This is a genomic window from Desulfuromonas sp. TF, assembly GCF_000472285.1.
Lineage (GTDB): Bacteria > Desulfobacterota > Desulfuromonadia > Desulfuromonadales > ATBO01 > ATBO01.
In genome coordinates this window covers 166,186-223,856 of record NZ_KI421426.1, presented here as the reverse complement: position 1 = coordinate 223,856, position 57,671 = coordinate 166,186, and the positions used below count along the sequence as shown (strand labels likewise).

The 57,671-nt window shown below is 62.2% G+C and carries 47 protein-coding genes and 1 pseudogene (1 of these 48 running past the window's edge); 13 read left to right on the top strand and 35 right to left on the bottom strand.

Going from position 1 to position 57,671, the window contains the following annotated elements:
* The 27 genes and pseudogenes from DTF_RS0119065 to DTF_RS0118930 all read right to left on the bottom strand — a co-directional run.
* Positions 1–224: the 5' end (the start) of a respiratory chain complex I subunit 1 family protein gene (locus DTF_RS0119065; protein ID WP_155890880.1), read on the bottom strand. The gene continues 658 nt to the left of window position 1, outside the view; only the first 224 of its 882 coding nucleotides appear in the window; it begins with the start codon at positions 222–224; its stop codon lies beyond the left edge, outside the window.
* The gene (locus DTF_RS0119060; RefSeq protein WP_027716611.1) at positions 221–2,116 is read right to left on the bottom strand and encodes an NADH-quinone oxidoreductase subunit L; all 1,896 of its coding nucleotides are present in this window, start codon (positions 2,114–2,116) and stop codon (positions 221–223) included. The genes DTF_RS0119065 and DTF_RS0119060 overlap by 4 nt, the downstream gene beginning before the upstream one ends.
* A 149-nt stretch (positions 2,117–2,265) precedes the next feature.
* A complete protein-coding gene (pgm, locus tag DTF_RS0119055; RefSeq protein WP_027716610.1) occupies positions 2,266–3,924 on the bottom strand; it encodes a phosphoglucomutase (alpha-D-glucose-1,6-bisphosphate-dependent) in 1,659 nt (552 codons plus the stop codon).
* A 251-nt stretch (positions 3,925–4,175) separates the two neighbouring features.
* On the bottom strand, positions 4,176–4,529 hold the full coding sequence (locus DTF_RS0119050; protein ID WP_027716609.1) for a GrlR family regulatory protein: 354 nt from the start codon (positions 4,527–4,529) through the stop codon (positions 4,176–4,178).
* A gap of 97 nt (positions 4,530–4,626) precedes the next feature.
* Complete coding sequence (gene pgi, locus DTF_RS0119045; protein ID WP_027716608.1) at positions 4,627–6,276, bottom strand: glucose-6-phosphate isomerase; 1,650 nt, start codon at positions 6,274–6,276, stop codon at positions 4,627–4,629.
* A 474-nt stretch (positions 6,277–6,750) separates the two neighbouring features.
* Positions 6,751–7,914 (bottom strand): Gmad2 immunoglobulin-like domain-containing protein, encoded by a 1,164-nt coding sequence (locus DTF_RS0119035; protein WP_027716607.1) that lies wholly within the window; start codon positions 7,912–7,914, stop codon positions 6,751–6,753.
* Positions 7,915–7,935: 21 nt separating this feature from the next.
* Complete coding sequence (locus DTF_RS0119030; protein WP_027716606.1) at positions 7,936–8,478, bottom strand: hypothetical protein; 543 nt, start codon at positions 8,476–8,478, stop codon at positions 7,936–7,938.
* Positions 8,472–9,908 (bottom strand): pyruvate kinase, encoded by a 1,437-nt coding sequence (pyk, locus tag DTF_RS0119025; protein WP_027716605.1) that lies wholly within the window; start codon positions 9,906–9,908, stop codon positions 8,472–8,474. Before pyk ends, DTF_RS0119030 begins: the two co-directional genes overlap by 7 nt.
* 234 nt (positions 9,909–10,142) lie before the next feature.
* Positions 10,143–11,492: an NAD(P)/FAD-dependent oxidoreductase gene (locus DTF_RS0119020; RefSeq protein WP_051361478.1), complete on the bottom strand. Its 1,350-nt coding sequence runs from the start codon at positions 11,490–11,492 to the stop codon at positions 10,143–10,145.
* A gap of 10 nt (positions 11,493–11,502) precedes the next feature.
* A complete protein-coding gene (locus tag DTF_RS0119015; RefSeq protein WP_027716603.1) occupies positions 11,503–12,735 on the bottom strand; it encodes an acetate/propionate family kinase in 1,233 nt (410 codons plus the stop codon).
* 20 nt (positions 12,736–12,755) lie between these two features.
* Positions 12,756–14,030, bottom strand: coding sequence for an ATP-dependent 6-phosphofructokinase (locus DTF_RS0119010; RefSeq protein ID WP_027716602.1), 1,275 nt, complete (start codon positions 14,028–14,030; stop codon positions 12,756–12,758).
* A 60-nt stretch (positions 14,031–14,090) separates the two neighbouring features.
* Positions 14,091–14,513: a cysteine rich repeat-containing protein gene (locus DTF_RS24600; RefSeq protein ID WP_051361477.1), complete on the bottom strand. Its 423-nt coding sequence runs from the start codon at positions 14,511–14,513 to the stop codon at positions 14,091–14,093.
* A 23-nt stretch (positions 14,514–14,536) separates the two neighbouring features.
* A complete protein-coding gene (gene ppk2 / locus DTF_RS0119000; protein WP_027716601.1) occupies positions 14,537–15,367 on the bottom strand; it encodes a polyphosphate kinase 2 in 831 nt (276 codons plus the stop codon).
* Between the two features lie 68 nt (positions 15,368–15,435).
* Positions 15,436–15,885, bottom strand: coding sequence for an STAS/SEC14 domain-containing protein (locus tag DTF_RS0118995; protein WP_162148671.1), 450 nt, complete (start codon positions 15,883–15,885; stop codon positions 15,436–15,438).
* Positions 15,886–15,902: 17 nt separating this feature from the next.
* The gene (locus tag DTF_RS0118990; RefSeq protein WP_027716599.1) at positions 15,903–16,622 is read right to left on the bottom strand and encodes a hypothetical protein; all 720 of its coding nucleotides are present in this window, start codon (positions 16,620–16,622) and stop codon (positions 15,903–15,905) included.
* Positions 16,619–17,458, bottom strand: coding sequence for a DUF2092 domain-containing protein (locus DTF_RS0118985; protein WP_027716598.1), 840 nt, complete (start codon positions 17,456–17,458; stop codon positions 16,619–16,621). Before DTF_RS0118985 ends, DTF_RS0118990 begins: the two co-directional genes overlap by 4 nt.
* Before the next feature lie 67 nt (positions 17,459–17,525).
* Complete coding sequence (gene fbaA, locus DTF_RS0118980) at positions 17,526–18,563, bottom strand: class II fructose-bisphosphate aldolase (protein ID WP_027716597.1); 1,038 nt, start codon at positions 18,561–18,563, stop codon at positions 17,526–17,528.
* 46 nt (positions 18,564–18,609) lie between these two features.
* Positions 18,610–19,735: pseudogene (locus tag DTF_RS24595) on the bottom strand (phosphopyruvate hydratase).
* A 189-nt stretch (positions 19,736–19,924) separates the two neighbouring features.
* Positions 19,925–20,992: a type I glyceraldehyde-3-phosphate dehydrogenase gene (gene gap, locus DTF_RS0118970; protein ID WP_027716596.1), complete on the bottom strand. Its 1,068-nt coding sequence runs from the start codon at positions 20,990–20,992 to the stop codon at positions 19,925–19,927.
* A 96-nt stretch (positions 20,993–21,088) separates the two neighbouring features.
* A complete protein-coding gene (locus DTF_RS24590) occupies positions 21,089–22,768 on the bottom strand; it encodes a mechanosensitive ion channel family protein (RefSeq protein ID WP_051361475.1) in 1,680 nt (559 codons plus the stop codon).
* Positions 22,769–22,836: 68 nt separating this feature from the next.
* Positions 22,837–23,766 carry an L-lactate dehydrogenase gene (locus DTF_RS0118960; RefSeq protein ID WP_027716595.1) on the bottom strand — a complete coding sequence of 310 codons (930 nt, stop codon included), beginning with the start codon at positions 23,764–23,766 and terminating at the stop codon, positions 22,837–22,839.
* Between the two features lie 147 nt (positions 23,767–23,913).
* Positions 23,914–26,412 (bottom strand): glycogen/starch/alpha-glucan phosphorylase, encoded by a 2,499-nt coding sequence (locus tag DTF_RS0118955; RefSeq protein WP_027716594.1) that lies wholly within the window; start codon positions 26,410–26,412, stop codon positions 23,914–23,916.
* 174 nt (positions 26,413–26,586) lie between these two features.
* A complete protein-coding gene (locus tag DTF_RS0118950; protein ID WP_027716593.1) occupies positions 26,587–26,850 on the bottom strand; it encodes a hypothetical protein in 264 nt (87 codons plus the stop codon).
* Positions 26,851–27,009: 159 nt separating this feature from the next.
* Positions 27,010–28,224 (bottom strand): sodium:proton antiporter, encoded by a 1,215-nt coding sequence (locus DTF_RS24585; RefSeq protein ID WP_035058160.1) that lies wholly within the window; start codon positions 28,222–28,224, stop codon positions 27,010–27,012.
* The gene (locus tag DTF_RS0118940) at positions 28,221–28,967 is read right to left on the bottom strand and encodes a potassium channel family protein (RefSeq protein WP_027716592.1); all 747 of its coding nucleotides are present in this window, start codon (positions 28,965–28,967) and stop codon (positions 28,221–28,223) included. Before DTF_RS0118940 ends, DTF_RS24585 begins: the two co-directional genes overlap by 4 nt.
* A gap of 73 nt (positions 28,968–29,040) precedes the next feature.
* Positions 29,041–29,445 (bottom strand): hypothetical protein, encoded by a 405-nt coding sequence (locus DTF_RS0118935; protein WP_027716591.1) that lies wholly within the window; start codon positions 29,443–29,445, stop codon positions 29,041–29,043.
* 54 nt (positions 29,446–29,499) lie between these two features.
* A complete protein-coding gene (locus DTF_RS0118930; RefSeq protein ID WP_035058157.1) occupies positions 29,500–29,994 on the bottom strand; it encodes a glycine zipper domain-containing protein in 495 nt (164 codons plus the stop codon).
* Positions 29,995–30,368: 374 nt separating this feature from the next.
* On the opposite strand from DTF_RS0118930, the gene DTF_RS24580 reads away from it, so the two are divergent.
* The 11 genes from DTF_RS24580 to DTF_RS0118870 all read left to right on the top strand — a co-directional run bounded on the left by DTF_RS24580 (position 30,369) and on the right by DTF_RS0118870 (position 44,983).
* Complete coding sequence (locus DTF_RS24580) at positions 30,369–32,522, top strand: sigma-54-dependent Fis family transcriptional regulator (RefSeq protein WP_051361474.1); 2,154 nt, start codon at positions 30,369–30,371, stop codon at positions 32,520–32,522.
* Positions 32,523–32,993: 471 nt separating this feature from the next.
* The gene (locus DTF_RS24575; protein ID WP_193352720.1) at positions 32,994–33,371 is read left to right on the top strand and encodes a putative quinol monooxygenase; all 378 of its coding nucleotides are present in this window, start codon (positions 32,994–32,996) and stop codon (positions 33,369–33,371) included.
* A 59-nt stretch (positions 33,372–33,430) separates the two neighbouring features.
* Positions 33,431–34,591, top strand: coding sequence for an ABC transporter permease (locus DTF_RS0118915; protein ID WP_027716589.1), 1,161 nt, complete (start codon positions 33,431–33,433; stop codon positions 34,589–34,591).
* Complete coding sequence (locus tag DTF_RS0118910) at positions 34,588–35,379, top strand: ABC transporter ATP-binding protein (protein ID WP_027716588.1); 792 nt, start codon at positions 34,588–34,590, stop codon at positions 35,377–35,379. The genes DTF_RS0118915 and DTF_RS0118910 overlap by 4 nt, the downstream gene beginning before the upstream one ends.
* 33 nt (positions 35,380–35,412) lie before the next feature.
* Positions 35,413–36,393, top strand: a complete 981-nt coding sequence (locus DTF_RS0118905) for an MlaD family protein (RefSeq protein WP_027716587.1) — start codon at positions 35,413–35,415, stop codon at positions 36,391–36,393.
* Between the two features lie 11 nt (positions 36,394–36,404).
* Positions 36,405–37,055, top strand: a complete 651-nt coding sequence (locus DTF_RS24570; RefSeq protein WP_051361473.1) for a membrane integrity-associated transporter subunit PqiC — start codon at positions 36,405–36,407, stop codon at positions 37,053–37,055.
* 105 nt (positions 37,056–37,160) lie between these two features.
* A complete protein-coding gene (gene ydiK / locus DTF_RS0118895; protein ID WP_027716586.1) occupies positions 37,161–38,252 on the top strand; it encodes an AI-2E family transporter YdiK in 1,092 nt (363 codons plus the stop codon).
* 144 nt (positions 38,253–38,396) lie between these two features.
* The gene (locus DTF_RS0118885; protein WP_226989425.1) at positions 38,397–39,629 is read left to right on the top strand and encodes an efflux RND transporter periplasmic adaptor subunit; all 1,233 of its coding nucleotides are present in this window, start codon (positions 38,397–38,399) and stop codon (positions 39,627–39,629) included.
* 10 nt (positions 39,630–39,639) lie between these two features.
* Positions 39,640–42,822, top strand: a complete 3,183-nt coding sequence (locus DTF_RS24565; protein WP_035058154.1) for an efflux RND transporter permease subunit — start codon at positions 39,640–39,642, stop codon at positions 42,820–42,822.
* A gap of 109 nt (positions 42,823–42,931) precedes the next feature.
* Entirely contained in the window at positions 42,932–44,371 is a 1,440-nt protein-coding gene (locus tag DTF_RS24560) for an efflux transporter outer membrane subunit (protein WP_226989424.1), read from the top strand.
* Between the two features lie 78 nt (positions 44,372–44,449).
* The gene (locus tag DTF_RS0118870; protein WP_027716584.1) at positions 44,450–44,983 is read left to right on the top strand and encodes an acyloxyacyl hydrolase; all 534 of its coding nucleotides are present in this window, start codon (positions 44,450–44,452) and stop codon (positions 44,981–44,983) included.
* A gap of 527 nt (positions 44,984–45,510) precedes the next feature.
* Here the strand turns inward: DTF_RS0118870 and DTF_RS0118865 are convergent.
* From DTF_RS0118865 to DTF_RS0118845, 5 genes are all read right to left on the bottom strand, one after another.
* Entirely contained in the window at positions 45,511–47,088 is a 1,578-nt protein-coding gene (locus DTF_RS0118865; RefSeq protein WP_027716583.1) for a response regulator, read from the bottom strand.
* A gap of 55 nt (positions 47,089–47,143) precedes the next feature.
* On the bottom strand, positions 47,144–47,731 hold the full coding sequence (locus DTF_RS0118860; RefSeq protein WP_035058151.1) for a chemotaxis protein CheB: 588 nt from the start codon (positions 47,729–47,731) through the stop codon (positions 47,144–47,146).
* Positions 47,728–48,561: a protein-glutamate O-methyltransferase CheR gene (locus DTF_RS0118855; RefSeq protein ID WP_027716581.1), complete on the bottom strand. Its 834-nt coding sequence runs from the start codon at positions 48,559–48,561 to the stop codon at positions 47,728–47,730. Before DTF_RS0118855 ends, DTF_RS0118860 begins: the two co-directional genes overlap by 4 nt.
* Positions 48,562–48,729: 168 nt before the next feature.
* Positions 48,730–52,404 (bottom strand): response regulator, encoded by a 3,675-nt coding sequence (locus DTF_RS24555; RefSeq protein WP_051361472.1) that lies wholly within the window; start codon positions 52,402–52,404, stop codon positions 48,730–48,732.
* Positions 52,405–52,835: 431 nt separating this feature from the next.
* Positions 52,836–53,057: a hypothetical protein gene (locus DTF_RS0118845; protein ID WP_027716580.1), complete on the bottom strand. Its 222-nt coding sequence runs from the start codon at positions 53,055–53,057 to the stop codon at positions 52,836–52,838.
* An 83-nt stretch (positions 53,058–53,140) separates the two neighbouring features.
* Between DTF_RS0118845 and DTF_RS0118840 the strand changes: the two genes are divergently transcribed.
* On the top strand, positions 53,141–54,217 hold the full coding sequence (locus DTF_RS0118840) for an endonuclease/exonuclease/phosphatase family protein (protein ID WP_027716579.1): 1,077 nt from the start codon (positions 53,141–53,143) through the stop codon (positions 54,215–54,217).
* Positions 54,218–54,322: 105 nt separating this feature from the next.
* On the opposite strand, the gene DTF_RS24550 is transcribed toward DTF_RS0118840, so the two are convergent.
* From DTF_RS24550 to mscL, 3 genes are all read right to left on the bottom strand, one after another.
* Entirely contained in the window at positions 54,323–55,453 is a 1,131-nt protein-coding gene (locus DTF_RS24550) for an AI-2E family transporter (protein WP_051361471.1), read from the bottom strand.
* A gap of 63 nt (positions 55,454–55,516) precedes the next feature.
* Positions 55,517–56,548, bottom strand: coding sequence for a TerC family protein (locus DTF_RS24545; RefSeq protein WP_035058148.1), 1,032 nt, complete (start codon positions 56,546–56,548; stop codon positions 55,517–55,519).
* A 142-nt stretch (positions 56,549–56,690) separates the two neighbouring features.
* The gene (mscL, locus tag DTF_RS0118825; protein ID WP_027716578.1) at positions 56,691–57,149 is read right to left on the bottom strand and encodes a large-conductance mechanosensitive channel protein MscL; all 459 of its coding nucleotides are present in this window, start codon (positions 57,147–57,149) and stop codon (positions 56,691–56,693) included.
* 398 nt (positions 57,150–57,547) lie between these two features.
* Between mscL and DTF_RS27885 the strand changes: the two genes are divergently transcribed.
* The coding region (locus tag DTF_RS27885; protein WP_226989427.1) for a helicase HerA-like domain-containing protein at positions 57,548–57,671 on the top strand (124 nt) is incomplete at its 3' end.

Here is a 57,671-nt window from a genome sequence, read left to right as displayed (position 1 = left end):
GTGAAGTCCTGGAACTTGTTGACGATGATCCGCTCCTTGCGAAACAGCTTGAAGACGTCGAAGAACGGCTGCAGCACCGGCGGACCGTACCTCCCCTGAAGGCGCGCGCTCAACTTGCGGTCGATCCCGGCCAGGACTCCTCCCGCCAGCGGGGCGATCAGGACGAAGGCCAGCATCCGCTCGAAGATGTTCAGGGAACTCATCAGCTCGTTGATTCCGTTCATATCGCCGCCGCCCCGAACATGATGAAGGTCAACGTCAGGGAAACGAACAGCCCGACATTGAACAGCCTCTCTTCGCCGAAATATCTCTCCAGATAGTAGTTCTTCATCTGGATAGTCTGCGTCGATGCCATCGCCCCCTCGAAGGTGTTATTGTCGATATTCCCCCCTCCCAGGTAGATGCCGACCCGCTTGTAGGTCTTGTCCACAAAGGCGTAGTAGAGGAGGCCGAGGGGCAGAATGATCAGCAGGCCGAGCATGATGGCGAAGACCACCAGCACGTTGAAGGTATCGACCACTGGGACGGTCCCGAATAGCTCCCGAAGCCAGGGGTCGATGACATGGAAGGAGATAAAAGGGAAGGTGAGGCATACCGCCACCGTGGCCACGGCCAGGATCCCCAGGGTGGTCCATTCCCAGCGGCTCACCCGGTGCTCCACCACCTCGGCCACCCCGTGCCGGATGGTCATGATCTTCCCCATCCATTTCGTCCAGAATAAGACCGTGGCGGCGCTGCCGTAGGCCAGGATGACGACCATGGCCGGATTGCTCTCGACGAAGGCCTTGAGGGTGATGAACTTGCTGATGATCATGCCGAAAGGCGCGAGGAACATCCCGGCCATTCCGATCATCATGACCGCGGTGAGCTTCGGCAGGCGCATGATGAGATAGTCCATGTCCTCGATATCCCGGCTTCCCAGCTTGTATTCGATGATCCCCACGCAGAGGAAGAGGAGCGACTTGGCCACCGCATGGAAGATGATCAGCAGCAGAGCCGACCACACCGCCGCGTCCGTGTTCACCCCCGCGCAGGCGACGATCAGGCCGAGGTTGGAGATGGTTGAATAGGCGAGCACTTTTTTGGCGTTGCTTTGGGAGATGGCGATCAGGGCGGCGATGAGGAAGCTCGTTCCGCCGATGAGGGTGAGCATCTTGGCCGCCGCGGTGTTCTCCATGATCGGCGACACCCGCAGGATGAGATAGACCCCGGCCTTGACCATCGTGCTCGAATGGAGCAGCGCGGAAACCGGCGTGGGAGCCACCATGGCGCCGGTCAGCCAGGAAGAGAAGGGGAACTGCGCCGACTTCGCCAGACCGGCGAAGGCCAGGCAGGCGGCCGGGAGCAGGACCACTCCCTGGTCGAGCCGCAGCAGCTTGTCCAGCTCCATGATTCCGGAAGAGGAAGCGAGATGGAGCAGGCCGGCGGCGAAGACAACCCCCCCGATCAGGTTCATGTTCAGCGCCCGGAAGGCGCTCTCTCGGGACGCCTCGTCGTTCTTGTAGCCGATCAGCAGGAAGGAGCAGACGGTGGTTATTTCCCAGAAGAAATAGAGCCACATGAGGTTGTTGGAAAAGACGATGCCGAACATGGCGGAGAGAAAGAGGTACATGAGGAAGCCGAAGGTGTTGCGCCGGTCCTTCACCTCCTTGTAGTGCTCGTGGAATTCCGGCATGTAGCCGAAGGCGTAGAGGCAGATGGCGCTGCCGATGATACCGATGATCAGCGCCATGATGATGGAGAACTTATCCACGAACAGGCTGTGCTCGACGTGCAGCCCGTGCCCGGCGGTCGCCTCCAGGGTGAGGATGATCGCCGTCTGGATGAGAACCAGCAGCGCCGGCAGGACTCTTTTGGCCTTGAAGGAAAGATAGAGAAGGAAGGCGGCGATGGCGAGCTCGACGAGGAGCATCACCAGGTCGATGAGTCTGCTCTCCAGCCGGAAAAAAGCCGGCCCCCTATCCAGATAAGTGATCAGGAGATAGATGGGGACGGCGCACAGCAAGCCATTGGCGACCGCACCAACTGTTTTTTTGCTGCCAAGGCCGCGCGGCAGGATCAGCGCCAGCAGGGAGATCAGCAGGGGGAACATGATCAGAAACAGCAGTATCTTCATGGCGCCCATCTCGCCGATTATCGGGAACGGTCCTGCCTGTGATGCACGGGCCAACGCCGATTGCGGCTTGTTCGGACTGCGTTAGAGCGAGCTTATCACCTTTTCTTCACCGCACAATGCAGCGGTGTTTTCCCCCCCAGTCGGGGGCCTCAGAACCCCGCAGCGGCGAACGCGGCGCTGACGATGGCCTGGGCCTCTTCCTGAATCTTGAGCAGATGCTCTTCACCCAGGAAGCTTTCCGCGTAGATCTTGTAGATATCCTCCGTCCCCGAAGGGCGGGCGGCGAACCATCCGTTCTGCGTGATCACCTTCAGACCTCCGATGTCGGCGCCGTTCCCCGGCGCACGGGTCAGTTTTGCCGTGATCGGCTCACCGGCCAGTTCCCGCGTCGTGACCAGGTCCGGAGAAAGTTTTTTCAGCACCTCCTTCTGCTCCGGGGTGGCGGGGGCGTCGATTCGCGCATACGAAGGGCTTCCGAACCGGCCTTCGATCTCCCGGTAGAGTTCGCCGGGATCCCTTCCCGTTCGGGCGGTCATCTCACCGGCGAGCAGGTTCATGATGATGCCGTCCTTGTCGGTCGTCCAGACCGCGCCGTCCCTTCTGAGGAACGAGGCGCCGGCGCTCTCCTCGCCGCCGAAGCCGAAAGATCCGTCCAGGAGCCCGTCGACGAACCACTTGAACCCGACCGGCACCTCGCAGACCTTCCTGCCGAGCGCCGCGCCGACCCTGTCGATCATCGACGTCGAAACCAGGGTCTTGCCGATGGCGGCGTTCGGACTCCAGCCGACCCGGTTCTGGAAGAGGTACCAGATGGCCGTTGAGAGATAGTGGTTCGGGTTCATGAGCCCCGCCCCCTTCGTCACGATGCCGTGGCGGTCGACATCCGTATCGTTGCCGCAGGCGATGTCGAAACGGTCCTTCAACCGGATGAGGCTCTCCATGGCAAAGGGCGAAGAGCAGTCCATCCTGATCTTCCCGTCCCTGTCCAGGGTCATGAAGGAAAACGTGGGATCCACATTCTCGTTGACGACTTCCAGATGCAGGCCGTAACGCTCGGCGATCGGGTGCCAGAAAGCGACCGCCGCCCCGCCGAGCGGGTCGATGCCGATCCTGAGGCCCGCCGCCGCAATGCTCTCCATGTCGACGACGCTGCCGAGAGCGTCGACGTAAGGCGTCACGTAGTCGTGACGGCGGATGCCGCCGGCCCTCAGGGCTCTTTCGAAGAGAACCCTCCTGACCCCCTCGAGACCCCTGGCCAGCAGCTCGTTGGCCCTCTCCTCGATGGCCTTGGTCGTTGCGGTATCCGCCGGGCCGCCGTGGGGCGGGTTGTACTTGAACCCTCCGTCCTCGGGTGGATTGTGGGAAGGGGTGACGACCACGCCGTCGGCGAGTCCGCGGCTTCCCCGAATCTCGCGGTTGTGGACGAGTATCGCATGGGAGATCACCGGGGTCGGCGTGTAGCCCAGCCCTTCCTGGATGAACACGTCGAGACCGTTCCCCGCAAAAACCTCGATGGCGCTCGCCAGGGCCGGTTCGGAAAGGGCATGGGTATCCATCCCGAGAAAGAGCGGTCCGCCAATCCCCTGCGCCTTCCGGTACTCGCAGATGGCCTGGCTGATGGCGAGGATGTGCGCCTCGTTGAAACTCTTCCGGAGCGACGATCCCCGGTGCCCCGAGGTTCCGAAGGCGACCCGCTGCTCCGGGTCTGAGGCATCCGGCGCATGCGTGTAATAGGCCGAGACCAGTCGCGGGATGTTCGCCAGTATCGATCGCGGCGCCGGTTTTCCGGCGAGTTCATGCATTGTCATCCTTTGCTCCTAAGGCCAAATCTTCTGTCCCGCCCATACTTTTGATCTTCCGATTTCCATGCCAGATCTCGGGGCGCCGCGGTTTGCTTTCAAGTGAAGAATAAAATTGAGGAAATCAGAAGGGCAGAGGCATGGAGGGTTGGCAGTGGAGGGCTGTCAGGACGATATATCGTCCTCGGGATGATATGCCGTCTTTCGAAATCGAGAAATGGTGACTGATGCTTCGACCGGGACGATGCCTAAATCATTCGTCAGAAAATTTCCGGTCCGGCCTGGCGGGTGAGTGTCCCTTCCAGACGCAGGGACGGCTGGCCGGAAAGGGTGCCTTGAAGGGTGATGGTTCCGTCACCGATCCTGCCGGAGAAATCGAGGAGAGCGCTGGCTCCCTCTTCCACCAGTCCGAAGATCGTCAGCGGATCGGCGCCATAATGCTTCATAACGATTTCACCTCTGACGGTCTCTCCGTCCAAGGTATAGCTGCCGACATGGTAAAAGAGGGAATTGCCGCCGTAGATGCGGCCGTCGCGCAAAATCAGCACCCCGAAGCCCTGGCTGATGTTGCTGACATTCGATCTGACCTGAGCCGTCCACAAACCTTCGATCATGGCTTTCCTCCCGGGGTTCCCGCTTCTGGCAACGGTGGCGGATTGCACGATAAAGGGGGCGAGTCCGCGGCCTGCTTTCCGGCGAGTTCATGCAACTTCATCCTTTGCTCCTCTTCCCGATCTTCCGGTGACGGCGGATCAGGGCGTTGGTCGAGCCGTCGTGATCGAGCGCGGGCTCCTGTTCGCTCTCGAGTTCCGGGATGATGCGCTGGGCGAGCGCCTTCCCAAGCTCCACCCCCCACTGATCGAAGGGGTTGATGTTCCAGATCACCCCCTGGGTGTACACGCAGTGTTCGTACAGCGCCACGAGCTTGCCGAGGATTTCCGGGGTGAGCTGCTCGGCGAGGATCGTGTTCGAGGGGCGGTTTCCGGTGAAAACCCGGTGGGGCACGAGCCAGTCCGGCGTCCCCTCGGCCCTGACTTCCTCTGGGGTCCTGCCGAAGGCCAGGGCTTCGGATTGGGCGAAGACGTTGGCGAGGAGCAGGTCGTGATGCCGCCCCATGGGGTTGAGCGACTTGTGGAAAGCGATGAAGTCGCAGGGGATGAGCCGGGTTCCCTGATGAATCAGCTGGTAGAAAGAGTGCTGTCCGTTGGTCCCCGGTTCTCCCCAGTAGATGGGGCTGGTCTGGTAGTCGACCTCGACCCCGTCGAGCGTGACACGCTTGCCGTTGCTCTCCATCGTCAACTGCTGCAGGTAGGCCGGGAAGCGCTTCAGGTACTGCTCGTACGGCAGAACCGCAATGGTCGGCGCGTCGAAGAAGTTGACGTACCAGATGGAAAGGAGTCCCATGAGCACCGGCAGATTGCGTTCGAAGGGGGCCGTGCGGAAGTGCTCGTCCATCTGGTGGAAGCCGTCGAGGAGGGCGCGAAAATGGTCCGGGCCTATTGCGAGCATCGTCGAAAGGCCGATCGCCGAGTCCATGGAGTAGCGCCCGCCGACCCAGTCCCAGAATTCGAACATGTTGGCCGTGTCGATCCCGAACTCGGCCACCTTTTCGGCATTGGTCGAAACCGCGACGAAGTGCCTTGCCACGGCCTTCTCGTCGCCTCTCAGCCCCCGGAGCAGCCACTCCCGAGCCGTCCGGGCGTTGGTCATCGTCTCCAGCGTCGTGAACGTTTTGGAGGAGACGATGAAGAGGGTTTCCGCAGGGTCGAGGTCGAGGACCGCCTCCGCGAAGTCGGTTCCGTCAATATTGGAGACGAAGCGGAAGGTCATGGAGCGGTCGCTGAAGTGCCTGAGCGCCTCGTAGGCCATCACCGGCCCGAGGTCGGAGCCGCCGATGCCGATGTTGACGACGTTGCGGATGCGCTTGCCGGTATGGCCGCGCCAATCGCCGCTGCGGACGCGGCTGACGAAGGCGCTCATCCGGTCGAGCACGGCGTGCACCCCGGGGACCACGTTCTCGCCGTCGACGAGGATCGTCGCCCCCCGGGGGGCGCGCAGGGCCACGTGGAGGACGCCCCGGCCCTCCGTGATATTGATCTTCTCCCCCCGGAACATGGCGTCGATCCGCGCTCGCAGGCCGGATGCCTCGGCCAGCTGCAGGAGGAGCCGAAGAGTCTCGTCGGTGATGCGGTTTTTCGAGTAGTCCAGATAGAGGCCGACGGCCTCGACCGCCAGACTCTCTCCCCGCCCGGGGTCCTCGGCGAAGAGTTCGCGGAGATGGCGCTCCCGGATGGCGGCGTGGTGTTCGGTGAGGGCCCTCCAGGCGGGGCGGGCGGTCAGCGGGGTGATGGCTTCTGTCATGGTTGGCTTCCTTGTCTCCTCATAATCAGCAAGGGGAGGTTGACGGAATCGACAGGGTGTTCAGCTGCAGCACAAAGCTCAGTGTTGAAGTTTACAACGAAACCTTCCATTTTTCTAACCGGTTTGTTCGTTTTCAAGCATATGCAGCGGGAAGCGTACTTTCCCCGCAATCGACGAACGCCATGGAGTTACGTACCGTCGGTTTTAGCGATCGCGGAAGTACCCCTTCTTTTGTTCTGCCTGGCGACCTGGACCTTCAGAAGCAGGTACGCGGGCTTTCCGGCGGAATCCGGTCAGAATATTTCCGGTCCGGCCTGGCGGCTGAAAGTCCCCCAGGCGCAGGGACCGCTAGGCGGAAAGGGTGCCTTCGATGGTGATAGTTCCGTTACGAAGCGTGCCCGAGAAATCGAGAAGGGCGCTGACTCCATCTTCCATCAGACCGAAGACGGTCAGCAGGATGTCTCTCCGTCAGACTCACGGCGGCAGGAAAACAGGGATGCGCACCTCGTCATCGAGTTCGCGCCGGTCGGTGGGGTTGTCCTTCTTCAATACCAGCCAGCCCCACCCCGGCTCGTAGGGTTGGGAAATGGTGACCACACTTCTGAAGGGAACCCAGCCTCTGGTCATCCACGGACCCTGGGCGCTGGCGTAGTGGCGGGCGACGACACTTCCCATCCTCTCGATGACCAGCAGCGGAAAATCCCCCTCGAAAAACCATGGACCCCGGGCCTGGCCGCTGATCTCGATCGTCTCCTTGACCACGGAAGTGCCGGGGGACGGTGCGTCTACCCGGATCCATTCGCTTCTGCAGTGGCCTCTGGACGCTACCTTCAGCAGCTGCGCGGCACGAAAACCGCCGGGGCAGTCGGCCCCGAAACCATCGCCGGGAGCCGGCGTCTCCTCTCCCGAGAGAATCATGAAGACGGGAGCATAGGGAGGCAGGTCTGCCGCCGCCTGGCGGTGGGCAGCCCGGATGTCCCCATAGGCCGGAGAATCGCCCATCAGCCAACGCGGCTGTTCCTCGCCGCAGAGAAGGATTTCTCTCACCTCGTGGCCGATGGTCACCCATCCCTCGCGAGGCGCAGCTCCCTTCCCCTCTAAAAACCTTTCTAACAAGAGATCGTTTTCGACCAGGAAATAACGCTCGACCGCGCTGGTGGGGGCGGCGGCCATGGGTTCGCCCGGCCGGTGCTCGGCATAGCGGATGATGATCAGTCCATTGCGGACAGACAGCTCCTGCGGCGCGATGCGGTCGCCTAGAAAAACGGCGTTGCTGCCTTGCCACTTCCGGTCCTTCTGCAGCGCCGCGGCGAGGTGGAAAAAGCTGCCGCTTCCGCCGGTCTGCTGCACCAGCAGCAGTGCCGCGTCCGCGGTGCCGTCGCCATCGAGGTCTCCGGCGACCGGTTCGCCGAAGATTTCCGTCACGGTGCGTGAGGCAGCCCCGGGGATGACCTGATTCTCGGCGCGGCCTCCGCTCAGGGAGACGAAGCGCCCCGCGATCCGATAGGTGGCCGAGGCGGGAGAATCCGCTTCGGCGGCCTGGCCCACTGTAGCCGCTTTCGGCTGCTCTGGCGGCAGACCGACGCACCCGCAGACCATCAGCAGGGTGAGAGGATATAAAAGCCTGAGGTGAAGCATCGTCAGTTCTCCACCGAAGCTTTAACGCAAAGGGACGAGCCGGTCGCCGGCCTTGATGGCGACCACGCCCCGGCGGGGAATGACCGCCAGTGCCATAGCGACCCGGTCCTCGATGGGCAGGGCCGACATGGTTTCCATGGCGAGGACATCGATCACCCCCTGGTCCGCCTCCACCTTGAAGATGTCAGTGTGGTTGTAGAAGGTGGTATTGCGGTGGAAGACCACCAGGCTCCGGTCGAAGTCGACGGCCGGCAAAGGTGTGTCCGGCTTGAAGGCCCGCCACACGGCGGCGAAGGTTGCAGGGTCCGATATGAAGCCTGTCGGCGACTGCTGCTGGCCCTCGGGTAGACGCGCGAGCTCTTTTACGGGGAAGTCGCCGCTCCAGAGATCGAGAAGCGGCAGCTCTCCCGTGGGCGGCGGGCCGGAGATGGCGGCGCAAGCCGCCACGGCGAGGCCGAAAAACGTGGCGAGAAGAATACCCAGCGGCTTGCGTGCGGGAAAATGGGAGGGCCATTTCATGCACTCCATCAGCGGCACATTCTTGCCACCGGCCAGAATCAGCATCTCGATCCCCTGAGATCCATGATTTCCATGCGGTTGCGCCCCTCGGGGTGTTTTCTAGAGGGGCCTTCGGTCAGGATGGCCATATCCCCCCCCACCTGATGCCTCTCCAGCCAGCTCCGAACGAAGGAATCCCAGTCTTCCGGATGGTACGGTTCGTACACCGGATACACCCCGTAGGAAAAAGCGAGACCTTGGCAGGTGCGTTCGGACGAGCTCACCGCCGCGACCCAGACCGGCAGCCGGAAGAGGGAAAGGCTACGGGCGGTGGCGCCGCTGTGGGTGGGGACGAAGACGGCGGCGGGAGAGGCGTACTTGATGCTCGCCTCGACCGCCACGGCGATGAGGTGAGCGGGCTTGAGCCTTCCCTTGAGATCCACCCCCTCGAACAGCCCCTCAACCGTGATCGGCTGCTTGCGGGGTTCGACGGCGGCGGCGATCCGGGACAGCATCGCCACGGCATCCACGGGATATTTCCCCATCGCCGATTCGGCCGAGAGCATGACGCAGTCGGTGCCGTCGAGGATGGCGTTGGCGACGTCGGTGGCCTCGGCGCGGGTCGGCCGGCGGCTCTCGGTCATCGACTCGAGCATCTGGGTGGCCGTGATGACCGGCTTGGAGCGCCGATTGGCCTGGCGCATGAGGTCCTTCTGGATGACGGCGATCCTTTCGATCGGCACCTCCACCCCCAGGTCCCCCCGGGCGATCATGATGCCGTCGGAGGCATCGAGGATATCGTCCATATGCTCGAGGGCATTGGAGCGCTCGATCTTGGCGATGATGAAGGGGTGGTAGTCCAGCGCCTCCGCCGCTCGGCGGACCGCCCTGATGTCGTCGCCGGTCTCGACGAAGGACTGACTGACGGCGTCTATTCCCTCCCGCGCGGCGAACCGGAGGCACTCGTGGTCCCGCTCGGTGAAGGCGCCGAGGCCGAGGTCGATGCCGGGAAGGTTGAGTCCCTTGCGGGATCGCAGCTCGCCGCCGACCACCACCCTGCAGGCGACGTCGTTACCGGTGACTGAGACGACCTCGATCTGGATGATGCCGTCGTTGAGAAAGAGCGCATCGCCGGGCTTGACGGCCTGAGGCAGCCGTTTGAAGGAAACGGCCATCCTCCCCCGGTCGCCGTCGATCTCCTCGGTCGTCAGCACGAGCGGATCGCCCGGGCTCAGTTCGACCGGCTCTTCCCTGAGCTTGCCGATGCGCATCTTCGGCCCGGAGAGGTCGGCCATGAGGGCGATCCTGCGCCCCGTTGCCGCTGATGCGGCACGCAGGTTGTCGATGACTTTCTTGTGGGCGGCGAAGTCGCCATGGGAAAAGTTCAGGCGGGCGACATTCATCCCCGCCTCCAGCATCCGCTCCATGACCTCCCGGGACTCGGAGGCCGGGCCGATGGTGCAGACGATCTTGGTCTTGTGGTCGGGAAGATTCACGTGACACCTCCTCGTGTCCTGATTGGTTAATTCCGTCCATTAATTCTGGCCCTTTTGGCCGCTGGCTGCGTTGCGTCTCCTCGGTTTAGCTTTGGCTAGGCCTGCGTCGCCGTGCCTTCCCAGCGACCAAAATGCCTCAGAATTATCTGAATGGACTAACCAAACAGGACACTGGTCTGAGGAAAAACGCCGGCATCGGCCGGTTTCCATCCGGAGATTGCCTCCCCCGTTGTGTCAATCGGACTTCGTCGGCGGCATCGTCCGTCCCTCGATAAGCCGCGTCCCCCGAGTGCGGGTGAAGTAGTGCCAGGCCCATTTCGTGAAGACGACCAGCTTGTCCTCGTTCTGCATCAGGTACCAGATGTGGAGAAAGGCCCAGGCGAGTTTGGCCGCGCGACCGCTGAGCCGCACCCTGTTCGACTCCATGATGGCGAACGTGCGGCCGATGGTCGCCATGTTCCCCTTGTCGTGATAGACGAAGGGAGGCGGCGCCGGCCCGCCCTGCATCCGCCTCAATATCGCCTGGCCGGCGTAACGGCCGCTCTGGATCGCCACCGGCGCCACCCCCGGCAAGGTTCCCGTCCCGTGCCGGATCGAAGCCGCATCCCCGACGACAAAGATCTCCGGGTAGCCCGGAACGGTCAGATCGGGCTCCACCACCAACCGTCCCTGCCGGTCCCGCTCACCCCTCAACAGACCGCACAGGCCTGCACCCTGCACGCCGGCTGCCCATATGACGTTGCGGCTGGCAACCCGTTTGCCGCCGATGTTAACTCCATCGGCGTCGATGTTTTCAACCCTCGAATTGAGCCAGACTTCAACCCCGATCCGCTCCAGTTCCCGGTGGGCTTTTTCCGCCAGTTCCGGGGCGAAGGCGGGCAGAAGCCGGGGGCCCGCCTCCACCAGAATCACCCTCGCCCGGGCCGGGTCGAACCGGCGAAACTCCCTGGCCAGGGTTTCCCGGAACATCTCGCTGAAGGAGCCGGCCAGCTCGCACCCTGTCGGCCCCCCGCCGACGATGACGAAGGTGGTCAACTCCGGCAGCGCCCCGGGGTCCTCCTGCAACTCGGCCAGCTCGAACGCCTCCAGGATGCGGGAACGGAGCGCGATGCCTTCCTCGAGGGTCTTCATTCCAGGAGCGAAGCGGGCCCATTCGTCATGTCCGAAATAGCTCGTCTCCACCCCCACGGCCACTACCAGGTAGTCGTAGTCGAAGGGATGCTCCGGATAGAGGTCGAGGTAAATCTGTCGTTTGGCCGGATCGAGTCCGATCACTTCCGCAAGGGCCACCACCGTGTTCCCCTGGGAGGCGAGAAGCTCCCTGATCGGCGAGGCGATATCGCCGTCGGCCAGCATGCAGCCGGCGACCTGATACAGGAGCGGCTGGAATAGATGGTGGTTGACCCGGTCCACCACCACGACCTGCGCCGGTGCGTAGCGCAGCTCCCTCGCCGCAGCGATCCCGGCGAAACCGCCGCCGACGATCACCACGCGGGGCCGACCCGGAGTGGGGGCGTCACCCTCATGCTGCTCGACGGCGTTGCCCTCATGCTTCTTCAACGACGTATCGTAGGGGCGATTCATGAATCGCCCCCTACAGGATTTCGCGCGTGCATGTCGAGTTGGCGATGACGGACATGGCCTGGCGGGCGATCTCCAGCTCCTCGTCGGTGGGGACCACGAGGACAGCGACCGGGCTTTCCTCCCGGCTGACGGTCGTAATCGTGCCGCCTACTCCCTTGTTCCGAGTCTCGTCGAGGGCGATCCCCAGGTTCTCAAGCCCGGCGCACGTCTTCCGGCGGACTACAGCCGAGTTCTCGCCGATCCCCCCCGTGAAGACCAGGGCATCGACGCGCCCCAGGGCCGCGGCATAGGCGCCGACGTACTTTTTGATCCGGTAGCAGAACATCTCCAGGGCCAGCGCGGCTGGCCCGTCCCCCGAGGCCGACCGGTCCTGGATCTCCCGCATGTCGGCCACACCGCAGATCCCCTTGAGTCCGCTCTGCGAGTTGAGCAGCTTCTCCAGCTCCGCCGGCGCCATACCGGTCTGCCTCAGCAGGTAGAAATGGAGGGCGGGATCGAGATCGCCGCAGCGGGTCCCCATCACCAGTCCCTCGAGGGGGGTGAGCCCCATGGAGGTGTCGATGCTCCGCCCCCCGGCAACGGCGGCGGCGCTGGCGCCGTTCCCCAGGTGCAGGGTGATGAGATTGACCTCTTCCGGCGCCCGTTCCATGTGCCGGGCCGCCTCCCTGGCCACATAGGAGTGGGATGAGCCGTGAAAACCGTAGCGGCGCACCCTGTACCGCTCGTACAACTCGTCGGGAACGGCGTAGCGGAATGCATGGGGGGGCAGGGTCTGGTGGAAGGCGGTGTCGAAGACCGCCACGTGCGGCGCCTGCGGAAAACGACCGCGTGCCGCCTCGATGCCGAGGAGATTGGAGGGGTTGTGGAGGGGGGCGAGGGGGATCAGGTCGCGGATGGCGGCGACCACCCCGTCGTCGATCAGGGTCGGGGCGGCGAAACGGTCCCCGCCGTGCACCACCCGGTGGGCGATAGCGGCCACTTCCCCTTCCTCCCGGATGACGCGGTCCCGGGCGTTCACCTCAAGAATGAACTCGAACCCCGCCTGGTGATCCGCCAGCGGCCGGCTGTGGATTTCTTCCCGGCGGCTGCCGTCTTCCCTTGTCCGGCGCTGGCGCAGCCGGCTTTCAGTGGTGCCGATCCTCTCCACCAGCGCATCGGCAATCGACTCGAGCTCCGGGACAGTGAACACCTCCATCTTGATCGATGAGCTGCCGCAATTGATGACCGCGCATTTCCTTTCCATGAGCTCCCTTTCCCTTCTTATTACAGCATCTCCCGGGGCTGGCCGGTGGAGGCGAGCACGCTGCTCCACAACCACCCCTCCGGGTCGATCTTCTTCCGGGCGCTGGTGGCCAGGGTGATCGGCACGTGGGTGAACTGGTGGTTCCAGAAGCCGACCACCATGTTGGTCCGCCCGGCCATCCCCGCATGCACGGCGCTGTGCCCCAGGAGCAGGCAGAGGGCCGAGTCGTGGGTGTTGGCCGGCTGGCTGCGGATGATGTAGCTCGGATCGATATACTTGAGGGTCACCTCCATGCTGCGGGCGGCGAAGTGCCACTTGATGGCGTCGCGCAGAAAGGTGCCGATGTCGCCGAACTTGATGTTCCCCGAAGTATCGCGCTCCGCCGTGGCCGCCAGCAGCTCCTGTCCCGCCCCCTCCGCCACCACGACAACGGCGTGGCCGCGCGACTCCAGGCGCCGCTGCAGGGCTCCCAGAAAGCCGGCCAGGGAAAAGGGGGCCTCCGGGATCAGGCAGAAGTTGACCTGGCTGTCGATCAGGGAGGCGAAGGCGGCGATGAATCCCGAGTCACGCCCCATCAGCTTCACCAGGCCGATCCCGTTGCGGGCGCCGCCGGCCTCGACGTGGGCCGCATAGATGGCCCGGTGGGCCTCGGTCACGGCGGTTTCGAAGCCGAAGGTCTTCTGGACAAAGGAGATGTCGTTGTCGATCGTCTTGGGAATTCCGATGATGCTGAGGGGAAGTCCCCGGCGGCGGGCCTCCGCCGCCAGGGCGCCGGCCCCCTTCAGCGTCCCGTCCCCCCCCACCGTGAAGAGCACGCCGATTCCAAGCTCCTCCAGGTTGTCGACCATCTCGGCCGGCTTCTGGGGCCCCCGGGATGAGGCGAGGATCGTCCCTCCCAGCTCTCCGATGTGCCCCACCGCTTCGGGGGTCAGATCCAGGGGGGTGTGCCCGAGACGCTTCACCAGCCCCTCGTATCCGTACCGGAACCCGTAGACCTTGCGCACGCCGTAGTGGTGGTGCAGGCTGAGGGTGACGGCGCGGATCACATCGTTGATCCCGGGGCAGAGGCCGCCGCAGGTGACGATGCCGCAGGCGGTCTTCGCCGGCTCGAAGAAGATCCGTTCGCGCGGTCCGGCCAGCTCCAGCGTTGGAGGTTCCCCTCCGTCGCCGATACATCCCTCGATCTCATCGAAGCGGGAGTGGTACATGATCCGCTCGCTGTCCAAGGTGAACCGCACCCCCTGCATCGGTGACGGGAAGCGGCACTCGCCGAGCCGCTCGATGGTAAAATCCAGTTGAGCATTCATGGTGCCTCCCTTGGACGCGGGTCTCCTGTATTGCGGAGGGTCTCGAGATTATTTCAACCCTACGTCCTTCAGTGCGGTCTTGCAGCGGGAGCTGACCTTCGCCTCGTTCTCCCGCAGACAGTCGAGCAGCCGCCCCTCGCCGGGTTTGACCTCGGCGCAGTAGCTCTCGAGATCGTCCCGGCATTCGTTGACCGTGTAGGACAGGGCGCTGAGGGCCCGCTCAAGCTGCGCCGCCGCGTCGTAGAGCGCATACTCGCAGCGAGGGGAGAGCTTGTCCTGGTAAGCGTAGAGGCAGGCTAGAATCCGGCCCTCGCCCGGGGTGACCTCCTTGCACCAGGTGGTCAGTTCCTTCTCGCACCCCTCGAGGAAGGTGCCGACGGCCTCCTGCGTCTCCTTCGGCGGGTCCGCGGCGAAAACGGGACCGGTCGTGAACGACAGAAACATAACCGACAAGAACGCGAACCATTTCATCGGGCACCTCCATTTGTTAGGGTTTAGAAGATCTCCGTGATGTACTTGAACGGGTAGTCGGAGGACTTGTACTTGCCAATTTTCTTCCGATCCGGCAGCTTCACTTTTTCTCGCGGCAAATCCTCGTAGGGGATTTTGCTGAGCAGATGACTGATGATGTTCAGGCGCGCGCGCTTTTTGTCGTCCGACTTCGCCACGAACCAGGGCGCCCAGGGGGTGTCGCTCGCCGTGAACATCTCGTCGCGGGCGCGGGTGTAGTCATCCCAGCGTGTATAGGACTTGATGTCCATCGGCGAGAGCTTCCAGATCTTGCGGCCGTCGTCGATGCGCCCCTCCAGCCGGCGGGTCTGCTCCTCCGGGCTGACCTCGAGCCAGTACTTGAGGAGGATGATGCCCGACTCGATCATCAGCTTCTCGAATCCCGGCACGACTTCCAGAAAACGCTTAGCCTGCTCCTCGGTACAAAAACCCATCACCCGCTCGACCCCCGCCCGGTTGTACCAGCTGCGGTCGAAGATCACCACCTCTCCGGCCGCCGGAAAATGCGGGATGTAGCGCTGCCCGTACATCTGGGACTTCTCGCGCTCCGTCGGCGTGGGGAGGGCCATCACGCGGAATGTCCGCGGGCTGACCCGCTCGGTGATCGCCTTGATGGTCCCCCCCTTGCCGGCACCGTCGCGTCCCTCGAAAACGATGCAGACCTTGAGCCCCTTCTCCTTGACCCACTCCTGAAGTTTGACCAGTTCCACGTGGAGGCCGGCAAGTTCCTTCTCATATTTTTTTCTCGTCAGCTTCCTGTCGGGTTCCCCGCTGCTCTTTTTGTCTTTTTTCCTGTTCTTCCTGGCAGCGCTCATCGGCTTGCTCCTTTCCCTCTCGGCCCCACTCTGGATTGTCCACTCCTTGCCCGGTCACCTGCTGTTCCTCACTCCACCCAGGCCCGGGCTTCGGCGAGCCGGTTCCGGGTAAAATACTTGACCTGGGTGGGCCGCAAACCGGCGCCGGTGAACATCAATATCGAGGTTTCCCATTGGGGTTCGCCGACGATGGCGATTTTCCCGATCCTGTCGCCGTGCTCCACGAGAAAGGTCGTGTCGTGCCAGACCTCACCCCCCAACCATCCGCGAAAGTCCTCTTCGACCATGACCAGCACCCTGGCCTTATCCTGTCCCATGCCCCCTATGCAGGCGGCCTGAACGGCGTCCAGCTCTTCCTTGAGCAGGGCTCCGGAAATACGAATGATCCAGATGCCGCTTTCTTCGCGTTGAATGGTCGCTCCCATAAGTACGCCTTTCAGGTGTCCTTCTTCACCAACGTCCGCATACGTAACGATCCGATCTTTCTCCCTTCCGTCAAGGGGGGAGATAAATTGCATGCCTCTACAGGGTCTCATCAAGGCGCTTCGGTGACGATGTAGACTACGCTGCCGCTCGAGTAGCCGCGGCTGTACCAGGTGCCGCTGCAGTTGTAGTAGTGGGTGCCGTTGACAATCACCACCGAAGTGGAGCAGGGCAGTGTGGTCACGTAGTTCGAACTTACTGCTGCGGCCGTCGCCGCGCCCACCGTCGCGCCGACCACGACACCGGCCGCGAAATCATCGTCATAATGGCCGTGCCAGTGATCGTCCCAGTATTCGTCTTCGGCCCAGTCCTGCCGGTCCTCGCGGGCCTGGTCGGCATGGCTCTGCCAGTCCTCGCGGGCCTGGTCGCGCTGGTCCAGACGATCCTGCTGACGGTCGCCCCTGTCTTCCTGCCGCTGACCCTGCCGGTCTCCGGCCCCCTCAGGCCGCTGCGCCGGGCGCTGCGCTGCACCCACCTGTCCGGTGGATGGCCGTTCCGGCCGCGTTCCGGCACCGGCTCCGGGCCGCTGCTGCATTGACGGCTGGCGGGAAGGTTGCGCCGGACGCTGGGAAACGGAGCGGGAGGAGAACCCGCCGCCTCTGGCCGGGCTGCTGCGGGTGAACCCGCCGCCGCCTCTTGCGCCCCCGCCGCCTCTAAAGCCGCCGCCCCCCCCTCTGCCGCCGCCGCGGGCGTCGACAATGCCGGGGAGGGAGAGCAGGAACAAGAAAATCACGAAAATCGACAGTATGGCCGATGACGTCCTGAGGGTCATTTTTCGCCTCCTTCCCTGGGCGGGGCCTGACTTCCGATTCGGGCCGGAATGATGAAGGGGACTTTCTCCGCCCCGGCCGGCGGGGTGAAGACGAAGCGGTCGGCGGCGGCTTCGGGGGCCAGGTTCCAGTCGGAGAACTCGGCCCAGAACTGAGGCTCACCCGGGATCTCCTTGTAGGTGATGACGACTCGTCGCGGCAGCGGCTGCGCGCCCTGGGTGATCCAGAACTGGCAGTCGACCTCGGCGGTGCGGACGGCCAGATGGTCGACGGGTACGTTGAAGAGGGCGTCCGTCTCCACGTAATCGACCGATTGGATCAACTTTTCTAACTGCTGCGGCAGACCGGTGTGGAACATCCGGGCGAGAGGGATCGTCATCTGCAGGTCCCGAACCAGGTAGACCAGCGCGCCGTCCACCGTCCCGGGTTTCTCCACTGTGGCGTAGACGTTGTCATCGGCCTTGAAGGCCGTGATTGTCTTTCCGTCGAACAGCACCATTCCCTGCTCGCCGTCACTGAACTCCACCTCGACGCGCATCCGGTCGGGGCGCTGGAGCAGGACCCGGCGCTTCTCGCCGAACTCGATCCGCTCCCCGTCTTCCTGGATGGCATCGTAGCCGCTGCGCACGCTTACGCTGAAGCTCTGTGCCTGACCGAGAAAACGGGCCATGTTCATCAGGATCTCCATCTCCTCTCCGCCCTGTTCTTCCCCGGCGGCAGCGGGCGCTGCCTCCTGGGCCGACGCCGTCCCGTTCCAGAGCAGCAAGGCGGCCGCTACGGTCAGTGCCGCGACAGACCCTTTGATCGCTCGTAAAAGTTTCCATCGTCTGCTTGCCATCGTCTCCTCCGTTGGGTTGAAACCCGCCTGTGCCGCCGCCTGCCATTCGGAAAAATAGAGTTTCCACTTATCTTCCTTCCTGGCTCCCGAAGAGCGTCGTGCCGGCACCCCGCAACTCCGTCACCGCCCGCTTGACCCGCTCGGCCATTCCCGCCTCGGCCAGCGCCAGATAGGTGCGGGGGTCGTAGGCCTTCTTGTCTCCCACCTCGCCGTCCACCTTGAGGACCCCGTCATAGTGCGTGAACATGTGAGCGGCGATGGGACGGGTGAAGGCGTACTGGGTGTCGGTATCGATATTCATCTTGACCACGCCGTAGTCGAGGGCCTCATGGATTTCGTGAAGCTCCGAGCCCGAGCCGCCATGGAAGACCAGGTGGAAGCGGGCCGTCTCGCCGTAGCGGGCGACCACCGCCTCCTGGCATTCCTTGAGCACCTCGGGGCGGAGTTTGACCGCGCCGGGCTTGTAGACGCCGTGGACGTTGCCGAAGGTGGCGGCCAGCAGGTAACGGGCGCCGATGCCGTTCAGCCGCCGGGCCACCTCCAGGGTGTCCTCGGGGGTGGTATAGAGCCTGGCGCTTGCTTCGGCCCGGATGCCGTCCTCCTCCCCCCCCACGACGCCGGCTTCGATTTCCAGGATCAGGTCGCTTGCCTTGAAGCGCTCCAGGAGCCTCGCGGCAATCTCCAGGTTCTCCGCCAGCGGCAAAGCGCTGCCGTCGAACATGTGGCTGTTGAAGAGGTTGGGCTGCCCGGCGGCGCGTCGTCTTTCGGTCTCCACCACCAGCGGCAGGACGAACGCCTCGAGCTTGTCCGCCTGGCAGTGGTCGGTGTGCAGCGCCACATAGATGGGGTAGCGTTGGGCCGCCCGGTGGAGATGCTCGGCAATGGAGATCGCGCCCAATGCCATCTCCTTGACCGCCGTCCCCGAAGCGAAGGCTCCGCCGCCGGTGGAGACCTGGATAATGCCGTCGCACCTGGCTTCGGCGAGTCCCTTCAGCACGGCATTGGCGGTGGTCAGCGACGAGACGTTGATGGCCGGGTAGGCAAAGCGGCCGGCCCGGGCACGATCGAGCATTTCACAGTAGGTTTCATAGTCGGCTACCGGCATAATGACCTCCAGTCGCTCGAAGGACGGTGCATTCCGCTCTTCGGCCTTAGCGGACGAAAGCGCCGCGGCCGGCGAACACGGCAGCGGCCCCCAGTTCCTCTTCGATGCGCAGCAGTTGGTTGTACTTCTCCACCCGCTCGCCTCGGCAGGGGGCGCCGGTCTTGAGGTGGCCGGTGCCCATCGCCACGGTAAGGTCGGCGATGAAGCTGTCCACCGTCTCACCCGAGCGGTGTGAAACCATCGAGCCCCAGCCGGCCCGGCGCGCCATTTCGATGGCGGCCACCGTTTCGCTCAGAGTGCCGATCTGGTTGAGCTTGATCAGCACGGCGTTGGCGGCCTTCTCTCTGATGCCGCGCGCGATGCGCTCGACATTGGTGACGAACAGGTCGTCGCCGACCAGTTCGACCCTGTCGCCGAGTCTGCGGTTGAGGAGCTGCCAACCGTCCCAGTCATCCTCGGCCAGACCGTCCTCGATCACCACGATCGGATATTTCTCCACCCACTCTTCCCAGAGAGCGACCATCTCGGCGGCAGTCACCTTCCGCCCTTCCGTGCGCAGGTTGTACATCCCGTCCTCGTAGATACCGCTGACGGCCGGGTCGATGGCAAGCGCAATCTGATGTCCGGGCGCGTAGCCGGCCTTCTCGATGGCCTGGAGGATCAACTCGACGGCGGCGGCATTGGTCTTGAGCGCCGGCGCGAAGCCCCCCTCGTCGCCGACGCCGGTTGTGTACCCGCTTTCCTTCAGCACCGCCTTGAGCGCATGGTAGACCTCGCTCCCCCAGCGCACCGCCTCCCGGAAGGTAGGGGCCCCCACAGGTCGCCAGGCTCACGCCGAGCACGGCGTTCGCCCCCAGCTTCCCCTTGTTCGGGGTGCCGTCCAGCGCCAGCATGGCCCCATCGACGGCGCCCTGGTCGAGGGCGTCCAGGCCGACGACGGCGCCGGCGATCTCCCGATTGACATGTTCGACGGCCTTCAGCGTCCCCTTGCCGCCGTAACGGGCCTTGTCCCCGTCGCGCAGCTCCAGCGCCTCATGCACCCCGGTGGAGGCGCCGGAGGGGACCGCGGCCCGCCCGCAGGCGCCCCCCTCCAGGGCGACCTCGACCTCCACTGTGGGATTGCCCCGCGAATCCAGTATTTCTCTCCCTTTTATGCCGACGATCCTTGCCATGCCGGTCTCCTTTGCTAGGAGGCTGATGAAAAACGCCCATCTGCGGCGTTGTCCTCACCCTTCGTCAACGACGTACCTTCCAGGTACGCCTTAATCCTCAGGATTTCGTCCGCCTTGCATCTGGGCATTTTTGATCAGCCTCGGAAATCGGGTTTTTTCAACACCCTTCGTAGTTCGTTGAGACGATCCTCACCGCTGTCGCGAAATCATGTAGCGCAGCAGATCGACCACCCGATGGGAGTACCCCCATTCGTTGTCGTACCAGGAAACCACCTTGAAGAACCGCTTCTCCCCCTTGAGGTTGTTCTGGACCGTGGCGAGGGAGTCGTAGATGGAGGAGCTCTCCGAGTGGATGAAGTCGGTGGAGACCAGCTCCTCCTGCGAGTATTCGAGATACCCCTTGAGGTAGCTTTCCGACGCCTTCTTCATCAGGGCGTCGATCTCCTCGATGGAGGTTTCCCGCGCCGAACGGAAGGTCAGGTCGACCACCGAAACATCGGGGGTGGGGACGCGGAAGGCCATCCCGGTGAGCTTCCCCTTCACCGCCGGCAGCGCCTCCCCCACCGCCTTGGCCGCACCGGTCGTCGAGGGAATGATGTTGACCGCCGCCGCCCGGCCGCCCCGCCAGTCTTTCTTCGAGGGGCCGTCGACGACCTTCTGGGTCGTCGTGTAGGAGTGGATGGTGGTCATCAGCCCGGTCTCGATGCCGATCCCCTCCTTGAGCAGCACATGCACCAACGGCGCAAGGCAGTTGGTGGTGCAGGAGGCGTTGGAGACCACGTGGTGGCTCCCCGGGTCGTACTCACCCTCGTTCACCCCCATCACCAGGGTCTTCACCTCCCCCTTGCCGGGGGCGCTGATGATGACCTTTTTCGCCCCGGCCTGGAGGTGCAGCGCCGCCTTGGCGGCATCGGTGTAGAGGCCGGTAGATTCGACCACGTACTCGACGCCCAGTTCCCGCCAGGGGAGAAGGTCGGGCGATTTGGCCGCCGCTACGCATTTGATCCGCTGTCCGTTCAGCATGAGGATGTCGTCTTCCTCCCGCGCCGGGTCGCTTTTTGCCGTGCTTACCTCCCCCTTGAAGCGGCCATGGACCGAGTCGTACTTGAGCTGATAGGCGAAATAGGAGGCGTCGGTGCCGACATCGACGACCGCCACCAGGTCGATCTCCCGTCCGATGAGCCCCTGTTCGGCCATCGCCATGAGGACCAGCCTGCCGATTCGGCCGAAGCCGTTGATTGCTACTTTCGCTGCCATCTGTTATCTCCTTTGACGCTGTACGCGCTTTTTCGATTATTCCGCCTCCGCGACGAGCTTCCGCTAAAAGATCGGGAGCGGTTCCCATACGATATCTCACTGGCTCCGGCCGTCAATGAGGCCCCCCTCATCTCCTTCTCCCTGACCGTCGGGCGCCTTTGCCGGTGCGGCGTACCACTGCTCCCTGGGGACGACCTTGGGGCGCTCCGGATCCTTCTCGTAGGCCGGGGTCATGATCTGCACTCCGTATTCGTTGAAGAGATCGAGAATGTTGCGGTGCAGGTCGGCATAGATCCGGTTCATCGCCTGCGGTTTGTGGCAGTAGGCGTTGATCTGGTAGGTGACGCTGAAATTGCCCAACCCCTTCTGCAGCACGAAGGGGGGCGGTTCCGGGAGGAGCCCCGGTGTGCGCAGCGCCGCTTCCACCAGCATCGCCTCTACCTGCCGCCACGGCGTCTCGTAGCTGATGCTGACGGTGGTGTGCAGGATCAGCCCCGGCTGTTGCGCCAGCGCGCTGTAGTTGACGACCTCGCCGTTGAGGATGAGGGAGTTGGGAATCACCACCTCCTCGTTCTTCGGCGTGCGCAGATAGGTGACGAGCAGCCGTCGCTGCTCGACGTCGCCGATATGCTCGCCGATCTTGATGCGGTCTCCCACCTTGAAGGTGCGGCGGTAGGTCATGGAGTAGCCGGCGATCAGGTTACCGATGAGGGAGGAGGAGCCCAGCGAAAAGAGGACCCCGATGAAGATCGATATCCCCTTGAAGGCGCCCGATTCGGAGCCGGGGATGTACGGGTAGGCGACGATCAGGGCGAAGGCGACCAGCAGCAGCCGCATCAGACGGTAAGTGGGCCAGGCCCATTCGGCTTCGAATTCGGGGAGGACGACCGTGCCGTCGGCCAGCCGGGAGAAGAAGAGGCGGACCAGTTTCAGCAGATAACGGACGGCAACGAAGAGGACGACGAGAAAAACGAGGTTGGGAAACTCCTCCGCCAATCCCAGGCCGAGGTTCCGGAACGGCCCGACCACCCCCACGAAAAGATGGTTGGCGAACCCGCGGGTCCAGGGAAACAGGGAAAGTACCCCATACAGGTAAAAAAAGACCGCAACCAGAACGGTGGCCACCCAGGCGAGACCGAGGACGGCCGTCAGCAGGCGCCACAAATGCTCGCGCCGCACCAGCCGGAATTTCTTGATCCGGACATCGTGGATCTTTTCCCGGAGGCGCGCCTCGATCCGGCGCCGCAGACGCCGGTAACACCAATGCCCGATCCCCAGCCCAACAAGGAGCAGCAGGGTGGCTCCGAGGGCGATACCCCCCTGCCGCAGCAGCTGTTCGGGGGCTCGGTCGCGGCGCCAGGCGGCGATCGCCTCGCCGATCCGGGCCTCAACGATCCGCACCAGAGTCTGCCGGTCGATCCCTTCCAGTTCGGCATCGGCATCGACAACCTGCAGGAGAACCCTCTCTCCCGCCTTAACGGTGCTGAACCCCGCCCCTTCCTCGCTCCGCAGGTCGCCGGGGGCGACGGCCGGATCGGCTGCCGCCTGCACGATCCGTTCGCCGATCGCCGCGGCCCGCTTTTCGGCCGGGAAGGAGGAGATTCCCCGCACCTGGAAGAGGGTGTAGCCGTCGACGGTCACCGGAGCCGTATGGAGGCCGAGAACCAGTTCCTCCTGCGCCGGCCGGTCCCCTTCGGCTTGCGCCGCAAGCGTATCCGCTCCCCAGAAAAGGAGGAGGAGCAGAACCGGCCAAAAGAGGAAACGACAGCGAATCATCGGGACTCTCCACAACGCTCTGCGGGCGGGCGCTCCGTCGGGTGCGGAAACGTCCGGCCCAGTTCCCGTCAGAGGGAAATCTCCCCGGCGGCCTCCGTCAATGTGGCGGCACTGTGCCGCAGCCCCTCCTGCTCCTCTGCCGAGAGGGTCGGCTGCAGCGTCGCGACGACGCCGGCCGCTCCGAGAATCCGCGGCAGCGACAGGCTGATCGCACCGTTCCCTTCGACCGTTTCGTGCATCGATATGGTGAAGACGCCGCGTTCGTCGTTGCGCACCGCCCGCGCCAGCCGCGACAGGCCGGCCCCGATGCCGTAGTAGGTCGCCTTCTTCCCTTCGATGATCCGGTAGGCGGCGCGCCGCACGCCGTCGTCGATGCGCGCCTTGACCTCCGCGTCGACGGGTTTGCCGACCTGTGCGGCCAGATCCTTCAGGGTCACCCCGCCCACCTGGGCGCTCGACCAGACGAGAACCTCGGAATCGCCGTGCTCGCCAATGACGCTGGCATGGATCGAATGGGGCGCGACGCCGAAGAATTCTCCGAGCAGGGTGCGGAACCGGGCCGTGTCGAGGACGGTCCCGGACCCGAAGACACGCCCAGAGGGGAGTCCGGAAATTCTCGTCACCATCTCGGTGATCAGATCGACGGGGTTCGAGGCCACGAGGAGAAGAGCTTCGGGGGCATGTGAGAGGACCTGGGGAACGACCAGCTGGAAAACCCGGACGTTCCGCGCCAGCAGCTGCATCCGGCTCTCTCCGGGCTGCTGGGCGACGCCGCATGCGAGAACGACGAGGGCCGCCCCCTCCAGGTCCTCATAGTCGCCGGCCGCCAACCGAACGGGGGTTGCAAAGGGGGTGGCATGCAGAATGTCCTCCGCCTGCGCCCCGGCGAGGTCCTTGTTGAGATCGATGAGCAGCAGCTCGCTGACAACGCCCTGCAGGACCATGGCATAGGCGGCGCTGCTTCCAACGAAACCGCAACCGATGATGCCGACTTTCATGCCTGTCTCCCCGGGATGACGTTGGTGACGGTCTTATCCGTCCGTGCTGTTTGTCCGGATCTCTTGAAGCATTCCTGCATGACAATTTCCCTAGGTATCCCTGGAATCCTGTAGATCTTCCTCGCTCAGCAGCTTCGGTACGACGGATCACTGCGCCGGCTTCGCCTTCCAGATCCGCTCGCAGTACTCCCGGATCGAGCGGTCGGAAGAGAATTTGCCCATCCGGGCCGTGTTGAGGATCGACATCTCCGTCCACCTCTGCGTGTCGCGCCAGGCCGCGCTCACCCGGTCCTGACAGTCGAGGTACGACTGGAAGTCGGCCAGCACCAGGTAGTCGTCGCTGTGGAGGAGGTGATCCACCAGTGGCCGGAAGAGCCCCGTGTCGCCACCGGAGAAGACGCCGGAGGCGATCTGGTCGATGGTCTCCCTCATCTGCGGGTTCCCCTCGTACCAGCTCCGCGGATTGTAGCCGCCGGCCTTCAAGTCGTGCACCTCCTCCGTGTTGAGCCCGAAGAGGAAGAAGTTGTCCTCTCCCACCTCTTCGCGGATCTCCACGTTGGCCCCGTCCAGGGTGCCGATGGTGAGGGCGCCGTTCAGGGAGAACTTCATGTTCCCGGTCCCCGAGGCTTCCTTCCCCGCCGTGGAGATCTGCTCGGAGAGGTCGGCCGCCGGGTAGATGAGCTGCCCGTTGGTCACGTTGAAGTCGGGGAAGTAGACGACTTTCAGGCGGCCCGCCACGTCGGGATCGGCATTGACCACCTCCCCCACGGAATTGATGAGCTTGATGATGAGCTTGGCCATGAAATAACCCGGCGCAGCCTTGCCGCCGAAGAGGAAGGTGCGTGGGGTGAAATCGCCCTGCGGGTCCCGCTTGATCCGGTTGTAGAGGGTGATGATGTGCAGGGCGTTGAGGTGCTGCCGCTTGTACTCATGGATCCGCTTCACCTGCACGTCGAAGAGGGAGCAGGGATCGACGGAGATGCCGGTACGCTCCTCGATCACTTTCGCCAGATTCTCCTTGTTCCCCTCCTTCACCTGCCTCCAGGCATCCTGGAAGGCGACGTCCCGGGCAAAGGACTCCAGCTTCCGCAGCTCCTTCGGGTTCTTCACCCATCCGTCGCCGATCCGGTCGGTGATCAACCGGGCCAGCCCGGGGTTGCTGAGCAGCATCCACCGCCTCGGGGTGACGCCGTTGGTGACGTTGTGGAACTTTTCCGGGGAGAGATCGAAGAAGTCCCGCAGCACGGTCTGCTTCAGCAGTTCGGAGTGGAGCGCCGCCACACCGTTGACGGCGTGGCTGCCGACGCATGCCAGGTTGGCCATCCGAACGTATTTATCTCCGTTTTCATCGATGATCGAAAGCCGGGCGACCCGCCCTTCGTCGCCGGTGAAGCGCCGGCGCACCTTGTCGAGAAAGCGGCCGTTGATCTCGTAGATGATCTCCAAGTGCCTCGGCAGCATTTCGGCAAACAGCGGCAGCGGCCACTTCTCCAGGGCTTCGGGGAGGAGAGTGTGATTGGTGTAGGCCAGCGTTTCGCGGGTAATCCCCCAGGCCGTATCCCACCCAAGGGCATGCTCGTCCACCAGCAGCCGCATCAGTTCGGCGACTGCGATAGCCGGGTGGGTGTCATTGAGCTGTACGGCGAATCCGCCGGCGAAGTCCTCGAAAGAGCCGCCGCGCCACACATGGGTGCGGATCATGTCCTGCAGCGAGCAGCTGACGAAGAAGTACTGCTGGGCCAGGCGCAGTTTCTTGCCGATAGCCGGTTCGTCGTTGGGATAGAGGACTTTGGAAATGGTCTCGGAGATCACCTTCGCGTCGACGGCAAGGTAGTAATCCCCCACGTTGAAGGCCTGGAAATCGAAGGACTCCACCGCCTCCGACTTCCACAGCCGGAGCACGTCGGTTAAGCCGGAGCGGTAGCCGGCCACCGGGGTGTCGTAGGCGACCCCCTTGACCACACGGGAGGGTATCCAGCGGACACGATACCGCCCCTGCTCGTCCTGCCAGGATTCGGTCCGACCGCCGAAGCCTACCTGAAAGGTGATATCCGGCCGACAGAGCTCCCATGGATTGCCGAGGCGAAGCCACTTGTCGGTCACCTCCACCTGCCAGCCGTCGCGCAGCTCCTGGTCGAAGATGCCGAATTCGTAGCGGATGCCGTAGCCGATCGCCGGAACCCGCAGCGTTGCCAGCGAATCCATGTAGCAGGCGGCAAGCCGCCCAAGGCCGCCGTTGCCGAGACCCGGCTCCTCCTCCTGGCCAAAAAGGTCGTCGAGATCCTGGCCCAGCTCGGCCACAGCTTTCCGTACCGGTTCCATGATCCCAAGGTTGACCAGGTTGTTCCCCAGGTGCGGCCCCATCAGGAACTCGGCCGACAGGTAGCTGACGATCTTTATCTCTTTGCGTTCCAGGTAATGCAGCGAGTTGATCAAATCGTCCATCATCCGGTCGCGCACCGCATGGGCGACGGCCATGTACCAGTCGTTGCGGGTGGCCATGTCCGGAAGGCGCGCCTGATTGAAGTGGAGGTGGTCGAGGATGGCCTGCCGGAGATCCGTGGCACTCATCCCCCGGCGAACGCCGCTCCCCTTCTCGACGATATCCGGAACCTCGGTTTTTCTGGTCTTGCCCTTTTCAGCCATGATGTCAAACCTCCCGAATCGAAGACATGATCGGTAATGCTCCTGCCCCCTTGCCTCGCCACCGCATCTCTCCCTGGACCGCCCTCCGGCATCGTCATTTCCCTGCCGCACTCACTGGCAGCCCCGCTCGACCCCGGCGTTGCCACACCATGGGCGAAATGCTGCCGGTTGTCATTACTCGTCGATCAAAGTAGCATCGTTAACGACGTTCACCATTTTATGCGGCGGCGGCGGCATGATCTCGATGGACTGGATGTTATGCGTCGGCATCAGGATCAGCTTGTCGGGCAGTTTGATACCTACGTAGCTCGAATCCATCGCCTTTTCCAGCCGGTAAGCGGCGTTGCGGCGCTTCTCTTCATCCGTCCCGACCTTGAAGGTAATCGGGGATCCCTGGAGCAGGTTGATCTTGAAGGTGACTTCCTGGAGGTCCGGCATGATTTTATCCTTTCTTTGTTTGAGTGATCGACGCGGTGCTGGCTCAAAAAACCTCCTCGACGTACTTGAGCGGATAATCGGGAGACCTGGCTCGACTCCCAAGGTCCTGTTATTAGCCTTTTTCGTCCTGACCCGTTGCATGAGGAATCCCCCTCTCCATTACGCGTCCCCAGTGGGACCGCCATCCCCGGGTGCGGTCATGCGGGCGTAAAGCTCGATCCCCGGCAGGGCGGTCACTCCGTGCGCGAGGATGCTGAGCAGCACCGTGGCGACGACGACGAGCTTGATCGTCTCCTCTCCCGGTAGATTGGTGGCCTCCTCCAGAAAGACCAGGCCGAGGACGATGGAGGCCAGGCCGCGGGGACCGAACCATCCGAGGAAAAGGAGCGTGGCGGGACGCAGTTTGAGACCAAGCATGGATACGGCGACCGGCAGCATGCGCACAACCGTCAGGCTGAGCAGGGCGTAGAGCAGGTGGACAGGCTTCAGTGAACCGAATAAAAAGGTCGCCACCATGCCGAAATAGAAGAAGATGAAGAAGTCGAACAGCTGTCCCCACCCCTCGGTAAAGTGGAGACTCTGAGCGGCCACGTCCTGGTAGCCAACCCGGACGGCGATCCCGGCCGCGTAGGCGGCGATGAACATGCTGCCGCCGGTCGCCTTGCAGGCGAGGACGCTCAGCAGCGGCAGGCTCACCAGCCCGAGCTGCTGGGCCTCCCCGGTCATCCAGCCCCTCTCCTGGGCACGGCCGAGCAGGAAACCCCCGACCAGGCCGATGCCGCAACCAACCGCCGCGCCGATCCCGAGCTGCTCGAAGAGAAATCTCCCCAGGATCATGCCCCCCCCATCGGTGCCGTAGCTGGCAACGGCGATGAAGAACATCAGGAAAGGGACCGAAAGTCCGTCGTTGAGACCGGCCTCGACGTCGAGCGCCTGCCGAATCCGCTTCGGCACCCGCGGACTCTGGACGATGACCTGACCCAGGCCGGCGTCTGTCGGGGCCAGAATGGCGGCCAGGATTCCGGCCTCCCAGAAGGAAATCGGCAGGAGCAGCACCCCGCAGAGAGTCCCGGCAAGGATTGTCAGCAGCATGCCGGCGGTCAGCAGGCGGACCGGCAGTTGGCGGCTGTCCTTAAGGACTTTGAAGGGGATATGGGTGGCGTCGGTGAACAGAAGCATGACCAGGCCGATCTCGGCCATCAGCAGGAAGCTCTCCCGTTTGATCATCATCTCCTCGAAGTGGGGATAGCAGAGCAGGAGGAGCACACCCCCCAGCAGGAAGAAGATCGGGGGGGTCAGGAGAGTCCGCTCCATCCGTCTCGACACCAGGCTGTAGAGGAGGATCAAAAGCACAAAGGCGGAGATCACGGTCATGGTGCCCCTCCATCGGGCCTCGACCCGGCTGGCGTGTGGGGCCCTTCCATCGAATTCTGCCGCCCGCCGATCTGCAACGACACCAGCCGCGCCAGCAGCGTCGCCGGGTAGAGCTGCCCCACCAGTGCCTCCATGATCACGAACATGCGCGCCGTCGTGTGTGTGGCCGTAAAGTCGCCGTAGCCTAGGGTGGTCAGGGTGACGAAGCTGAAATAAGTGAAGTCCTCCTGTCTGGCAGCCGAATCCAGCTGCTGGGCTGCGGATATGGAGAATGCGCCAGGCACTAAGATGTCGAACACCTGGTAGAGGTGCGAGAAGGTAAAACCCACCAGGAGGTAGGCCGCCACGGCGCCTCTCACCCGGTAGCGTGTCACCTGTCCGTCGTCCCGGAAAACCCTGGCCAGCAAGGTTCCGGTCAGAAGGGCAACGAACAGCAGGGAAATCGTGCCGGCACATACGGCAACGGCCTGGCTCTCACTGAAATGGTCCGCCCATTTCAGGGCGATGGCCGCTGCGGCGACGGATCCCGCGATGAGGCGTGGAACCGGACGGGATGAAAGGTTCATCACTCCGGATATCAGCAGCAACGAAAAGAAGAGAGTGGAGAGCATCCGCAGCAGGGGCGAGTCCACGAGCGGGGCCAGGAAGAGCGAAACGAACAGAAGCACCAGAATGGCCGAGAGTCCCCGGTCCCCCCACCAGAAACCTGTGAACCCCTGGAATGCCTGAGGTATGGATTGCATAAGCGATGCTCCTGGAACTGGCCCGTCCTTGAGCTTCGAAACTCCCTCCTCCCTGAGGGAGAGGGGAGTGATATTAGTCAGGAGGATTCAGGCACGATCCGAAGACGACGAATCCCGCCTCCGGATCGGTGGCGCTCAGGGTGAGAGTCCCCGTATCCTCCCCGAGGGTCATGCTCCATCCGCGTTTTTCGGCTCCATGCAGAACGATCATTCCCTCGGGGTGATCGATGGCCGTGATGATCGTCGGCGCGCGCGGCACATTCTTGTCGAGGGAGGTGATGGTCCTGGCCTTGAGGTCGATCCGGAAGAACCGGGGAAGGGCCATTTCCCGGATCGACCATTCCCTGCATCCTCCCTCGCTCGTGCACTCGAAGGCCTTGGTCAGGGCACAGGTCCGGATGGTGTCATCCGCGGCCGAGACGGAAGCGGCGCCGCCGAGCAGGGCGACCGCAAAGAGAAAGGCTGCGACTCGTTCCATGATGATTTCTCCTTCCTGCCTTTTCCGCAGGCTGTTGAGAATGGTTTCGCCAGACTACTTGACCGTGTAGCCTTTCCCCTCCATGCATGCGCTCCAGGCACGGTTGTACGTTGCACGCTGCTGTTCATAGCCGGCCGCCTGCTGCTGCGCCGCTTCCTGTTGCGCCTGGTCGCTTCGATGGCGCCTCGCCCCGCCGATCATTCCGCCGGAAGCGGCTCCGATGGCCGCCCCCGTGCCGGCATCACCGGCGATGGCTCCCACCGCCGCTCCGGCGAGGGCGCCGCCGGCCGCTCCCCGCAAGACCCCGCCCTTCTTCTCCGGGGGCGCGGCGGCTGTGGGGGCCTGCATCGGGTCGAAGCTGGTCTGTCCCTTGGCCCACTGATAGCAGTTGAACTTGTCCTGCTCCATCTGCTGATCGCTCTGCCCCTGGCTGGGAAAGACAATGGGTTCCGCAGCGGCCCGGACTGAACCCGCCGAGAATGCCGTGAAAATCAGCGCCGCCACGACGCCGGAGACTGTATTTCTCGTGAGGATGTTTATGCCTGTCATGTCGTGCCGCTCCTTTCGTCTCGTCCGGCGTATCTGAGCCGACATCCATCCGGTCCTGAATCGGTGGCTGGTAATGCAGTGCCCTCAATTCGGTCTATTCCGATTTCCATGCCAGATCCGGCGTGCCGCGGCCCTCATTTCAAAGCCATTAAAATGCTTACGTAAAGTCATCAGGCCAGAGGGGGTGGAAATGCTGCTCCGGGGGAGATCGGGACGATATGTCGTCTTTGAGATGAAATGCCGTCTTGCCAGGTTGAAAAACGATGCTAGATTTGATTCACCTAAAGATTTGGGGCAATTAATCGTTCCCTTGACGACCTGCTATGTCAGTCTTTCATTAGAGGAGGCCTCCGTTTAAGGAAACGAGCAAAGGCATGACCCGAAAGTACAGCGTGAATACGCGCTTGAGAAACAAGGAGAGGGATAACCGCCCTGACTGCCCAAAGCCTCCCGAAGGACCTTCGAGCGAACGCCGGCACTTCGACAAGCTGCTGATTTCCATTTCGACCCGCTTCAAGAATGTCGGCTCGAAGGAACTGGATGGAGAAATCGCGGAAGGTCTCAAGGAGATCGCTGGCTTTTTCGGATGCGACCGGATAGCCCTGTGGGAGTTTACGGATCGGGGCGAGGAAGCCTTCCTGACCCATCACTTTGCGGTGCGAGGGGCTGAACCTCCCTTCAACAGGTTCCTGAACGAAGAGTTTCCGTATCTCACCCGTCAATTGCTGCAGGAGCAGATCGTCTGTGTCGCTCGGGTCGACGAACTGCCCGACCTTGCCGCCGTGGACAGAAAGAACTTCCAGCACTATGGTGTCAAAAGTCTTATTTCCCTCCCGATTTTCATGGCCGGCGCCCCGCGAGGGTGCCTTTCGTTATCGACCCTATGGCATGCGCATGAGTGGTCCGAAGCGGAGGTCTTTCAGCTCAGGCGTATCGGGTCGGAGCTAGGCAATGCCCTGAGCCGAAAGATATCCAATGAATTGATCGAGGAACGGATCCGCTTCGAGACCTTGATTTCCGATCTTTCGGCCCGCTTTATCAATATTCCTTTCGAAGACGTGGATGACGCCGCTAATGCTGCGCTCGACCAGGTACGCACCTTTTTCCGGGCCGATTATTGCGTGCTGTTCGAGCTCTGCACCGTGACGGACGAAAACCGTGTCGCCTTCGTCAGCTATGCGCCGGAAGTGCCGCACCTGCCGGAGGGGCTTGATCCGAAGCAGGCCTTCCCCGCGGCATACGATATGATCGTGCGGCAGGGGAAGCCTTGCATTCGCGAACGGTCGGACGACCTCCCCCCCGAAGCGGATACCGATAAGCGAACCAGGAAAGAATTGGGAATAGAAGCCGGCCTCAATATACCCATCGATTTCGGATCACCGGTCATGTACTGCCTTAATGTGGCGACCCTTCGGCCGCGTGCATGGCCGGCGGAGTACATATCAAGAATCCGGCTGCTGGGCGAAATCATCGTCGATGTGCTGAAACGCAAGCAGTTGGACTTGGAACTGAAGCGGTCCTTCGACGAAGTCATGAGCCTGAAGAGCCGGATCGAGCTCGAAGCCGACTATCTCCGATCGGAGATAAGAGTCGGCAGGGAGATCGAGACGATCATCGGCCAGAGCGAAGCGATCAAAAATGTCCTGATCCAGATCGATCAGGTGGCACCGACCACTTCCATCGTGCTCATCCACGGGGAAACCGGCACGGGAAAGGAACTTGTAGCCCAGGCCGTCCATAATCTCAGCGCACGTCGCGAGAGGCTCATGATCAAGGTCAACTGCGCTTCTCTTCCCGGGGCGCTGGTGGAGAGCGAACTGTTCGGCCGGGAGAAGGGGGCTTACACGGGGGCACTGACGAGGCAGGCGGGGCGTTTCGAGATCGCCGACGGCTCGACGATCTTCCTAGACGAGATCGGAGAATTATCGACCGAGTTGCAGGCCAAGCTGTTGCGGGTGCTGCAGGAAGGGAGTTTTGAACGGCTGGGAAGTCCGAAAACCATCAAGGTGGATATCAGGGTCATCGTGGCCACCAACAGGAACCTCGAAGAAGAGGTGCATAAGGGAAATTTCAGGGAAGATCTTTTCTATCGGCTCAATGTTTTCTCGATCTTCGTTCCTCCCCTGCGCCAGAGGAGAGATGACATCCCCATGCTGGCCTGGAATTTCATTCATGAGTTCTCGGAAAGAATGGGCAAGAAGATTAACAAGATCGCCAGGAATGACATGGAGGCACTGCAGCGTTACTCCTGGCCGGGAAACATCCGGGAACTGAGAAATGTCATCGAACGTGCCGCCATCGTCAGCACCGGCGACACCCTGAACCTCAGGCTCCCCGAAAATGGCCATTCTGCTCCGTCGAAAATCATGACCATCGAAGAGATCGAGTCGCGTCATATCAGCGAAGTGCTCCAACTCACCGGTTGGCGCATCAAAGGTGAGGGGGGCGCCGCCAAGCTGCTGGGAATGAACCCCTCCACGCTGTACTCAAGAATGCTCAAGCTCGGCATCACTTCGCGTTCAGGCTGATGAAAAGCACCCATCTGCGGCGTTGACCTCATCTTCGTCGCTGCGACGTACCCTTCTGGTACGCCTCACTCCTCAGATTTCAGTCGCCTTGCATAAAGGATCCTATCGAACCATCCATGAGCCGGCTGCAAATTCGGCTGCTTGGCCCATACTTCAGCTCCTTTTCGGCCCATAGCTATGGCTATGAGCTCTCAAACGAGTCAAAATCTTGGCTCAAGCTTCCAAATTTTCGCTTCGGCCCGGATAGTCCGACAGGCTCCTGGGCACTATTGATCAGCCCAGAAAGAGTCCCGGATAACCTCAGGGGTATTAGGGCGACATATCGTCCCGGGGACGATATGTCGCCCCGCCCCTGCCCACAAATTCATCCCTTTTTCTCGCCGAAATCAATCAACCACTCTAAAACAAAGAACAATTTAAAACAGACTGCTTTCCCGTAGGTTTGGTACGAATCTCGGAATGATGGAGGGCATGAGGCTGTCACTTATCAAAATTGTTCCTCTGCCGGAGAAACGCCAGGAAGTCCTGGATATTCTCCTGTCCATGAAAGGTCCCACCCAGGCCTCGGTGGGGTGTATGAACTGCAGCATTTACGTGGAGCACGGAGAAGATCAGGCGATTCTTTATATCGAGCAGTGGCGAAGCATCGGCGAGATGCACAGGCAAATGCGCTCGAGCCTCTATGCCAGGCTTCTGGAGGGGATGGAGCTATCGAGTACGGTGCCGGAGGTCTGTATTTATGAAGTAGCGAGTACCTGCGGCCTGGAGTTGATCGAGGCGGTGCGGAGGCCGAAAGCAGGCAAGGACGAAACAGTGGACGGCGAACTGACGCAAAGAGATCCATCATGAAACCGATCAGGACCGCGGGAGATTGAAAGGTCCATTGACGCGCATGCACAGGGGGTTCTATGGCAGCGGAAGCCAGCAGCAAACCGAAACCTGCCGCAGCCGAACTCAGCGTAAGCCGGCCGGAGGCCGCCATCCTCCTCGTGCATCTTTCGGGAAGCTGGCAGCTTGGCGGAAAGCTCCCGCCCCCGGAGACTGTCGGGAGAGAACTCGGGGCACAGCCGACCGTCGCCCGGGTTGCCTTCGACACCGGGAAGCTCGATTACTGGGACAGCGGGCTGCTGGTCTGGCTGGCCAGTTTTTTCAATGCCTGCCGTCAGACCGAAGCCGAAATCGATCAGTCCGGACTTCCCTTGGGAGTGCAAAAGCTGCTCCGCCTGGCCTCTCCCGAGAACCAGCGCTCCGGGGTGACGCGGGGTGGGAAGCGGGCGCCGTTCCTGGAGCGGGTCGCCGACCGGGCCTTCGATCGGTTCCGGGGATTCAAGGCGACCCTCACCTTCATCGGCGAGGCGACCGCGGCTTTTTTCAGAATGCTGCGGGGAAAGGCCAATTTCCGACGCGTGGACCTGCTCACGGCCATCCAGGAAACCGGCTCCCAGGCCTTCCCCATCGTCTCCCTCATCAGCCTGCTGGTCGGAATGATTCTGGCCTTCGTGGCCGCCATCCAGCTGAAGCTCTTCGGGGCGCAGATCTACGTGGCCGATGTTGTGGGGATCGGAGTCGTGCGGGTCATGGGCGCCATCATGACCGGCATCATCATGGCCGGCCGGACCGGAGCGGCCTTCGCCGCTCAGCTCGGCACCATGCAGGTGAACGAGGAGATCGATGCTTTGGAATCCCTTGGGCTTTCGCCTGTCGAGTTCCTGGTTCTGCCCAGGATGCTTGCCCTCATGCTGATGATGCCGCTTCTCTGCATCTACGCTGATCTGATGGGGATTCTGGGGGGGATGTTCGTCGGGGTGGGGATGCTCGACCTCGGCGTCATCGAATACGTGAACGAGTCGAGGAACGCCCTGAACCTGACCCATTTCACGATCGGACTGTTCCACAGTTTCGTTTTCGGCGTCCTGGTGGCAGTGTTCGGCTGTCTGCGCGGCCTCCAGTGCGAGAGAAGCGCCTCGGCCGTCGGTTATGCCGCCACCTCGGCGGTGGTCACCGGCATCGTCAGCATCGTCGTCGCTACGGCGGTCATTACCCTTTCCTGTCAGGTGATTGGAATATGAATGGAGCCGAGGCACAGAACCTGAGCCCAAAAGAGCCGGTCATCGTCGTCCGGGGTCTGGAGATGTCCTACGGCAGCTTCGTGCTGATGCGCGACCTGAACTTCACCATCAACCGGGGCGACATCTTCATCATCATGGGGGGGAGCGGTTGCGGCAAGAGCACCCTGCTCAAACACCTGGTGGGGCTCAAGCGCCCCGCCAAAGGAGAGATCCTCTACGACGGGATCAGCTACTGGGAGACGGAGCCGGAAGTACAGGAACGGCTCAAACGGCGCTTCGGCATCCTTTTCCAGAGCGGCGCCCTCTGGAGTTCCATGACCCTGGCGGAGAACGTCGCCATGCCCCTGGAGTTGTACACACCTCTTTCTCCCGATCAGAGTCGCGATCTGGTCTCGTTCAAGCTGGCGCTGGTGGGGCTCGGAGGGTTCGAGGATTTCTACCCCTCGGAAATCAGCGGCGGCATGAAAAAGCGGGCCGGGCTCGCGCGGGCCATGGCTCTCGACCCGGATATCCTTTTTTTCGATGAGCCTTCCGCCGGTCTGGATCCCGTCAGCGCCCGGCTGCTGGATGACCTGATCATCGAGCTCAGCGAAAGCAGGGGCGCCACGGTGGTGGTGGTGACCCATGAGCTTTCGAGTATTTTCGCCATAGGCTCCAATTCGGTCTTTCTCGATCCCGACGCCAAGACGATGACAGCCGCCGGTGATCCGAAACGGCTTCTCCGGGAGTCGGAGGACCCGAAGATCATCAACTTTCTGACCCGGGGTGAAGGCAGGCGGAGCGCCTGAAGGAGCCGGCAAGAGCCGGACAGCGGAGGATCCATGAGCAAGAAGGTGAGCAAGACAGCGATCGGAGCGTTCGTCCTCGGCGCCGTCGTCCTGCTGGTCGCGGGGGTCCTGGTGCTGGGCGCCGGGAAGTTCTTTACCCGGGAGCATGTCTTCGTCACCTACTTCGAGGGATCGGTGAAGGGGCTGAACGTCGGTTCGCCCGTGATGTTCCGGGGAGTGAAGGTGGGAGCGGTGAACGACATCACCATCATGGCCGATCCCGCGACCGGCCGGGTGACCATTCCCGTGATCTTCTCCCTGCAACCGGCCCGGTTCAAGGGGACCCGGGCCGAGTTTCAAAGGGAACCGAAATCGATCGAGAAGGCTGTCGAGGCGGGCCTGAGGGCCCAGCTGGAAACCCAGAGCTTCGTCACCGGACAGCTGATGGTTTCCCTGGACTTTTTTCCCGACAAACCGGCCCGGTTCGTGGGGCTGGTCAAGGAGTACCCAGAGGTTCCGAGCATCCCCACCCCCCTCGAGGAGTTGCAGAAGACGGTGGAGAATCTGCCGATCAAGGAGATGGTGGAAACCCTCAACCACACGCTTGCAGGGGTCGACAGGCTCGTCAACGACATCGATGCGAAACGGACGATGCAGTCGCTGGACGCCGCTCTCGAGGAAACCCGGGCGCTGATGCAGAACCTCAACGGCAGAGTCGGCACCCTCGCCGAGAGCATGGAACGGGCCGCCCGCTCCGCCGATTCGGCCCTGGTCGAAACGAAAAAGACGATGGTGACGGTCAGCGAGGATATCAGGCAGACACTCAGTGAAGTGCAAACCACTCTTGATTCAGCCCGGTCGGCCCTCAAGAATTCCGAGCGGACCCTGCAGACATACGGAGAAGATTCGCCCATGGCCGGCCAGATGTACAGGACCATGCGGAATCTCTCCGAAGTGACCCGGTCGCTCCGTCAGGTTACCGATTATCTGGAGCGGCACCCCGAGGCCCTGCTGAGAGGCAAGGCCGCTGAATAGGGAGGGAGGCGATGCGACAAGGATTTTCACTGGCAAAAATGCTGTTCGCGGGAGTGGTCGCCGCAGTCGTCGGCGGCTGCGGAACGTCGCCTCCGGCGCGCTTGTATACGCTCACTCCCATCCCCCAGCAGGAGATGAAGGCGGTTGAGCGACAGGGAGCGCATCCGGTTTCGGTGAGCGTTGCGCCGGTCGATATCCCCGATTACCTGGATCGTTCGCCGATCGTCACCCGCGACGGCACCACCGGTCTCAAGCTCGCCGAATTCCACCGCTGGGGCGGCTCCCTCGGGGACAATATCACCACGGTCCTGGTGGAAAACCTCTCGGCTCTGCTTTCATCCGACCGGGTGGTCGCCTATCCGGGGATGCGTTACGGGACACCGGATTTCAGGACCGAGGTCCGGGTCCTGCGCCTCGACTGCATCCCTGAGGACCGGGTAGAGCTAAAGGCCCAGTGGCTCGTCGTCACGGGGGAGGAGAGGCAGGAAGTGGCGAGGGGGCTCTCGACCTTCACCGAACGGGTGGCCGGCGGGAGCTACGAATCACTGGTGGCGGCCGTCAGCGGTGCCGTCGGGCAACTGAGCCGTGAGATCGCCCAAGGCATGACGGTGGCGAAGGACGCGCTGAGCACCTCTCCGGCGCAGGTCCGCCCGAAGGAATAGATTGTTGAAATCCCGGTTTTTGAGGAAGAGGTTTTTATGCAGATGATAAGGGCTCAGTCCAAACGCTTCCTGCCTCCTGCAGCTTCACGCAAGCGGAGGGGCTCCGTGGTGCGGAACGAGTCTTCCCGCGACGTCACCCGTACGACGCTGGCGGTACTCTTCATCGGCATCCTCATCGGGGCCAGTGGATGGATTCTGCACCCCTTCCTGACGGCTCTCGTCTGGGCGACCATGTTCGTGGTGGCCACCTGGCCGTTGATGCTCGCCCTCCAGGAACGGTTGTGGGCAAAGCGGGCGCTTGCCGTAACGGTGATGACGGTTGCGCTCCTGCTGGTCTTCATCATCCCCTTCACCATCGCCGTCCTCAGCCTTCTGGAGCGAACCGACGATATTGCCGGCTGGGTGAAATCCCTCGCCACGTTGACCCTTCCGCCGGCGCCCGCCTGGGTCGAGCAGCTGCCCTTCGTCGGACCGAAACTCGCCGACCGCTGGAACCTGCTGGCCTCTGCCGGTCCGGGAGCGTTGTCCGAGCGACTGGCCCCCTATGCGAGGAGTTTCGCGCGGGGGGTGATCGCCCAGGCCGGAAATGCGGGGATGCTGATGGTGCAGTTCCTCCTGACCGTCATCATCAGCGCCATCCTCTACGCGAAGGGCGAGACGGCTGGACGCGGCGTGTGCCGCTTCGCCCGGCGGCTGGCAGGGAAAAACGGCGAGGACGCCGCCATTCTCGCCGCCCGGGCCATCCGCAGCGTCGCTCTCGGGGTGATCGTCACCGCCCTGATCCAGGCGTTCCTCGGGGGGATAGGCCTGGCCGTGGCCGGAGTGCCGGCGGCAGCGGTGCTGGCGACGGTCATCTTCATCCTCTGCGTCGCCCAGGTGGGGCCGCATCTTGTATTCATTCCCGTCGTGGTGTGGCTCTTCTGGAAGGACCAGAATCTGTGGGGTACGGCGATGATCGTCTGGGCGCTCTTCGTCGGACTCCTGGACAACTTCGTCCGGCCGGTCCTCATCAGGCGGGGGGCCGACCTACCCCTGGTGCTGATCTTTGCCGGGGTGATCGGTGGGCTCATCGCCTTCGGTGTCATCGGGCTGTTCATCGGCCCGGTGATGCTCGCCGTCACCTACACCCTGCTCAGGGAATGGGTCATCCTGGGCGAGAGTGAAGAAAAGGAGTCTTCCGTCGATGCCGCAGCGTAAATTCCAGGCTCAGCCCAAATCGGCTGGGAAGGAGACCATGAACCCGGAGAAAAAGCGCCTGCTCGCAGCCCGAGACAGCAACAAAAACAGCGGTTGAAGAGAGCGGGGTGCTGTAAAGACCGCCGGCCATGAAGGAGAACAGTCATGTTCATGTCGACATTCATCAAAACCCGACGTCGTAGTTTCCGGGAGATCCTCTCCCATTGTTCCATGCCGGCCGTCCTCCTCCTGGTCCTTACGGGCATGCTCTGCGGCTGCGAGAAGGAGGCGCCCAAGGTCGCGCCGCCCGTTCCAGAAGTGGGGGTGGTCACCGTGACGCCGAAAACCGTCCCGGTGACGATGTCTTTCGTCGCCCAGACGGAAAGCTCCCATCAGGTGGAAGTGGTCGCCCGGGTGAGCGGCTTCCTCGAGAAGATCGCGTACCGCGAAGGGGACGTGGTGAAGGCGGGACAGGTGCTCTTCCGGATGGACCAGAAGCCATTCAAGGCCCAGGTTGCCGCGGCCAGGGGAGAACTGGCCCGTGCAAAAGCCCAGCTCTGGACGGCCAAAGCCAACCTGGACCGGATCAAGCCCCTTGCCGAACTGGATGCCGCCAGCAAGAGCGACCTAGACAACGCCACCGGCGCGGTGCAGTCGGCCGAGGCGGCGGTCTACCAGGCCCAGGCCAGGCTCGACGAAGCCGAACTGAACCTCGGCTACACCGTCATCCGCTCCCCCGTCACCGGGCTGTCCAGCCGCTCGCTCGTGCGGGAAGGCGCCTTCCTCAACCCGATGGGAGAGACGGCGCGCCTCACTTATGTGGCGCAGGTCAACCCGATCTGGATCAACTTCAGCGTCTCACAGAACGAATTCGCCCGGTTGCAGGACGAGGTGGCGAAGGGAATTCTGGTGCCGCCGCCGAACCAGGCCTACCAGGTCGAGATCAAGCTGCCCGACGGCAGCCGCTACCCCTACCCGGGAAAGATCAGCTTCGCCGATCCGTCCTTCAGTCGGGACACCGGCACATTCCTGGTCCGGGCCGAGCTGCCGAATCCGCAAGCCATGCTGCGGCCGGGGATGTTCGTCACGGCGATCGTCAGCGGCGCCGTCCGCCCCGACGCCATCGTCGTGCCGCAGAAGGCGGTCCAGGAAACCCCCAACGGGCACGTCGTCTACGGGGTGAACGAGGAGGGGTTGGCCGATCAGCGGCCGGTCGTGGTTGGGGAATGGATCGGCGACGACTGGGTCGTCAGACAGGGATTGAAGGCCGGCGACAAAGTGATCGTCGACGGCTTCCAGCGGCTGACACCGGGGGCGCCGGTGAAGGCCGTTGCCGCGGAAGCGACTCCAGCCGCTCCAGCGAATGCCGGTTCCGCGACGCCCCCGGCAGAAAAATAGGAGAGGTGCTATGGCAAGTTTCTTTATCGACCGACCGGTCTTCGCGGCGGTCATTTCGATCATCCTGACCCTGGCCGGGCTGGTGGCGATGCGGGCGACCCCCATCGCTCAGTACCCGGACATCGCGCCGCCGACCGTTCAGGTGAGCGCCGTCTATCCGGGCGCCACCGCCGAGGTCATCGCCAACACCGTCGCCGCCCCGATCGAGCAGCAGGTGAACGGCGTCGACCGCATGACCTACATGTCCTCGACCAGTTCCTCTACCGGCAACATGACGCTGACCGTCACCTTCGAGCCGGGAACCGACCCGGACCTGGCGCAGGTGAACGTACAGAACCGGGTCAGCCAGGCATCGCCCAAGCTCCCCGACATCGTCACCAAGCAGGGGGTAACGGTGGAGAAGCGCTCGCAGGCGTTCATGATGGTCATCAGCTTCTTCTCCCCCGATGACCGCTACGACCAGACCTATCTGTCCAACTTTACCAACCTCTACGTGCTCGATCCGATCAAGCGGATTTCGGGCGCCAATCTTTCGACCATGTTTCCGGTGCCGGATATCGCCATGCGCATCTGGCTCAAACCCGACCGGCTGGCCCAGCTCGGCATCACCTCCCAGGAGGTGGCCGAGGCCATCCAGCGGCAGAACCGGGCCTTCGGCATCGGGCAGATCGGACAGGCGCCGACGACTAAAGGAACGCAGCAGTCTTTCGTCGTCACCACCCAGGGGATGCTCGCCGACCCGGCGGAGTTCGAGGACATCATCGTCCGCGCCACCAGCGAGGGAGCTGCCATAGTCCGGCTGAAAGACGTCGGCTACGCCGAAATGGGGAGCAAGGATTACTCCATCGCCAGCAAGGTCAACGGCAAGCGGGCGGTGGCGCTCGTCGTTTACCAGCAGCCGGGCGCCAATGCCATCGAGACCTCGGAACAGGTGCGCGCCCTCATCGACCAGCTCGAGCCGACCTTCCCCCCCGGCTTCGACTACAAGATCGTTCTCGACACCAGCAAGTTCACCGAGGCGTCGATCGAGAAGGTGGTCCATACATTCTTCGAAGCGGTGATCCTCGTCGTCCTCGTCGTCTTCCTCTTCCTGCAGAGCTTTCGCGCCACCCTCATCCCGATCATGGCGGTGCCGATCGCCATCATCGGCACCTACATCGGCATCCTGGGCCTCGGCTTCTCTACCAACATGCTCACCCTCTTCGGGATGATCCTCGCCATCGGCCTGGTGGTCGATGACGCCATCATTGTCGTCGAGAACGTCGAGCACAATATGGCGACCCTCCACATGACACCGATGGAGGCCTCGAAGAAGGCGATGTCGGAGCTGGCCGGCGCCCTGGTCGCCATCGTCCTGGTGCTCGGTTCGGTCTTTTTGCCGGTCGCCTTTCTCGGCGGCATGACCGGCACCCTCTTCAAGCAGTTCGCCATCACCATCGCCATTTCCATGGTCCTGTCGGGGGTGGTGGCGCTGACCCTCTCCCCGGCCATGGCGGCCCGCATCCTGAAGGCGCAGCACAAGGAGAAACGGGGATTCTTCAAGTGGTTCGAGAAGGGGTTCGGCAAGCTCACTGACGGCTACGTCGTCGGGGTGCGCTTCCTGGTCGGGCACAAGCTGATCGGGGTCGGGCTCTTCGTCGCCGTCCTGGTCGGCGTCGTCTTCCTCTTCCGGCTGGTTCCGGGGAGCTTTGTCCCCGAAGAGGACCAGGGGTACATCTTCGTCGCCAGCATGCTGCCGGATGCGGCGAGCCTGGAGCGAACGATTGCGGTCAGCGACCGGGCGGTGTCGCTGCTGCAAGAAAACGAGGCCGTATCGGATGTGGCCCAACTCGACGGCTACAGCATCATCGACGGCCAGAACCGGACCAACGCCGCCCTCATGTTCGCCTCACTGAAGCCATACGAAGAGCGCGAGGGGGAAGAGGGGACGGCCTTCGCCGTTATCGCCGATGCCCGTCGCAGATTCGCGCAGATCAGGGAAGGGCTGGTGATGCCACTCAACCCGCCGTCGATTCCCGGCCTGGGCACCACCGGCGGCTTCGAGTTCTACATCCAGAGCAAGGGGAGCGGCACGCCGCAGGAGCTGGAGAAGAAGGTCAAGGAATTCATCACCGGATGCCGTCAGCGGTCGGAACTGGCGTCCGTCGCCTCCACCTTTTCCGCCTCGCAGCAGCAGCTCTACTTCGATCTCGACCGCGCCCGGGCGGAAACCCTCGGCGTATCGGTCTCCACTGTCTTCGAGACGTTGCAGACGTATTTCGGCTCCTCCTACGTCTCCCAGTACACCCAGTTCGGCCGCATCTGGCAGGTGATCATCCAGGCGACTCCGGAATACCGCGACGCGCCGGACGATTTCGCCCAGCTTTTCGTCCGCTCCAGCAACGGCCAGATGGTGCCGTTGTCGGCGCTGATCGTCTCCCGCTACGTCCCCGGACCCAACCTGCTTACCCGTTTCAACGGCTTCCCGGCGGCGAAGGTCACCGGCAGCCAGGCGCCCGGCTTCAGCACCGGCCAGGCGATCGCCGCCATGGAGGAGACGGCCCGGCAGGTGCTGGGCCAGGGGTACGATTTCGCCTGGGCCGGCCAGGCCTACGAGGAAAAGAAGGCCGGCGGCACCTCGTCGGCGGCCTTCGTCTTCGGCCTGATCATGGTCTTTCTGATCCTGGCGGCGCAGTACGAGAAGTGGACCCTCCCCATCGGGGTCGTCCTGGCGGTCCCCTTCGCCATCCTGGGCGCCCTGTTCTTCACCTGGATCGCCGGCCTGGAGAACGATGTCTACTTCCAGGTGGGGATGGTGACCCTGGTCGGTCTGGCCGCCAAGAACGCCATCCTGATCATCGAGTTCGCGGCCGAGAACGTCCGCGCCGGGATGGCGCTGGAGGAGGCGGCCATCGAGGCGGCGCGGCTGCGGTTGCGCCCCATCGTCATGACCTCTCTCGCCTTCATCCTCGGCTGCGTGCCGATGGCCATCGCCCACGGCGCCGGCGCCAACAGCCTGCGCGCCATCGGCACCGGCGTCATCGGCGGGATGCTAGCCTCGACCCTGGTGGCCTCCTTCTTCGTGCCCCTCTTTTTCGTTTTGCTCGAGGGGGTCGGCGGGTTATTCAGCCGGCGGAAGAAAAAGAAGAGAGGCGCGGAAGACCGGCCGGCTACTGGCGGCTCCGGAGAGGAAGGAGGTGTGAGTCATGCCTAGGCTGATGAAAAACGCCCATCTGCGTCGTTGTCCTCATCCGTCGTCAACGACGTACCTTTCAGGTACGCCTTATTCCTCAGGATTTCGTCCGCCTTGCATCTGGGCATTTTTGATCAGCCTCCCTCTCCTGCTGACTAGTTGCACCCTCGGCCCCGACTACGTGCGGCCGCAGATCGAAACTCCCCCCTCCTGGCGGATCGAATATCAGGCGGCGTCGGATATGGCCGATACCGCCTGGTGGCAGCAGTTCGGGGATCCGGTGCTGAACGGCCTCATCGAGACGGCCCTGCGGGAAAATTATGACCTCAGAACCGCCGCGGCCCGGGTCGACCAGTTCCTAGGGGCGCTTGCCACGACCCGCTCGGAACTCTTTCCCCAGTTCGGCGCCGGGATCGCGGCGTCGCGGCAGCGGGATACCGAGACCGGCCCCGTCATTGTTCCAAACTCCACATATGACTTCTACGAGGCGTTCCTCGACGTCTCGTGGGAGATCGACATCTGGGGGCGCATCCGCCGCGCTTCCGAGTCGGCGCGGGCCCAGGTGTTCGCCAGCGAGGAGGGACGCCGGGCGGTGGTCCTCACCCTCGTGGCCAGCGTGGCCAACGGCTACATCGTCCTGCGGGGACTGGACCGGCAGCTGGAGATCGCCCGGGATACGGAGCGGGTGTACGCCAGGGGGCTGAAGCTCTTTCAGGACCGCCACCGGTACGGCACCATCTCGCGGGTCGAACTGAGCCAGGCCGAAGCCCAGTACGAGATCGCCCGCCAGGCCATTCCCCAATTCGAGTCGCTGGTCCGGCAACAGGAGAATCTCCTTTCCGTTCTCCTGGGGCGCAACCCCGGGCCGATCCCACGGGGGAAAACGATCGACGAACTGACCGCCCCCGGCATTCCCGCAGATCTCCCGTCGGCGCTGCTGGAGCGGCGCCCCGACATCGTCCAGGCCGAGCAGAACCTGGTGGCCGCCAATGCCCAGATCGGAGCCGCCAAGGCGCTCTACTTCCCGCGGATATCGCTGACCGGGCTTCTGGGTGTGGCGAGTTCGGAACTCTCCGATCTCTCCGATTCAGGATCGGAAATCTGGTCCCTCGGCGGCAGCGCCCTGGCACCCGTCGTTACCTTCGGCGCCGTCTCGGGGCAGGTCGATCAGGCCGAGGCGCTGCAGCAGCAGGCGCTGTTTCAGTACCAGCAGGCAATCCTGACGGCGTTTCGCGAGGTCGAGGACGCCCTGGTGAGCACCACCAAGGGGAATGAGCAGCTCGCATCGCAGGGGCGGCAGGTGCGGGCGCTGGGCGATTACGCGCGGCTGTCGCGGCATCAGTACGAGGGGGGTACCGTCAGCTACCTGCAGGTCCTGGACGCCGACCGCTCCCTCTTCTCGGAACAGCTCAACTTAGTGGATACCCAGACCCTCGTCCTCACCTCACTGGTCGACATCTACCGCGCCATGGGGGGCGGCTGGGTGAACGAAGCCGACCGGCTCACCGGCGTCGGACCGGCTTTACCCGCCGGGGATGGCGGCGTGGAAGAGGCGGAGGTCGCCCGGTGAGCAAAGTTCCGACAATCGGGCTTCCGGATCTTGGGGGGGATTACTCAAGCGATTTCAAACCCGGATAGGGGGGTTCTTATGCAAAACATGCCTGCCATTATTCTCAGTTTTGTACTGGTCATGCTGGCTTCGCCGCCAGCCCGGGCTGCCGACCGGCAGGAGACCTTTTCCCGGTTCGGAAAAGTGGAGATCCTGGGGAACGGTCCTCACTACCTCGATATGGCAGCGGGGCGGTTTGACGCCTTCGACGGGGATGACGCTCTTGCAGCCAACCTTGAATGGAGGGGCGGCAAAAAATATTATTTCATTGGACCCGTTATCGGTCTTTTGGCCAACACCGATGAAGCCTTTTTTGGGTATGCGGGCATCCATGCCGATTTCGCCATCGGAGACTTCGCCTTAAACCTGTCGTGGGGAGCCGGGGGGTACGAACGGGGAGACAGCAAGGATCTCGGCGGCGTCTTTCAATTCATCGAGAACCTGACGATAGACTACCGGTTGGAAAATGGACTGCGTGCGGGAGTCCGCTACCAGCACATCTCCAATGCCGACCTGCACGATAGTAACCCCGGCAACGACTCACTCTTTCTCTCCCTTGCATTCCCGTTTTAGACCGACTGTGCCTTTGCACAGTCGGTTCTTGTGAAAACCCGATGGTAATTTTACGGGCACCCACGTTTATTTTTCTTGAACGACCCGTTATCTTGGGAACCATCGAAAGGGTCGTTGTGGCAGACGACCCGGAGAACCAGGGATCTGTGTGGCAGCGCAGCGGGTCCCGACGATCTTCTTCAGAACCTCCAAAAAAAGTTTCGCCCCATGGCTCATTCCCTCCAGAGCTGTGGGGCTTTTTTTGTTCACTCGATTTCAAGCGGCATCCTCCCGCGCCGAACCGCCGTGACCGGGCCCGGTAAACTCCCTGCTATACTGGGGAGTGAACAGGAAATCAGACAGAGTGGGGACAGAGATGGGCTACAAACTCACCGAAGAGGAAACTGGGAACTGATCCGATATCGATCTGGATTGGTCCCGTTAATCGGAGTCTCATAACTCACCTTTTGCCTGTGGGAGCGTGAAAAAACTTCGAATAACGTCCGGTCACCATCGGATCTCAATGTCTGTGTACCCCCTACGAGTCTTCATTTCGACAGACACCTGTCAATAGCCGAATAAAGGTCATCCATCTGAACCGGCTTGGTCAATACCTCATCCATCCCCGCCTTCAAGCAGTCATCCATTATTTCGCCCCATGAATGAGCAGTAAGGCCGATGATGCAGGTGCGCCTGTCTCCTTCGGCTTCCCTCTTCCGGATTTCCCGGGACGCCTCCAGACCGTTCATGGCCGGCATCTGCAGGTCCATGAGGACAATGTCGAATTCCCCTCCCTCCCACTTTTCTATGGCTTCCCGTCCGGATTCGGCTGTATCCGCTTGCCAGCCACGACGTGCCAGAAGAAGGGTGATCAACTCTCGAATAATGGGCTCATCTTCAGCCAGCAGGATGTGGGCGGACGGACTTTCTCCTCCTGATTTTTTCGACAGAGTTTCGGGTGATGAGAGTTTCCCGCTTTCGGCGGCCTTCAAGGGAAGAGTGAAGGTGAAGATGCTGCCCCCTTCCTTCCGGCCCTGGACTTCGATCCGCCCTCCCATCAACTCGACCAGCCCCTTGGAGATCGCCAGCCCCAGTCCGGTGCCCCCGTACTGGCGTTGGAAGGTGGAGTCAATCTGGCTGAAACTCTGGAAGAGCAGATGGCGTTTTTCCTCCGGAATGCCGATACCGGAGTCGATGACAGAGAATTCCAGGAGATCTTCCCGGGGCTGCACGGAGATGCGCACCCCCCCTTCGTGGGTGAACTTTACCGCGTTGCCGACCAGGTTGATCAGCACCTGTCCCAGTCTGGAAGGGTCGCCGAGCACGACAGGAGGCGTATCAGGCGACACCTCCGTTTCGAGGCGCAGGTCTTTCTCTCTGGCGGAGAGGTCAAACATCTCCACAGCCTCACGCATGCAGCTCCGCAGATCGAACGTCTCCTCCTTCAGATCGACTCGCCGTGCCTCTATCCGCGAGAAGTCGAGGATGTCGTCGATGAGAAAACGCAGGCGCCTTGCCGACTGATCGGCCATATCCAGAAGATGGCGGCGTTCAGGGTTTTCGTCGATTTGCCGAAGGTGTTCGATGACCGCCAGAAAGACAGTCATGGGGGTGCGGATTTCATGGCTCATGTGAGCCAGGAATTCGCTCTTGGCTTTCGTTGCCGCTTCGGCTTTCTCCGTGGCCCGTTGCAACTCTCGATTGAGCTGCTCCAGTGCTCGACCGCGGAGATGCAGCTCCCGCTTCTGCAGGTAGATGTCCAGGAATATGGTCACCTTGTTCAGGAGGATTTCAGGCTGCAAGGGCTTGATCAGGTAATCGACGGCGCCGCAGGAATAGCCATTGAAAATCTGGTGCTGCTGCGTGTTGGCGGCCGTGAGAAAAATGATCGGTATGGTGGAGAGGCATTTCTCTCCCCGCATCAGCTCGGCCAGCTCGTAGCCGCTCATCTCCGGCATGTTCACGTCCAGCAAAGCCAAGGCGAAATCGTGGTTGAGACATGCCTTCAGGGCCTCATTGCCGCTGTGGGCCTTGACGATGACGGCATCGGTCCTCTCCAGAATGCGCTCCAGCGCAATCAGGTTTTCCTCGCGGTCATCCACGATCAGAATGGCAGGTCTATCCATGTCAGATTCCTTCCGGGCAGGTAATTCATATGCAGGGGCAATTCATGAATTTCCCCTACATGGTCAATTCCACCAATATCTTCGCAATCTCTTCGAGATCCACCACCAGCGCCTGCGGTACGGTCTCCAGGGCGGCCTCCGGCATGGTCGGCCACTCCGCCGTGCGCGGCGATTGTACCACGGCCAGACCGCCGGCCTCGGCGATCTCGGCCAGACCTCGGGCGCCGTCGCCGTTGGTGCCGGTCAGGACGATCCCGATCAGCGCCGGAGCGAGGGCGTCGGCGGCGCTGGAGAAGAGCAGATCGATGCTCGGGCGGGCGAAGTTGACCTTTTCATCCACCGACAGGGCCAGGGTTCCGCCCGTCTCCAGCAACAGATGATAGCCGGCCGGCGCACAGTAGACCCTGCCGGGGGCGAGGGGCATCTTGTCCTCGGCCTCCACCACCGGCAGCCTGGCCTGCCGGCCGAGATACTCCACCCAGCCAAGCTCTCCCGGACTCTGATGAAGCACCACGACGACCGGCAGGGAAAAGGAGGGGGGAAGCGCCGAGACGATGGTGGTCACGGCGCTGATGCCCCCGGCGGAGCCGCCGAGCAGCGCCGCGGCGAAAGGGCGCGATCTCCCTTTCTGCCTTGCCTTCAATCGATCTTGCGGTAGACCTTCCATTTCGGTTCCAGTTCCTCAAACTGGGCCTCAATGCCACTGTAGTGCAGCGACTCCTTGCTCCCCAAGCTCAGGAAACCGCCGTGCAGCAGGCTGTCGTGAAAGAGGTCCAGCACCCGTTTCTGCAGGGCGGCGTTGAAATAGATAAGCACGTTGCGGCACAGGATCAGGTGGACTTCGCTGAAGACTCCGTCCGTAACCAGATTGTGATTGGCGAAGGTGATGTTTTTTCTGAGGCCCGCATCCATGATGATCGAATCGTAGTCGGCGTGATAGTAGTCCGAGAGCGTTTCCCGTCCGCCTGAGCGCTGGTAGTTGGCGATGTTGGTCTTCATGCTGCGCAAGGGATAGATACCCTCCCTGGCCCGGCGCAGCACGGGGTCGACGAAGTCGGTGGCGAACAGGGTGCAGCGCTCGTAGATCCCCTCCTCCCGGAGCAGTATGGCCAGGGAATAGACCTCCTCGCCGGTGGCGCAGCCGGCCATCCAGATGCGGACAAAGGGCCAGGTCTTCAGGTAGGGGACGACCGAGTCCCGAAGATACTTGAAGAATGGCGGGTCGCGGAACATCTCCGTTACCGGGGTCGCAAAGGTCCCGACCACGCTGCCGAACAGCTCCGGCTCGTGCAGGAGGCGGGGAATCAGCTCGCTCACCTTCGTCACCCCGACCGTGGAGGCGAGTTGGCGGACCTTGCGTCGCAGCGACGCCCGGGCATAATCGCGGAAGTCATAGCCGTAGCGCCGGTGGAGCGCCTCCAGCAGCAGGTCAATTTCCAGCTCTTCCACTTCCAGCAAATCGCGCTTGACCATCCCTGAGTCCATCAGAATATGGGTTTGCCAAAGTTGAAAGTTGTGGGGCTGATCAAAAATGCCCGGATGCAAGGCGCCCGAAAACTGAGGAGTGAGGCGTACCTGGAAGGTACGTCGCAACGACGAAGTTGAGGGCAACGCCGCAGATGGGCGTTTTTCATCAGTCTGTTAGGCATAGAGCCAGACCCGCATCATCGACATGAGCCGGTCCACGTCGACCGGCTTGGCGAGATAATCGTTGGCGCCGGCCGCCAGGCACTTGCCCCGATCCTCCTTCATCGCCTTGGCGGTCAGGGCGATGATGGGGGTTTTGATTCCAAGCTCTCGGATGGCGCGGGTGGTCTGATAGCCGTCCAGTCCCGGCATCATGATGTCCATCAGGACGAGGTCGACCTCCGCCCCCTCACGGAGGATCGATAGAGCCTTGTCTCCCGCTTCCGCCTTGATCACCTTGAGCCCGCGATCCTCCAGGACCTTGGCCAGCGCGAAGAGGTTGCGCATGTCGTCATCGACCAGCAGCACCCCCTTGTCGCGCAGGTAGAAGTCCCGATCATGCAGGTTGACGATGACCTGCTGTTGGCTCTTGCCCAGCTTGTTCACCACCCGGTGCAGGAAGATGGCGGTCTCGTCCACCAGCCTCTCCTCGGACTTGGCGCCCTTGACGATGATCGATTCGGAGACCTGCCGAAGCTCCCGCTCCTCTTCGCGGGTCAGATCGCGGCCGGTGTAGACGATCACCGGCAGCGAGGCGCAGCGCCCGTCGGCCCGCAACGCCTTCAGCAGCTCGAACCCGCTCATGTCGGGGAGTCCCAGGTCGAGCACCATGCAGTCGAAGGGCTTTTCCTCCAGGGCCGCCAGGGCGGCGGCGCCGCTCGGGGCGGCGGTGACGGCGATGTCGTCATGGGCGAGCAGCCGCTCGATGCTCCCCCGCAGGCGGTCGTCGTCCTCGACCAGGAGGAGATCCTTGATGCTTTTGTCGATGACCGTCTCCAGGTTCCTCAGGCTCCCTTCGAGTTCCTCCCGCGTGGCCGGCTTGCTCAGGAAACCTACCGCGCCCATGGTAAAGGCTTCCCGCGAGGGATGCTCGCAGGAGGTGATGTGGACCGGGATATGGCGCAGGCTTGGGTCGGCCTTGAGGGTCTCCAGCACCTGCCAGCCGCTCATGCCGGGGAGCCGCAGATCGAGAATGACCGCAGTCGGCAGATGGGTCCGGGCCAGGCTGAGCCCTTCTTCTCCTGTGAAGGTGCAGATCGCCTTGAAATCCATGGAGCGGCAGACCTCCCGCAGGGTGGCGGCAAAAATGGGGTCGTCCTCGATGATCAGGATGGAGCGATCCCCCTTGGCCAGGCTGTCGCGATCGTCGTCGAGGGCGGGCATGTCGACGGGAACGGACGAAGGGAGGGGCTTTGACGGAGCGGGCGACTGTGTCTGGAGCGCCGGAGTAAGGGACCTCTGGTCGCGGCGCTGCGGCAGGCGCAGGGTGAAGATCGAACCGGCCCCGGCGGCGCTTTCCACCTCGATGCTGCCGCCCAGCAGAGAGGCGAGGTTGCGGGCGATGGCAAGACCAAGGCCCGTGCCGCCGTAACGTCGAGACGTGCCGCTCTCCGCCTGCTTGAACGCTTCGAAGATCCCCTGCAGTTTGTCGGCCGGGATGCCGATGCCGGTATCGCGCACCGTGACCGCGATCTCCGGCTCCGCCGGGGAGGCGCCGGCAGAGATGGCGAAGGTGACCTCCACGCTCCCCTCTTCGGTGAATTTCACCGCGTTGCCGACCAGGTTGTTCAGGATCTGATCCAGTCGCTGCCGGTCGGTATGGATGGTCTCCGGTACTTCCTCCTCCAGATGAACGAACAGGTCGATCCCCTTTTTCCTCGCCTGGGGGAGGAAGCGCGCCTTCAGCGCATCGGCGAGATCGCCGAGCGGCAGCGCCTCCTCGAACAGGTCCATGTGCCCGGCTTCGATCTTGGCGAGGTCGAGGATGTCGTTGATCAGGTTCAGCAGATCGATGCCGCTGTTGTGGATCACTTCGGCCGACTCGACCTGCTGTGGGATGAGGTTGCCGCCGCGGTTTTCCATCAGGTCGCGTGCGAGGATCAGCAGGCTGTTCAACGGGGTGCGCAGCTCGTGGGACATGTTGGCGAGGAAGTCGGACTTGTACCGGCTGGCCATCTCCAGGTCGTGGGCCTTCTGTTCAAGTTCCTGCTGCGCCTCCTCCAGCTCCCGGTTTTTCTTGAGGATATTCTCCCGCTGAAGCTCCAGGTCCTGGGTCTTCTCCTCCAGTTCCTCATTGGTCGCCCGCAGCTCCTCCTGCTGCTCCTTCAGGAGCTGTTCGGAGAGCCTGAGGGCCTGGGTCTGCTCTTCCAGCTCCTCGTTGATGGCGGCCATCTCCTCCTGCTGGGTCTGCAGCTCCTCGGACTGCTTGAGGGTGGTCTGCAACAACTGCTGCATTTCCCTGCGCGCCAGGGCCATGCTGAACCCGGAACCGAGGATGGAGCAGGTCCGCGCGACGAACTCCTGCTCCAGTTCGGTGAAGGGGTCGAGGGAGGCCAGTTCCACTACCCCCAGCAGTCGCTCCTCGAAGTGGAAGGGGACGATGAGCAGATGGCGCGGGCGCGTCGTCCCCACGGCGGAGCCGACGCGCAGGTAATCGGCGGGAATGTCGCTGAGCAGAAGGGTGCGGTCGTCGATGGCGGCCTGTCCCACCAACCCCTCACCCATGGCGAAACCGGCGGGCAGATCTTCGGTCGGACAGGCGTAGCTCCCCTGGAGGCGCAGCCGCCGCTCCTTCTCGTCTAGCAGATAAAGGCAGCCGAGCTGCCCGTGCAGCCGCTCGGCGAGAAAACCGATCACCGCCGTGGCCAGGACCTGCAGCTCCTGGTTGCCGCGCAGGTTTTCACCGAGCTGGTTCTGTCCCGTTTTGAGCCAGTTCTCCGACTGGGTCTCCCGTTCCCGGTCGGCCAGGGACTGGGTCATGTTGCGCAGGGAGATACCGAGGGTATCCTCATCCGAGCGAAGACGGATCTCCTCCGTATAGGTGCCGGCGGCGACGGTGCGGGCCTGGGCGACGATCTCGTTGTTGGCGGCGATGATGGCGTTGAAGGAGCCTTCCAGTTGGCCGATTTCGTCATTGAAGAGGACCGGCTGCTCCTTAAGATCCTTGCCGAGGGCGAGGTCTCGGGAAAGGGTGACGAGTTTTTCCACCGGGGCGCTGATGCTGCGGATGATCATCATCGAAACGGCCACGCAGACCGCCAGGGCGAAAGCCAGCAGGGTCGCCATGGCGGACAGTGCCCGGGCGCGTTCCCCCTTCGCCTCGGCGAGGAAACCGGCCGCCTTGTTGGCGGCGAATTCGGTCATCGTATCCGCCGCCGCCAGCATCTTTTCGGCGCGAGGGTACACCTCATCCCGGCGCAGGCGACGGGCCTCTTCCAGCTTTCCCTCCCGGAGCAGGGTGACGACCCTGGAAGCTCCCTGCTCCCACTCTTCGTAGGCGGCCGCCATTTCCCGGAAATCCTCCTTCGGCCCCAGATAGCGCTCATTGATGAGCCGGAACTTCCGGTCGATCTGTCGGTCAATCGTGACAAGCTGCTCCGCCACCCGCTCGGGACTTTGCGCCCCATCGGCAAGCAGCACGGAGAGCAGGTGCGCGCGCATGGCCTGGATATCGTGGCGGATTTCGAGGAGGTTGCTTCGGACGGTAAAGGGGTGATCGTAGATCTTCCGGTTGATCTCGGCCAGGGAATTGATCTTGAACATGCTCATTCCCCCCACGCCGGCGGTGAGGATCAGCACCAGCAGGAACGCCACGGCAAGGCGGGTGGATAGCGACAATCTTCGAATCATCGGGCGCTCCTCTTCTTCAGTCGACGGCTCGCCGACGGTTCAGTTTGGGAAAACGCATTTTAACTTCACCGCCTTTTATTTGCCATAAAAAAGTTGATAATGTTCGGGAGGTTGAGTGGTTGTGATACTTGAAAGATCTCTTCAAGAATAGCGACTCCGCGGCAACCGATGCCGTGCCCCGCGATATCGGACACCACCTGGAGCAGGTTCAGAATCTTCAGACTCCAACTGAGATTTCCTCGGCGGCAATGCAAAAATAAGTTCGAATAACGTCCAACGTGGGGGCCAAAAAAAATCAAGGGCTTGCGAGTGATTCTGGCAAGCCCTTTTTTTCACGATCCAGGGGTATTGGCACCAGTGGCCGCAGATCCTGCTCGCTGCCAAACTCGGCATCGAGTCCGTGTGGCCCCCGGGTCTTTTTTCAAGTCCGATTACTGGCGGTACCGAATGAGGCGATCTCGCGCCTCCCTCATGCCGTCCAGGATCGATCCCGCGACGTCGTCAGGGAAAGAAGAGGGTCGCTGGTTCGTTACTGCCTGGATCACCTCGTCCATTCTCTCCAGGAGGCGGCCGACGATGGTCTCCATCTCTTCTACGGGAAAGCGGCAGGCTTGAGCCGTCCCCAGCACATCAGGTTTTTTAGACTTTTCCACAAAACCTCTCACCTCCTGGGCGTCCTTCCCTTTTTTAGTTGATATTATTTAATGGCGGTGCGACCGCAATGGAGGGTCTGGTCATGCTGGCTGCGGCTGCTAAAGGTTTTCTTTTGCTTCTGGGATGGCTGGTGATCGTCGGCACGGCTCTCCCTCTTCTGCGCACGACCGTCTGGTGGGTCCGGATTTTCGACTTTCCCAGGGCTCAGGTCTTCATTCTCGGCGCCGTCGTCTTGGTGCTGTACGTCCTTTTCAACCGCCCCCTTCACTCAGCCGGCTTCTTTTTTCTGTTGGTTTTGACCGCCACCCTGCTCTATCAGGGATGGCGAATCTACCCCTACACCCTTTTAGCCGAAGAGCAGGTCCACGGTGCCAACCCTGAACGGCCGGAGGCGACCGTGCGCCTCCTTGTGGCCAACGTCCTGATGTCCAATCGTAATGATGCCGGCTTCCGGCGACTGATCGCCGAGGAGCAGCCCGACCTGCTTCTGGTCGTGGAGCCGGACCGATGGTGGGAAGAGCGCTTGCGCCCCCTGGAAGCCGATTTTCCCTACTCCCTGGCTTATCCCCTCGACAATACCTACGGCATGCTTCTTTACTCCCGTTACGAACTCACAGAGAAGAAGATCCACTTCCTCTTGCAGCAAGATATCCCTTCCTTTCAGGTGCAGGTCCGCCTTCCTTCGGGAGACCGCATCGACCTGTGGGGGGTGCACCCGGAGCCGCCGACTCCCCAGGAGAGTGAATCCTCCGCTCCCCGTGATGCCGAACTGCTGCTGGTGGGGAAGAAGGTGGAGGGCCTGAGGCGCCCGGTAATCGTCGCCGGGGACTTGAACGACGTGGCCTGGTCGCATACCACGCGCCTTTTTCAGCGGATCAGCGGCCTTCTCGACCCCCGCATCGGTCGCGGCCGATACAGCACCTTTCACGCCCGTTACCCTTTCCTGCGCTGGCCCCTCGACCATGTTTTCCATTCTGACCACTTTCGCCTCATCGAGCTGCGTGTCCTGCCCGGGTTCGGCTCCGATCATTTTCCCATTCTGGCTGTTTTGAGCTTCGAACCTGAGCGGCAAGGGCAGGGGCGTCCGAAACCCGAGGTGGACGACGGTCATGAGGCGCGCGAGAGGATCGAGGAAGGGATTGAGGAGGCAAACGAATAATCAGGCACAAAGGCCGAATGTCTGCCGAAACACGGACCGGAGGCATGCAGCCGCAGTCAAAAAAAGTCCCCATGGAGCACATCCGGGGGGGGACTTACTGCTCTCTCATTCACGGTCCCTTACAGACTCCTCCTCTGCAAAACTGTCATCTTCCAGTATGATTTGCGGCGCATTGAACTCCCGCATGAAAATCCCCCAGAACGCCACGAACAGGGCCGCGAGCAACGGACCGATCACGAACCCGTTCATCCCGAACATCGCAAAGCCGCCGAGTGTCGAGAGCAGCACGATATAGTCCGGCAGCTTAGTGTCGCGTCCCACGAGAACCGGGCGCAGAATATTATCGACCAGGCCGATAACACCCACGCCGAACAAGGTCAGGGTCAGCCCCTGCCCCCAATGACCGATGGCGAACAGGTAGATCGCGACCGGTCCCCAGATCAAACCGGCCCCTACCACGGGGATAAGCGACAGCAGGGTCATCACCATTCCCCATAGCAGCGCGCCCGGGATGCCGAGGAGCCAGAGAATCAGCCCGCCCAGGGTTCCCTGCACCGCAGCGACCACCAGATTGCCTTTGACGGTGGCGCGGGTAACTTCGGCGAACTTGGCGAATAGAAGGTGTTCCCGCTCGTCTCCGAGCGGCAGGGCGCGCACCAGCAAGGCAACGAGCCAAGGTCCATCGCGCAGCATGAAAAACGCCACATAAAGCATGAGGCCGAGGCTGACGAACAACTGCAGGGTGCCCTGGCCGAGCTGCACGGCGTTCTGTGCAATATAACCGCTGACGGTCATGGCCGCGCCGGAGAGTTGATCCTTGAGATTGTTCAGGTCAAGATCAAAACGTTCCAGAAACTGCTGCACCGCCGGGAACGCCTCCCGTATGCGTTCGACATACTTTCCCGGATCGATCTCGCCGGTCTGCAGGTGCTGGTACAGGACGGCGCCTTGCTGAAAAAACGAGCCCAGCACGAATAGGAGGGGGACGATGCCGATGCACATGCAGACAGCAAGAGTCGCCACCGCCGCCAGGTTGCGACGGTTCCCCCAGAGCTTCAATAAACGCTGGTACAGGGGATAAAACAACAGGCCTATGACGCAGGCCCAGAAAACCGCACCAAAAAACGGCTTGAGCAAATAAAAAAACAGCCATGTCACCAGGACGAGCATCAGGAGAAATGACCGTTGCTCCAGCTTGGCCTGTTCCCTGCTCTGTCTTTTCTCCTCGTCAGCCATTGACTCCGTTTCCTCCTGATCGTTGCATCGTGAACCCGCCTGCCGGGGTGCTCTTCCGAAAAATTATTTCCTCTTCTCTTCATTCCCCGGTTCAGTCCGGGAACTCTCTTTCGCTTCGGGCTTGCGCGGACTGCCGGGAACCCACCCGTGAACCCTCTCGGCCGCGCCGGCCGCCGCGGGCATACCCCGTGTCTTGAGCATCGATACCAGAATCGAGCCGCTGATAAGCAAGGCGGTAATGAGCAGCGCAACCTCAGTGGGGATGACTTTTCCAAAATACGCGTTGATCAGCATCTTGGCGCCGACCACCATGAGCACCAGTGAGAGACCATACTTGAGATAGTGGAACCGGTAAATGATGCCCACCAAGGCGAAATAAAGCGCCCGCAGGCCAAGGATGGCGAAGACATTGGACGTATAGACGATGAACGGATCGGTGGTGATGGCGAAAATGGCCGGAATGGAATCGAGCGCGAACACCACGTCGGAGACTTCGACCAGAATAAGTACCACCATCAGCGGCGTCAGATAAAGCAGGCCGTTGCGGCGGGTGAAGAACCTGTGCCCTTCGAAGCCTTCCGTCACCCGGAAATGGCGGCGGATCAGGCGGACCAGGCGATTCCCCTCCATGTCGGGTTCCTGATTGATCGTCACCAGCATCTTGCCCCCCGTGAAGATGAGGAAAGCGCCGAAGATGTAGACGACCCAGTGGAAGGATTCGATAACCGCCGCACCGGTCAGGATCAGCGCGGCACGCATCACCAGGGCTCCCAGGATGCCCCAGAACAGAACCCGGTGCTGGTACTGCGCCGGAACCGAAAAATGGCTGAAGATCAGGACGAAGACGAAGATGTTGTCGACGCTCAGGCTCTTCTCCAGGAGGTAGCCGGTGAAAAACTCGACCCCGGTGCTTGATCCCAGGAAATGAAAGACGCCGGCTCCGAAGAGCAGCGCCAGGACGAAGTAGCCGAGGCTGAGCAGGAGCGCCTCGCGAATCCCCACCTCCCTTTCTTTGCGGTGGAGCACACCTAGATCGAGGGCGAGCAGCATAAGGACAAAGAGGTTGAATCCGATCCAGAGCCAGAGGGAATGCACGAAAAATTCTCCAAACACTGAGTTTATCGGACAGTCCGGTACCTGAGACACGATTGTGCCCACAGTTTGCCTGACAGCGTTTTGTCCTCAAACTACACTGTTTCTCTAGTCCTGTCTTCGGAATTACCTGTGAAACCCGAACTCATTTTTCGATCTCAGAGGTGCATTGCGGACAGCGCCGGGCCTGCAGGGGAATGGCCATGGTACAGTAGGGACAGTCGCGGGTGACGGGGGCGGCTGCGGGCTGCGGCTCTTCCTGGGCGCGTTTAAGCCGATTGACCCCCTTCACCACGAGGAAAACGGCGAAGGCGATGATGAGGAAATTGATGATCGTCTGGAAGAAGATGCCGTAGGTGAGGATAACGGCACCGGCCTCCTTGGCGTCGGCCACGGTGAGATAAGGACCGGCAGCGAGCCCCTCCCTCAGGACGACGAATAAGTTGCTGAAGTCCACACCTCCCAGAAGCAATCCGATCGGCGGCATCAGGACATCATCCACCATGGACTTGGTGATGGCCCCGAATGCGGCGCCGAGAATAATCCCGATTGCCATGTCCATGACATTTCCGCGAGCTACAAACTCTTTGAACTCCTTCACCATGCCCATGCCGCGCCTCCTCTCATGACTTCCTGGTTTGAACTCCTGGCAGTTGCATCACCCATCGAAATTTTCTGATCTTTGTATGCATCAGCGGAATAAAGACTACCATGAAATTTGAAGTTAGCTGTCAACCAGCATGATACTTCGTCAACTTCAGGCATAAGTATCTTCCGAAAAACTTTATTTACATCTTTGTAGGCCTTCAAAGTGAAACCTAATTCTTTCCGGCTCGCGCTTGCACCTGGGGGAGGGACTAGCAATCCGCCTTTCACATAGCAAACTGATCCCCATGAAAAGTTCTGTCAACCGGCTATACTTTCAACATTGCAGAAGAACTTCAGCCTGTGGGGCCGCGGAGGTGGCGACCCCGAAGGCGAAGGAACGAAATAGAGGTGCCCATGACCCAGCTCTCCCTCCTGCCGATTGCCAAGACAGAGAATTTTCTGGGGCTGCTCCCGCGGATGGCCAACCGTCATGGCCTCATCGCCGGTGCGACCGGGACAGGCAAGACGGTCACGCTCT

What these genes read in the sequence shown, in the direction of transcription:
- DTF_RS24565 (WP_035058154.1), top strand. Translation starts at nt 39,640, where the DNA reads ATGGCAAGTTTCTTTATCGACCGACCGGTCTTCGCGGCGGTCATTTCG.
- gap (WP_027716596.1), bottom strand. Translation starts at nt 20,992, where the DNA reads ATGGCAGCGAAAGTAGCAATCAACGGCTTCGGCCGAATCGGCAGGCTG.
- DTF_RS24570 (WP_051361473.1), top strand. Translation starts at nt 36,405, where the DNA reads ATGCGACAAGGATTTTCACTGGCAAAAATGCTGTTCGCGGGAGTGGTC.
- DTF_RS0119015 (WP_027716603.1), bottom strand. Translation starts at nt 12,735, where the DNA reads ATGGAAAGGAAATGCGCGGTCATCAATTGCGGCAGCTCATCGATCAAG.
- DTF_RS0118840 (WP_027716579.1), top strand. Translation starts at nt 53,141, where the DNA reads ATGCTGGCTGCGGCTGCTAAAGGTTTTCTTTTGCTTCTGGGATGGCTG.
- DTF_RS24590 (WP_051361475.1), bottom strand. Translation starts at nt 22,768, where the DNA reads ATGATTCGCTGTCGTTTCCTCTTTTGGCCGGTTCTGCTCCTCCTCCTT.
- DTF_RS24600 (WP_051361477.1), bottom strand. Translation starts at nt 14,513, where the DNA reads ATGAAATGGTTCGCGTTCTTGTCGGTTATGTTTCTGTCGTTCACGACC.
- DTF_RS0118940 (WP_027716592.1), bottom strand. Translation starts at nt 28,967, where the DNA reads ATGCAATCCATACCTCAGGCATTCCAGGGGTTCACAGGTTTCTGGTGG.
- DTF_RS0119030 (WP_027716606.1), bottom strand. Translation starts at nt 8,478, where the DNA reads ATGCTGATTCTGGCCGGTGGCAAGAATGTGCCGCTGATGGAGTGCATG.
- DTF_RS24575 (WP_193352720.1), top strand. Translation starts at nt 32,994, where the DNA reads ATGAGGCTGTCACTTATCAAAATTGTTCCTCTGCCGGAGAAACGCCAG.
- DTF_RS0119060 (WP_027716611.1), bottom strand. Translation starts at nt 2,116, where the DNA reads ATGAAGATACTGCTGTTTCTGATCATGTTCCCCCTGCTGATCTCCCTG.
- DTF_RS0118915 (WP_027716589.1), top strand. Translation starts at nt 33,431, where the DNA reads ATGGCAGCGGAAGCCAGCAGCAAACCGAAACCTGCCGCAGCCGAACTC.
- mscL (WP_027716578.1), bottom strand. Translation starts at nt 57,149, where the DNA reads ATGGTGAAGGAGTTCAAAGAGTTTGTAGCTCGCGGAAATGTCATGGAC.
- DTF_RS0118885 (WP_226989425.1), top strand. Translation starts at nt 38,397, where the DNA reads ATGTTCATGTCGACATTCATCAAAACCCGACGTCGTAGTTTCCGGGAG.
- DTF_RS24550 (WP_051361471.1), bottom strand. Translation starts at nt 55,453, where the DNA reads ATGGCTGACGAGGAGAAAAGACAGAGCAGGGAACAGGCCAAGCTGGAG.
- DTF_RS0119035 (WP_027716607.1), bottom strand. Translation starts at nt 7,914, where the DNA reads ATGCTTCACCTCAGGCTTTTATATCCTCTCACCCTGCTGATGGTCTGC.
- DTF_RS0118950 (WP_027716593.1), bottom strand. Translation starts at nt 26,850, where the DNA reads ATGCCGGACCTCCAGGAAGTCACCTTCAAGATCAACCTGCTCCAGGGA.
- DTF_RS0118865 (WP_027716583.1), bottom strand. Translation starts at nt 47,088, where the DNA reads ATGGATAGACCTGCCATTCTGATCGTGGATGACCGCGAGGAAAACCTG.
- DTF_RS0118995 (WP_162148671.1), bottom strand. Translation starts at nt 15,885, where the DNA reads ATGCAATTTATCTCCCCCCTTGACGGAAGGGAGAAAGATCGGATCGTT.
- DTF_RS0118870 (WP_027716584.1), top strand. Translation starts at nt 44,450, where the DNA reads ATGCAAAACATGCCTGCCATTATTCTCAGTTTTGTACTGGTCATGCTG.
- DTF_RS0118930 (WP_035058157.1), bottom strand. Translation starts at nt 29,994, where the DNA reads ATGACAGGCATAAACATCCTCACGAGAAATACAGTCTCCGGCGTCGTG.
- DTF_RS24585 (WP_035058160.1), bottom strand. Translation starts at nt 28,224, where the DNA reads ATGACCGTGATCTCCGCCTTTGTGCTTTTGATCCTCCTCTACAGCCTG.
- DTF_RS0118910 (WP_027716588.1), top strand. Translation starts at nt 34,588, where the DNA reads ATGAATGGAGCCGAGGCACAGAACCTGAGCCCAAAAGAGCCGGTCATC.
- fbaA (WP_027716597.1), bottom strand. Translation starts at nt 18,563, where the DNA reads ATGCCGGTAGCCGACTATGAAACCTACTGTGAAATGCTCGATCGTGCC.
- DTF_RS24555 (WP_051361472.1), bottom strand. Translation starts at nt 52,404, where the DNA reads ATGATTCGAAGATTGTCGCTATCCACCCGCCTTGCCGTGGCGTTCCTG.
- pgm (WP_027716610.1), bottom strand. Translation starts at nt 3,924, where the DNA reads ATGACAATGCATGAACTCGCCGGAAAACCGGCGCCGCGATCGATACTG.
- DTF_RS0119050 (WP_027716609.1), bottom strand. Translation starts at nt 4,529, where the DNA reads ATGATCGAAGGTTTGTGGACGGCTCAGGTCAGATCGAATGTCAGCAAC.
- DTF_RS0118955 (WP_027716594.1), bottom strand. Translation starts at nt 26,412, where the DNA reads ATGGCTGAAAAGGGCAAGACCAGAAAAACCGAGGTTCCGGATATCGTC.
- DTF_RS0118985 (WP_027716598.1), bottom strand. Translation starts at nt 17,458, where the DNA reads ATGGCAAGCAGACGATGGAAACTTTTACGAGCGATCAAAGGGTCTGTC.
- DTF_RS0118935 (WP_027716591.1), bottom strand. Translation starts at nt 29,445, where the DNA reads ATGGAACGAGTCGCAGCCTTTCTCTTTGCGGTCGCCCTGCTCGGCGGC.
- DTF_RS0118905 (WP_027716587.1), top strand. Translation starts at nt 35,413, where the DNA reads ATGAGCAAGAAGGTGAGCAAGACAGCGATCGGAGCGTTCGTCCTCGGC.
- DTF_RS0118960 (WP_027716595.1), bottom strand. Translation starts at nt 23,766, where the DNA reads ATGAAAGTCGGCATCATCGGTTGCGGTTTCGTTGGAAGCAGCGCCGCC.
- ppk2 (WP_027716601.1), bottom strand. Translation starts at nt 15,367, where the DNA reads ATGAGCGCTGCCAGGAAGAACAGGAAAAAAGACAAAAAGAGCAGCGGG.
- DTF_RS0119020 (WP_051361478.1), bottom strand. Translation starts at nt 11,492, where the DNA reads ATGAATCGCCCCTACGATACGTCGTTGAAGAAGCATGAGGGCAACGCC.
- DTF_RS0118855 (WP_027716581.1), bottom strand. Translation starts at nt 48,561, where the DNA reads ATGGTCAAGCGCGATTTGCTGGAAGTGGAAGAGCTGGAAATTGACCTG.
- pgi (WP_027716608.1), bottom strand. Translation starts at nt 6,276, where the DNA reads ATGACAGAAGCCATCACCCCGCTGACCGCCCGCCCCGCCTGGAGGGCC.
- DTF_RS24580 (WP_051361474.1), top strand. Translation starts at nt 30,369, where the DNA reads ATGACCCGAAAGTACAGCGTGAATACGCGCTTGAGAAACAAGGAGAGG.
- DTF_RS0118990 (WP_027716599.1), bottom strand. Translation starts at nt 16,622, where the DNA reads ATGACCCTCAGGACGTCATCGGCCATACTGTCGATTTTCGTGATTTTC.